The 57,671-nt window shown below is 35.7% G+C and carries 46 protein-coding genes, 1 pseudogene and 2 riboswitches (1 of these 49 running past the window's edge); of the genes and pseudogenes, 5 read left to right on the top strand and 42 right to left on the bottom strand.

Annotation, left to right across the window (positions count from 1 at the left end; translation table 11 throughout):
- The 6 genes from ACNQGH_RS17450 to ACNQGH_RS17425 form a co-directional block, all read right to left on the bottom strand.
- A protein-coding gene (locus ACNQGH_RS17450) for a tetratricopeptide repeat protein (protein ID WP_417957297.1) crosses the window boundary here: on the bottom strand, positions 1-191 show its beginning. The gene continues 1,480 nt to the left of window position 1, outside the view; the window shows 191 of its 1,671 coding nt (coding positions 1-191); the start codon lies at positions 189-191; its stop codon lies beyond the left edge, outside the window.
- A gap of 17 nt (positions 192-208) precedes the next feature.
- Positions 209-1,132 carry a PstS family phosphate ABC transporter substrate-binding protein gene (locus ACNQGH_RS17445; RefSeq protein ID WP_417957295.1) on the bottom strand — a complete coding sequence of 308 codons (924 nt, stop codon included), beginning with the start codon at positions 1,130-1,132 and terminating at the stop codon, positions 209-211.
- A 233-nt stretch (positions 1,133-1,365) separates the two neighbouring features.
- A complete protein-coding gene (locus ACNQGH_RS17440; protein ID WP_417957294.1) occupies positions 1,366-2,160 on the bottom strand; it encodes an energy transducer TonB in 795 nt (264 codons plus the stop codon).
- A gap of 39 nt (positions 2,161-2,199) precedes the next feature.
- Positions 2,200-2,751, bottom strand: coding sequence for an ExbD/TolR family protein (locus ACNQGH_RS17435; protein WP_417957293.1), 552 nt, complete (start codon positions 2,749-2,751; stop codon positions 2,200-2,202).
- Between the two features lie 20 nt (positions 2,752-2,771).
- On the bottom strand, positions 2,772-3,383 hold the full coding sequence (locus ACNQGH_RS17430) for an ExbD/TolR family protein (RefSeq protein WP_417957292.1): 612 nt from the start codon (positions 3,381-3,383) through the stop codon (positions 2,772-2,774).
- A 76-nt stretch (positions 3,384-3,459) separates the two neighbouring features.
- Positions 3,460-4,278, bottom strand: coding sequence for a MotA/TolQ/ExbB proton channel family protein (locus tag ACNQGH_RS17425; RefSeq protein WP_417957291.1), 819 nt, complete (start codon positions 4,276-4,278; stop codon positions 3,460-3,462).
- A gap of 374 nt (positions 4,279-4,652) precedes the next feature.
- On the opposite strand from ACNQGH_RS17425, the gene ACNQGH_RS17420 reads away from it, so the two are divergent.
- Together ACNQGH_RS17420 and ACNQGH_RS17415 are read left to right on the top strand one after the other, a co-directional pair.
- Positions 4,653-6,173 carry a helicase HerA-like domain-containing protein gene (locus ACNQGH_RS17420; RefSeq protein WP_417957290.1) on the top strand — a complete coding sequence of 507 codons (1,521 nt, stop codon included), beginning with the start codon at positions 4,653-4,655 and terminating at the stop codon, positions 6,171-6,173.
- 60 nt (positions 6,174-6,233) lie between these two features.
- The gene (locus ACNQGH_RS17415) at positions 6,234-6,596 is read left to right on the top strand and encodes a cupin domain-containing protein (protein WP_417957289.1); all 363 of its coding nucleotides are present in this window, start codon (positions 6,234-6,236) and stop codon (positions 6,594-6,596) included.
- A gap of 91 nt (positions 6,597-6,687) precedes the next feature.
- Here ACNQGH_RS17415 and ACNQGH_RS17410 read toward each other — a convergent pair whose 3' ends face one another.
- The 4 genes from ACNQGH_RS17410 to kynU all read right to left on the bottom strand — a co-directional run bounded on the left by ACNQGH_RS17410 (position 6,688) and on the right by kynU (position 12,868).
- Positions 6,688-8,025: an FAD-dependent oxidoreductase gene (locus ACNQGH_RS17410; RefSeq protein WP_417957288.1), complete on the bottom strand. Its 1,338-nt coding sequence runs from the start codon at positions 8,023-8,025 to the stop codon at positions 6,688-6,690.
- A 62-nt stretch (positions 8,026-8,087) separates the two neighbouring features.
- On the bottom strand, positions 8,088-10,478 hold the full coding sequence (locus ACNQGH_RS17405; RefSeq protein WP_417957287.1) for a penicillin acylase family protein: 2,391 nt from the start codon (positions 10,476-10,478) through the stop codon (positions 8,088-8,090).
- Between the two features lie 567 nt (positions 10,479-11,045).
- The gene (locus ACNQGH_RS17400; protein ID WP_417957286.1) at positions 11,046-11,492 is read right to left on the bottom strand and encodes a glycine zipper family protein; all 447 of its coding nucleotides are present in this window, start codon (positions 11,490-11,492) and stop codon (positions 11,046-11,048) included.
- 80 nt (positions 11,493-11,572) lie between these two features.
- Positions 11,573-12,868 (bottom strand): kynureninase, encoded by a 1,296-nt coding sequence (gene kynU, locus ACNQGH_RS17395; protein WP_417957285.1) that lies wholly within the window; start codon positions 12,866-12,868, stop codon positions 11,573-11,575.
- 181 nt (positions 12,869-13,049) lie between these two features.
- Here kynU and ACNQGH_RS17390 point away from each other — a divergent pair, with 181 nt between their 5' ends.
- Positions 13,050-13,784 carry an SIMPL domain-containing protein gene (locus ACNQGH_RS17390; protein ID WP_417957284.1) on the top strand — a complete coding sequence of 245 codons (735 nt, stop codon included), beginning with the start codon at positions 13,050-13,052 and terminating at the stop codon, positions 13,782-13,784.
- Positions 13,785-13,887: 103 nt separating this feature from the next.
- Here ACNQGH_RS17390 and queA read toward each other — a convergent pair whose 3' ends face one another.
- The 13 genes from queA to ACNQGH_RS17325 form a co-directional block, all read right to left on the bottom strand.
- Positions 13,888-14,937, bottom strand: a complete 1,050-nt coding sequence (queA, locus tag ACNQGH_RS17385; RefSeq protein ID WP_417957283.1) for a tRNA preQ1(34) S-adenosylmethionine ribosyltransferase-isomerase QueA — start codon at positions 14,935-14,937, stop codon at positions 13,888-13,890.
- A gap of 161 nt (positions 14,938-15,098) precedes the next feature.
- Positions 15,099-16,322, bottom strand: coding sequence for a 3-phosphoshikimate 1-carboxyvinyltransferase (locus ACNQGH_RS17380; protein WP_417957282.1), 1,224 nt, complete (start codon positions 16,320-16,322; stop codon positions 15,099-15,101).
- Between the two features lie 81 nt (positions 16,323-16,403).
- Complete coding sequence (locus tag ACNQGH_RS17375; protein WP_417957281.1) at positions 16,404-16,730, bottom strand: nucleotide pyrophosphohydrolase; 327 nt, start codon at positions 16,728-16,730, stop codon at positions 16,404-16,406.
- Between the two features lie 109 nt (positions 16,731-16,839).
- Positions 16,840-18,861 (bottom strand): transglutaminase family protein, encoded by a 2,022-nt coding sequence (locus tag ACNQGH_RS17370; RefSeq protein ID WP_417957280.1) that lies wholly within the window; start codon positions 18,859-18,861, stop codon positions 16,840-16,842.
- A gap of 6 nt (positions 18,862-18,867) precedes the next feature.
- Positions 18,868-20,871, bottom strand: coding sequence for a DUF3857 domain-containing protein (locus ACNQGH_RS17365; protein ID WP_417957279.1), 2,004 nt, complete (start codon positions 20,869-20,871; stop codon positions 18,868-18,870).
- Between the two features lie 4 nt (positions 20,872-20,875).
- Entirely contained in the window at positions 20,876-22,786 is a 1,911-nt protein-coding gene (locus ACNQGH_RS17360) for a DUF3857 domain-containing protein (RefSeq protein ID WP_417957278.1), read from the bottom strand.
- A 47-nt stretch (positions 22,787-22,833) separates the two neighbouring features.
- Positions 22,834-23,286 (bottom strand): D-aminoacyl-tRNA deacylase, encoded by a 453-nt coding sequence (dtd, locus tag ACNQGH_RS17355; RefSeq protein WP_417957277.1) that lies wholly within the window; start codon positions 23,284-23,286, stop codon positions 22,834-22,836.
- A gap of 41 nt (positions 23,287-23,327) precedes the next feature.
- Positions 23,328-24,305: a ribosome small subunit-dependent GTPase A gene (gene rsgA, locus ACNQGH_RS17350; protein WP_417957276.1), complete on the bottom strand. Its 978-nt coding sequence runs from the start codon at positions 24,303-24,305 to the stop codon at positions 23,328-23,330.
- 370 nt (positions 24,306-24,675) lie between these two features.
- A complete protein-coding gene (locus tag ACNQGH_RS17345) occupies positions 24,676-25,758 on the bottom strand; it encodes a chorismate mutase (RefSeq protein ID WP_417957275.1) in 1,083 nt (360 codons plus the stop codon).
- Between the two features lie 75 nt (positions 25,759-25,833).
- Positions 25,834-26,691 (bottom strand): prephenate dehydrogenase, encoded by an 858-nt coding sequence (locus ACNQGH_RS17340; RefSeq protein WP_417957274.1) that lies wholly within the window; start codon positions 26,689-26,691, stop codon positions 25,834-25,836.
- A gap of 134 nt (positions 26,692-26,825) precedes the next feature.
- Positions 26,826-27,974: a pyridoxal phosphate-dependent aminotransferase gene (locus ACNQGH_RS17335; RefSeq protein WP_417957273.1), complete on the bottom strand. Its 1,149-nt coding sequence runs from the start codon at positions 27,972-27,974 to the stop codon at positions 26,826-26,828.
- The gene (locus ACNQGH_RS17330; protein WP_417957271.1) at positions 27,971-28,798 is read right to left on the bottom strand and encodes a prephenate dehydratase; all 828 of its coding nucleotides are present in this window, start codon (positions 28,796-28,798) and stop codon (positions 27,971-27,973) included. The genes ACNQGH_RS17335 and ACNQGH_RS17330 overlap by 4 nt, the downstream gene beginning before the upstream one ends.
- 430 nt (positions 28,799-29,228) lie before the next feature.
- Positions 29,229-30,482, bottom strand: coding sequence for a dicarboxylate/amino acid:cation symporter (locus ACNQGH_RS17325; protein WP_417957270.1), 1,254 nt, complete (start codon positions 30,480-30,482; stop codon positions 29,229-29,231).
- Positions 30,483-30,631: 149 nt separating this feature from the next.
- Here ACNQGH_RS17325 and gldA point away from each other — a divergent pair, with 149 nt between their 5' ends.
- Positions 30,632-31,531: a gliding motility-associated ABC transporter ATP-binding subunit GldA gene (gene gldA / locus ACNQGH_RS17320; protein ID WP_417957269.1), complete on the top strand. Its 900-nt coding sequence runs from the start codon at positions 30,632-30,634 to the stop codon at positions 31,529-31,531.
- 160 nt (positions 31,532-31,691) lie between these two features.
- On the opposite strand, the gene ACNQGH_RS17315 is transcribed toward gldA, so the two are convergent.
- The 19 genes and pseudogenes from ACNQGH_RS17315 to ACNQGH_RS17225 all read right to left on the bottom strand — a co-directional run bounded on the left by ACNQGH_RS17315 (position 31,692) and on the right by ACNQGH_RS17225 (position 55,267).
- Positions 31,692-33,104 carry a pyridoxal phosphate-dependent decarboxylase family protein gene (locus ACNQGH_RS17315; protein WP_417957268.1) on the bottom strand — a complete coding sequence of 471 codons (1,413 nt, stop codon included), beginning with the start codon at positions 33,102-33,104 and terminating at the stop codon, positions 31,692-31,694.
- A 59-nt stretch (positions 33,105-33,163) separates the two neighbouring features.
- Complete coding sequence (metF, locus tag ACNQGH_RS17310; RefSeq protein ID WP_417957267.1) at positions 33,164-34,120, bottom strand: methylenetetrahydrofolate reductase [NAD(P)H]; 957 nt, start codon at positions 34,118-34,120, stop codon at positions 33,164-33,166.
- Positions 34,121-34,186: 66 nt separating this feature from the next.
- Complete coding sequence (gene metH, locus ACNQGH_RS17305) at positions 34,187-36,865, bottom strand: methionine synthase (protein ID WP_417957266.1); 2,679 nt, start codon at positions 36,863-36,865, stop codon at positions 34,187-34,189.
- Between the two features lie 81 nt (positions 36,866-36,946).
- Positions 36,947-37,948 (bottom strand): homocysteine S-methyltransferase family protein, encoded by a 1,002-nt coding sequence (locus ACNQGH_RS17300; protein ID WP_417957265.1) that lies wholly within the window; start codon positions 37,946-37,948, stop codon positions 36,947-36,949.
- A 229-nt stretch (positions 37,949-38,177) separates the two neighbouring features.
- A riboswitch (SAM riboswitch) is annotated at positions 38,178-38,295 on the bottom strand.
- An 80-nt stretch (positions 38,296-38,375) separates the two neighbouring features.
- Complete coding sequence (locus tag ACNQGH_RS17295; RefSeq protein ID WP_417957264.1) at positions 38,376-39,428, bottom strand: NAD(P)/FAD-dependent oxidoreductase; 1,053 nt, start codon at positions 39,426-39,428, stop codon at positions 38,376-38,378.
- A 108-nt stretch (positions 39,429-39,536) separates the two neighbouring features.
- Complete coding sequence (locus ACNQGH_RS17290) at positions 39,537-40,118, bottom strand: precorrin-2 dehydrogenase/sirohydrochlorin ferrochelatase family protein (protein WP_417957263.1); 582 nt, start codon at positions 40,116-40,118, stop codon at positions 39,537-39,539.
- 2 nt (positions 40,119-40,120) lie between these two features.
- Positions 40,121-40,894 carry a uroporphyrinogen-III C-methyltransferase gene (gene cobA, locus ACNQGH_RS17285; protein WP_417957262.1) on the bottom strand — a complete coding sequence of 258 codons (774 nt, stop codon included), beginning with the start codon at positions 40,892-40,894 and terminating at the stop codon, positions 40,121-40,123.
- Complete coding sequence (locus tag ACNQGH_RS17280; RefSeq protein WP_417957261.1) at positions 40,887-42,977, bottom strand: nitrite reductase; 2,091 nt, start codon at positions 42,975-42,977, stop codon at positions 40,887-40,889. The genes cobA and ACNQGH_RS17280 overlap by 8 nt, the downstream gene beginning before the upstream one ends.
- 30 nt (positions 42,978-43,007) lie before the next feature.
- Positions 43,008-44,252, bottom strand: a complete 1,245-nt coding sequence (locus tag ACNQGH_RS17275) for a sulfate adenylyltransferase subunit 1 (protein ID WP_417957259.1) — start codon at positions 44,250-44,252, stop codon at positions 43,008-43,010.
- 100 nt (positions 44,253-44,352) lie between these two features.
- On the bottom strand, positions 44,353-45,252 hold the full coding sequence (cysD, locus tag ACNQGH_RS17270; protein WP_417957258.1) for a sulfate adenylyltransferase subunit CysD: 900 nt from the start codon (positions 45,250-45,252) through the stop codon (positions 44,353-44,355).
- 73 nt (positions 45,253-45,325) lie between these two features.
- Entirely contained in the window at positions 45,326-46,027 is a 702-nt protein-coding gene (locus ACNQGH_RS17265) for a phosphoadenylyl-sulfate reductase (protein WP_417957257.1), read from the bottom strand.
- A 15-nt stretch (positions 46,028-46,042) separates the two neighbouring features.
- Positions 46,043-46,945, bottom strand: coding sequence for a sulfite exporter TauE/SafE family protein (locus ACNQGH_RS17260; protein WP_417957256.1), 903 nt, complete (start codon positions 46,943-46,945; stop codon positions 46,043-46,045).
- A gap of 118 nt (positions 46,946-47,063) precedes the next feature.
- Positions 47,064-47,474: an RrF2 family transcriptional regulator gene (locus tag ACNQGH_RS17255; RefSeq protein WP_417937729.1), complete on the bottom strand. Its 411-nt coding sequence runs from the start codon at positions 47,472-47,474 to the stop codon at positions 47,064-47,066.
- A 188-nt stretch (positions 47,475-47,662) separates the two neighbouring features.
- The gene (locus ACNQGH_RS17250) at positions 47,663-48,835 is read right to left on the bottom strand and encodes a trans-sulfuration enzyme family protein (RefSeq protein ID WP_417957255.1); all 1,173 of its coding nucleotides are present in this window, start codon (positions 48,833-48,835) and stop codon (positions 47,663-47,665) included.
- A 65-nt stretch (positions 48,836-48,900) separates the two neighbouring features.
- Positions 48,901-49,326 (bottom strand): OsmC family protein, encoded by a 426-nt coding sequence (locus tag ACNQGH_RS17245; protein WP_417957254.1) that lies wholly within the window; start codon positions 49,324-49,326, stop codon positions 48,901-48,903.
- 72 nt (positions 49,327-49,398) lie between these two features.
- Positions 49,399-51,813, bottom strand: coding sequence for a bifunctional aspartate kinase/homoserine dehydrogenase I (gene thrA, locus ACNQGH_RS17240; protein ID WP_417957253.1), 2,415 nt, complete (start codon positions 51,811-51,813; stop codon positions 49,399-49,401).
- A 27-nt stretch (positions 51,814-51,840) separates the two neighbouring features.
- Positions 51,841-52,803 (bottom strand): alpha/beta fold hydrolase, encoded by a 963-nt coding sequence (locus tag ACNQGH_RS17235; RefSeq protein ID WP_417957252.1) that lies wholly within the window; start codon positions 52,801-52,803, stop codon positions 51,841-51,843.
- 80 nt (positions 52,804-52,883) lie between these two features.
- Positions 52,884-52,992: riboswitch (SAM riboswitch) on the bottom strand.
- A gap of 232 nt (positions 52,993-53,224) precedes the next feature.
- Positions 53,225-53,434, bottom strand: a complete 210-nt coding sequence (locus ACNQGH_RS17230; RefSeq protein ID WP_417957251.1) for a hypothetical protein — start codon at positions 53,432-53,434, stop codon at positions 53,225-53,227.
- A gap of 539 nt (positions 53,435-53,973) precedes the next feature.
- Positions 53,974-55,267, bottom strand: a pseudogene (locus tag ACNQGH_RS17225) (O-acetylhomoserine aminocarboxypropyltransferase/cysteine synthase family protein).
- A gap of 827 nt (positions 55,268-56,094) precedes the next feature.
- On the opposite strand from ACNQGH_RS17225, the gene metK reads away from it, so the two are divergent.
- Entirely contained in the window at positions 56,095-57,345 is a 1,251-nt protein-coding gene (gene metK / locus ACNQGH_RS17220) for a methionine adenosyltransferase (RefSeq protein ID WP_417957250.1), read from the top strand.
- The last annotated feature ends 326 nt before the right edge of the window (positions 57,346-57,671 follow it).

Below are 57,671 nucleotides of genomic sequence, written 5' to 3'. Positions count from 1 at the left end.
AGATAGATGTTCCCCAAAAGAAAAGCCGCTTTCCCATTAGATGGTTTAGTCTTTATAATCGATTTTAAAATCGACTTTGCGCTATCGAATTGTTCTGCGTCAATTGCTTTTTTTGCCTGATTCAAATCTTGAGCTTGACTTACGGTTACCGAAGCCAATAAAGCAACACTAAAAATTTTAAATTTATTCATCTTTAATTGTAGTTAATTTATTTTTTATCGTTTTCAATTTGTTTTCTAATTTTAATATTCCTGCCAGGAATACGGACAGGAAGCAAACCAGATTTTAAAATTATTCTTTGTCCAACATCTCCGGCAACGAATGAAGCAAAGCCCATTCCTAAACCTGAATATCCTTGACAATTGATTATATACAAATCACGTGCCAAAGGATATTTTCGTTCCGCTATATTATTTTGGGAAGGAGTGTACGACTTGTCACTTTTATCGCCTCTTACACTTAAAGTATTTACATTATCAACATATTTCTGCATACCTGGCATCGGCTGAGAAAGCCAATTGACTCCTACCACCCCGATCATTCCATCATTTTCAGAAACATATTTAATAACTTCATCATTAGTTTTAAATGAAAAAACACCTTTTTCAGGTATTGCTTTTAAGCCCGCAAGAGCGTTCATATACCGAACTGTACTTGAATTCGGATTATCAAAAACCAATCCTTTAATGGAAGGAACTGGTTTCCCTTGCATAAAACCAATAACATCATTTAACGCTACAATAGTATCGTTACTGTTTTTATTAGAAATAAAAGCTACAGCATCTGTAGCAAAAACTGTGACTTTTGGAATAATTTTTCTCTGATCAAAAATTTTCAATTCCTGATTGGTTAAATTTCTTGACAAAATAGCAATTGCCGCTTTTTCATTAAACAAAGAATTAACCGTTTCAGCTTCTGATTTCGGGATAAGTTTTATTTTAGCTTCATATTTACTTTCAAATACAGCTACTTGATCTTCAACAATCGGAGTTAACGTTTCATCAACATAAATAGTTGTAGAACCTTTCAGTATAGTTTCTTTATTCTTTGAACTATTAGCCTGGTTACAAGCAAATACTAGTACAATTACGGAAAAAAAAATAAGATACGGAAGTTTAGCATAATTTTTCATAATCTAGTTTTTATTATCATTAATAATTCGAAAGAATCTAATAGAAGAGTATACGATAAGCAAAACCCCAAACGCAATTCTATAAGTAGGCTGGATTGCTAAAGGAAAATTCTTCATAAAGATAATAAATAAACCTAAAATAAGATAAACTAGAAAAAACAAAATTCCTAAAACAAGAAGAAATCGCTCTTTAAGCGATTTCTTCTTAATATTATTTACTATGTTATTTAACATTATTCTGCAGATTGAATAGTAATTGGAAGAGAATAAAGTACCCTTACTTTTTTACCATTTTGCTCTCCAGGATTCCATCTCGGACATTTGTTTAATACACGGATAGCTTCTTTTCCTGTACCGTAACCAATATCTCTGATTACTTTGATATCAGTTAATGAACCATCTTTTTCAACAACAAAAGTAACGTAAACTTTACCTTTTAAACCTTCTTCTTCCGGAGTTTGATAATTTTTACCAACATAAGAGTAAAACTTATCCATTCCTCCTGGAAAATCTGGTTTAACCTCGATACCTGCAGTATTATAAATTTGATTGTCTTCTTCTACCACAGCACTAGGTCCGTTACCAACTGGTTCAACAGTTAATTCAGCATCCGGATCTCCTTTAATAGTTTCAGCACCTAATTTTTTGTCTTTTATTTCAACAATTTTTGGTGGCTCTTCAGTAACCTCTTCTGCCTTAGCCACAACTGGCTTAACAAACTTCACCTGATCTACTTTCGGAGGAGGTGGTGGAGGCGGAGGAAGATCTTTTTTAACTTCTTCTTTCTTAGGTGGCAACTTTACCGTAGTAATTTTAGTATCTAACGTTTCAGAATCATCTGAACTATTAGGAATAAGACTCATGATAAGTGGCGCACTAACAGCAAGAGCGAAAACAATTGCACCAAGCACAAGAGCTTTAACCGTAGTCTTCGTATTTGTTTTTCTAAGCTCATAAGCGCCATAGGCCTTATTACGACCCTCGAATACAATTTCAAGCCATTGGTTTGTAAATATATCTAATTTCATTTTTCTTAGTTATTAGTTTATCAAGTAATAAGATAAATCTTATTTACCTTCTAACAATTTTTGTTCCTCAGGACTAAAATCATTTACAATTGCATAAGTTGGAACGTCAACAATCGCCATTTCATCTAGAATATCTACTAAATTACGGTAATTTGATTTTTTACTTGGTTTGATAATTACAATCATCCCTTTATCTTTTTTACCTGTATATTCTAAAACTGATTTTTTTCTCTTCAATAATTCTTTACGAATACCTTCTTTACCATAAGAAATCTCCTTAGGACCAGCAATTGGAGTTGCCAATAAACCCATATAATATGTCATTTTATTATTAGCACCTAATAATACAGTCATAGTTCGGTTTTCATCAACTTTAATTGGCTTATCCTTCGTTTTATCGTCTTCTTTATCTGGCAAACCCAAAGGCATCGATTGCGGTTTAGACAACGTAGTAGTAAGCATAAAGAAAGTAATCAATAAGAATGCCAAATCCACCATAGCAGTTAAATCTACTTTTGATCCGGATTTTTTACTTCTTACTTTTCCACTACCTTTTTTGCCTCCACCGTCGCCGGTATTTAATTCAGCCATTTTAGTGTATTTTTTTTTAGTTATTTATCTTTTGCTCTCAAACCAGTAACTAGATTGAAGCTATTGATTTTTTGCTCTTGTAAAATATCCATCACCTTTTTGATAGCTGGATATTCTTCCTTTGCATCCCCTTTTATAGCAAATTGCAATTCTTTGTCATCGACCTCAATATTAGCGATACGCGCATTGTAAATCCATTCTTTCAATTGGTTATCAAGTGAATCTTTAGGAACGCCAGGTTGTAAACCTTCTTTACTTCGCTCTGCAGTTTTCATCGCAATAAGTTGCTTTAAATTTGAAATTGGCACTCCAATCCCTTCCATTAAAGCAAATTTTGATGATTCATCCTCTGTAAATGCAACACCATATTTCTGACCCATCAATTCAAGGGTTCTTTTACGAACTTCTCTCCCTTTTAAGTCAAAAAATACCTTTCCTTTTCCAACAGTAATCGTTGCTAAATCCGTTTCCGGTAGCTTCGACTGAACTGTTGACGCAGGTGTATCTACTGGTAATGCTTCTGGAATCTTAGCTGTAGCGGTCAAAATAAAGAACGTAAGCAAAAGAAAAGCCACATCACACATAGCAGTCATATCAATAGACGCTGCTTTTTTGGACATTTTTATAGCCATTAATATATTTTTTTATATCTATAAGAAAATAGATTCTTTTGCAAGATTGCTATTTTCCTATAAACTAAATTATTAATTATTTTTGTGTACTTCTGTAGTGTCTGTAAGTATTTACAATTGTATTACCTGCCTCATCAATAGAATAAGTCAAAGTATCAATTTTAGAAGTAAAAAAGTTGTAAGCAACAATTGCTAATGCTGAAGTAGAGATACCTGTAGCAGTGTTGATCAATGCCTCAGAGATACCATTTGCAAGCGCAGCTTGATCCGGAGTACCAGCAGCAGCCAAAGCACCAAACGCTTTAATCATCCCTGTTACTGTCCCTAACAAACCTGCAAGAGTTCCTAATGATACTAATGTAGAAAGAATAGTCATATGTTTTTCTAACATTGGCATTTCTAATGAAGTAGCTTCTTCAATTTCTTTATGGATAGTTTCAGCAGCAGCTTCGCTATCTAAACCTTCCTTTTTAACATCTTGATATTTCAACAAAGCTGATTTTATTGCGTTTGCAACAGAACCTTTTTGTTTATCACATAAAGCGATAGCTCCGTCAATATCTCCTGTAGTAATATTCCCTTGAACGCTTTTCATAAACTGATCAAGATTTCCTTTACCAGCTGCTTTTGAAATTACTGCAAAACGCTCAAATGAAAATACAATAACCATTAATAAACATCCTAATAAAATAGGTACAATAGGACCTCCTTTATATACCATTGCTAAGTAATTCCCAGCTAATGGATGACCTGTGTTGACACCACCTTCGAAGTTAGCACCATTACCCATTATAAAATTCCATACTATCCATCCAACAAAAACACATGCTACAATAATGATTCCTGAAATCATTCCTCCACCTTTTGAACCGTTTTCTTTTTTAACGTTTGCCATTTTTTTTAATTTTAATAGTTTTAAATAATTTAATCTTTTAGTTATAATAAACTTGTAGTGGAGCAAATTTATATTTTTAGTTTAAATAAAAAAACTTTTTTTAATTTTATTATAATTAATTTTATTCGCAAAAAATATTCGCTAATTCAAAATTTACATTTATATCAGAATTAGTAGACTAATTGGCTGTTTTGTAGAAAAAAATATATGTTTTTATGATATATCAAGACAATATTTCAATATCTAGATTGAAACAGTTAAAAATATTTTTTTTTATTATTAACAATAAAAAAGCAGGAAAACTGCAGTTAACACTTTATTAATACGTATTATAAAAATTAATACCTTAAAAATGTTTTAAATTCAACCCTATTATGAGCAGAAAAGAAGATTTTATACGAGACATTACGAATGGCTATATTTCTAAAGGAGAAAGCATTATTTTGGGGGGAGCTATGCTTGATGGGGAAGCTTTGACTGATGCCCATGTAAAAATACCATTAAAAACCCTGAACCGCCATGGATTGATTGCCGGAGCAACTGGAACCGGAAAAACCAAAACGATTCAGGTGCTTTCCGAACAATTATCTTCCTTTGGGATTCCGGTATTGATGATGGATATAAAAGGTGATTTTAGCGGCATTGCAAAAGAAGGGGAAGAAAAACCCTTCATTACTGAACGACATGCAAAAATTAACATCCCCTACCATGTTTCAAGTTTTCCCGTAGAGCTATTGACCCTGTCTGAACAAAATGGAGTTCGCCTTCGCGCAACAATATCAGAGTTTGGACCCGTACTATTTTCCCGAATACTAGGATTGAATGACACACAAGCTGGCGTAGTCGCGGTGATTTTTAAATACTGTGATGACAACAAAATGCCTCTATTGGATCTTAAAGACATCAAAAAAGTAATCAATTATATTACTGAAGAAGGAAAAGAAGAGATTTCAGCTGATTATGGTAAAATTTCTACTTCAACAACCGGAATTATTCTTAGAAAAATAGTTGAATTGGAACAGCAGGGAGCCGACTTGTTTTTTGGAGAAATGTCTTTTGATATTAATGATTTAATGCGAATGGATGAAAATGGCAAAGGATATGTTAACATCCTTCGTTTGACTGATATTCAGGACAAGCCAAAATTGTTTTCAACATTTATGCTAAGTTTATTGGCCGAGATCTACCAACAAATGCCTGAAAAAGGTGATGTCGATCAACCTGAATTAGTGATTTTTATTGATGAAGCTCATTTAATTTTTAATGAAGCCAGTAAAACATTATTAGAACAGATAGAAACAATCATAAAACTAATTCGTTCTAAAGGAATTGGAATTTATTTTATTACCCAAAACCCTATGGACATTCCAAGTGGTGTTCTGGCACAATTAGGTTTAAAAATACAACATGCCTTAAGAGCTTTTACTGCAAATGACAGACAGGCAATAAAACAAACGGCCGACAATTATCCTACCTCTGACTATTATAAAACCGATGAAGTCCTTACCAGTCTTGGAATTGGCGAAGCCTTAGTTACCGCACTGAACGAAAAAGGAATTCCAACACCTCTTGCAGCTACCATGATGCGTGCTCCTACGAGCAGAATGGACATTTTGACCGAAAGCGAAATTCAGGAGATTAATTCTAAATCAAAACTGGTAAAAAAATACAGCGAACTCATCGATCGTGAAAGTGCATATGAAATGCTTAATAAAAAAATTGCCGTTGTCGAACAGGAAGTTGCGGCGCAACAACAAGAAAAAGCAACTGAAAAAGAAGAAAACAGCGGGCCAAGTACCGCAAGCGTTGTAGGGAAATCGGTTTTAAAAGTATTGACCAGTGCCACTTTTATAAGAGGTGCTTTTGGCATCTTAACAAAAATGTTCAAAAAATAAATACTACTTACCCTTTTAGAATTAAATTTCTTTAAGGGTATTTCAAAAATTAGTTCGAAAATGAAAAAATATTTTATTCAAAAAACACCATTTGTAGTTCCAACAACCGATGGCAAAGTAATTGAAGAGCATCACGGAATTGCAGCCACAAACAATCCTGAAATATCAATCGCACACATGATTGCACCGCCGCAGTGGAGTGAACCCTTTCAAACACCCGAATTTGAAGAATACACCTATATTATAAAAGGGAAAAAGCAATTTATCATTGAAGATGAAATTGTAATCCTTGAAGCCGGTCAATCGATAAAAATCGAGAAAAATACTCGGGTACAATATGCTAATCCCTTTGATGAACCTTGCGAATATATTGCCATTTGCAAACCTGCTTTCGATTTTACAAAAGTGCACCGTGAGGAATAAACAGTCCAGATAACGGCAAAAATCCCAGCTTATTTTTTATGGATGGAAGCGAATACCTGAAGAGTGAAATAACGAAGTAAATACCCGAAAACTATTGCAGCAATTCCAATATTTTATTCTCTACCGCTTCGCTATTCCAAATGTTTTCAATATCATCCATTTTCAGGACTTCCTCCATAATGGCATTTTGGTAATCCCCGATAGCCAAAGCTTCGGCATAAGGGCGATCACTAAATGTAACACGACTATAAAGAGGAATCCATTTATCAGGATGCTTGTCCGAAAATGATTTTTCAATTTTCTTTTGCAACAGGAATTTTTCATCAGCTGTTTTGGAACTCATTTCCATAAAATTACGGTAGGAAAGTTCCGCAATTGCATCCGCATTTGGTTTACGCGATTTTTGATACTCAGAAAAAATGGTTTTCCAGTCGTCACCATACTTTTCAATCATTTCATAAAGTATAGAAATATCTTCAAAGCCTGCATTCATTCCTTGTCCATAAAAAGGCACAATTGCATGACAGGCATCGCCAATCAAGGCAATTTTATCTTCATAAGTCCAAGGATAACATTTCATGGTCACCAGCGTACTGGTTGGATTCTTGAAGAAATCTTCGGTCAATTTAGGAATTACATCGATAGTATCCGGTAAATTTTTTTCAAAAAAAGCTTCCACGTCTTTTTGATTTTTCAAGGCTGCAAAAGAATTCTCGCCTTCAAACGGCATGAACAAAGTACACGTAAAACTTCCATCTAAATTAGGCAACGCAATCAACATATATTCTCCCCTGGGCCATATATGAAAAGAATTCTTGTCTAATTTATGCGTCGCATTAAGGTTTGCAGGAATATTTAATTCCTTATATCCAATGGGTAAAAATTCCTGGGAATAATCAAACATGCTTTGGCGTTGCATGCGGTGGCGAATTCGGGAAAAAGCTCCGTCAGCACCAAAAACCATGTCGTATTTTTTGTCTTGCCAAGCACCTCTTTCGGTCTCACCAATATGTAGCGTCGCATCATCTAAGGTTACATCCCAAATTTTATGCTCAAAAAAGAATTCTGCTCCTGCGGCTTCCGCCAAATCAATCATCTTTCTATTTAAAGTTCCTCTCGAAATCGAATAAATAGACTCCCCTTCCTGTCCGTAATTTTGAAAATTAAGTCTGTCCACAAGATGAATGGCACGTTTATCCATAGGAATTGCGATCTCGCGTACCGCATCTCCCACCCCAACTCCGTCCAGCGCTTTCCAACCCCGATTAGACATGGCTAAATTGATAGAACGGCCTGAAAACTGAATTTGTCTAATATCCGGACTTCTATCATAAACGTGAACCGTATGACCTGCTTTTCGAAGGTAAATAGCTAATAAAGACCCTACTAATCCGGAACCTACAACCGCTATTTTTTTAGGAGTTTGCATTAATTTTTTATAAAAAGTTAGGCAAAATTACTGATTTATTATTTTAAGGACTTTAAAAACCATTACTTTTTATACGGAATAAAGACCAATTTTGTTGAAGTTCTAACAATCTCCTCTTTGTTCAGTTTCATCCTTCTGTACTTCCCCGCGTTGTATAGCTCCGCCTGATCTCGATAATGTGCACTTAATGGATTTCCTGATTGTCCCGTTGGAAGGATACTCCAGCAATTTTCTATATCTGAAAAATCAATGATTCTTCTTGTTGATGGGCCAGCAGAAACTTTATAATTACCATCTTCTGAAAATTCAAACATTTGATTATTGATTACCTCATTTGATCCTGAAACTTCAAAAGGCCCCACATTGAAAATCTTTCTTAGCGCTGCCACTTTCCCCAATGGATGTTGATGTTCTAAAGTATGTACTTTATTCCAGGTCCATGCCTGAACCGAATTCCCTAATTGTTTATCTAAAGCCACAATAGCCTCTTTAAAAGATTGTGATAGAATTTGATCTCTTGTTTCTTTTATATTTTTGCTGACAATATTGTCCCACCAAAGCGAAGTTGTATTTACCATTTGTTTTGCAATTATTTGCTTCATAATATGCGTCCCCAAAAAATGCTTAAAACCAACTTCTCCGAGTTCGTCTTCAAAAGTATTTTTCAAATACAAATAAACCCACTTGTTATAAATCGTTGGTGCTACATCCCCAAGATTATTGGATCCGCTCCAAATTTTCAGAATATCAATAGCTTCTTTTTCATTTTTAGAAAGCGTATTATAATTGACACTTGAAAGTAAAGTCGCAACCACTTCTGGCGCAACAGATGACGTATTATCGAAAATCATTTTACTTACTGCTTCTTTGTCCCAATTGGATTTTGGATTTAACAATTGCGTGATTCTTTTGGCTCTGTCTTCAGGAAGGTAATATCCAGGATACAAAAACCCGTCTACTGGTTCTGGCTGATTATTGGCAGAATAAACGTAATTCCAATTTGGATTCTCCGCCGAAGGGTTTTTGGAGAAGTCCAAATATTCAGTAATATCGTCTTTACCGCTGGCCCCATCCAGAATAAAATTAGTATTCACGCCCTTGTTGTGTCTGTATAATTTTCCTGTTGCCCACCAACCCACATTTCCTTTGGCGTCACCATACATCACATTCAATCCCGGGGCAGCAATTAAAGCGACTCCTTTATGAAAATCCGCTTTACTTTTAGCGTGTGAAAGCAGGTAAACGGCTTCGAGAATCTGAATCGGTTGTTGGGTGTAAGTCCATGACATAGCAACGGGCTTGGATTTATTCAAACCATCGATCAAGTCATTCATAACTGGACCGTGACGAGTCACTTTTAAATTCAAAATCACAGCAGCACTGTCTTTTACTTTTATGATTTTTTTACGCATTTCATACGCACTGAAGCCGTTTGGTGTTTTGTATGCAGTAACATCGTTTGGATTATTCTCTTCTTGGTACAAATCAATATCATCGTTTTCAAACATTGTCAAACCATACGCATAGTCACGATTGTGACCCAATAAAGGATAAGGGGTTCCCGCCAAATAACAGCCATACAATTCGAAATCTGGTGTTACCAAATGGGCTTCGTACCAAGTTCCGGGTTCTGAAAAACCAATATGCGGATCATTCGCAAAAATCACTTTCCCGTTTTTGGTTTTCTTTGGGGCAATAACCCAACTGTTGCTTCCGACAAATGGAGGAATTGGCGATTGATCTAAAAGTGACGCGATAGACTTCGCGATAGCGCTATATTCCTGCGGAGATGCTTTGGCATTTTTAATTCGGGTAGTATTGAAAGACCCATCAATTCCAAAATCTTTTAAATATGCCATTCCGTATTTATTTCTAATATCGGTCAATAGCGGATCCGATTTTTGAGCCATTGCAAAACTAAAAGACATGTATCCAAAAATATTATAAACATCTTTTATTGTGAATTTCTCTTTCTTAACCCCAACCAGAGTGAATTCTATTGGAGTTTTTCCTTCGTCTATATATTGATTAATTCCATCCAGATAAGACATCGTCAATTGATAACTTGCACCATTTTTATCCAATGCGGCAATCGCTTTGGCAGAAGCTTCTTCGATTCCGAGTCCTGCAAAAAATTTATCGTTTTTCAATGCAACTGAACCAAAAATCTCCGACAATCGTCCCGGAGCAATGCGCCGCATCAATTCCATTTGCCACAATCTGTCTTGTGCATGTACATAACCCAAGGCTTCCATAGCATCTTTTGAACTGTTGGCATAAATATGAGGAACTCCAAATTCATCAAAATAAACCGTAGTCTCTTTCTGGATGTTATTCAGTTTTACTTTACCTTCATATTTAGGTCTTAAATAAAACCCATAAACAATTAAAGCTATTGCTATCAGCACTACAAGCGAAAATAAAACGAGAAGGACTTTTTTAAGTTTTTTCATCTTTGCATCAATTTATAAACAAATATATATGATTTGAAAGTTATTTTAAACTATTTATTTTTCATTGATTTACACCCTAAAATTTGTTTTCGGGGAAGAGCGTAAGAATTGAAACATAAGAATGACCGTCAAATCGACAAAGGAAATATTGTGACACCAAATGGAATCGACAGGTATTGCATACCCACATTAGCAGATCGTTTTTAATCGGCCCCTAAAGAAAGTCCATGACTCCTCATTTTATAAAAATAAAAATGAGATACCTTCGGTTAAGACTCGCGAACTACTGAATTTATTACCCATATGACTTAAGGGCAATGCTAAAGTATTTAATATAGAATGGCCGAAATGCATTAGGAGATTGATCATGAAAAACTCCTATTTCAGAAATTGGCAGCTTTTTATCCCAACATGAGCAATTTTTACCCAACTGTAAAATCAAAAGTCAAAACCGATGCCAGTATTGGAACAGTGGATTTGATAACTGCAATAGCCCTAAATTAAAAAGAGTGTCTAAATTCGATTCGAACTTAAACACTCTTCTTATATTAAGAAAAAAAATTTTTTTTACTCCTTTTTGCTTCCGTCAATAATAGCTCCGGTTCCGGCACCTACTCCTGCTCCTGCCAAACCTCCAATTATAGCGCCCTGACCTTTTTTCTTACTGATAATCGCTCCGGTAACGGCTCCTACTCCAGCACCAATAACGGCTCCTTTTGCGGCTCCGCTCCAACCTTTCTTTTTTGTGGCTGTTGTCGTTGTGGTAGCAGCTGCCTGATGATTGACAACAACAACTTCTTTTCTCGTTTCTATGTTGGCTTCTTCAACTTTAGCCATTTCAATTTGCATTGAATCAACAACCTTTTGTTTTTCAAATTCAACATTCATGGAATCTACATTAGCTTGTTTCATGGAATCCACGGTAGCCTGCTTGGCTTTTTGAATTTCCATCTTTCCCTGATTTTGGCAAGAAACAACAACTAAGGATAATAGGATAAAATATAGTGCCTTCATAATTTTAAATTTTATAATTTGTAATACTACAAAGAAACAGTCAAACCTGTCAATTAAGGTTATAGAATTAAAACTATTTCTTATATAATTTCATTCGAAGCATCCCCCAGAATCCCCTTTTTTAGTATTTGTCCAAAGTGATACATATCCTCAAACGAAGTATATAATGGAACTGGAGCCAAACGAATAACATTTGGTTCACGCCAATCCGTTATCACGCCGTTTTGCATAAGATAGTCAAACAAACTACGCCCTTCTCCATGAAGCAGTACTGATAATTGTGAAGCTCTTTCGGATGGATTTGACGGTGTAATTATTTCAAAGCTACTATCGACTTCTTTATCTATTGCGTGAAGAACAAACTCTAGATAGGAAGTAATTCTATCTCTTTTTTGAATCAGCGCCTCCATTCCTATTTCATCAAACATTTCTACTGAAGCCAGATAAGGAGCCAAAGAAAGTACCGGTAAATTGCTTATTTGCCAGCCATCGGCACTATGAATGGGATCGAAAGTTTGCTCCATCTTGAAACGACGTTCTTTATTGTGTCCCCACCAACCGGCAAATCTTGGCAAGTCCGGATTGTTGTGGTGCTTTTCATGAATAAAACAGCCTGAAGCATTTCCAGGTCCCGAATTCATATATTTATAACTGCACCAGGCAGCAAAATCTACATTCCAGTCGTGCAATTCTAATTTTACATTTCCTGCAGCGTGGGCCAAATCCCAACCCACAGCAGCACCCGTTTTATGACCAGCGGCAGTTATGGTTTTCATATCAAAAACCTGCCCCGTATAGTAATTCACACCGCCTAATAAAACCAAAGCCAACTCCTCGCCTACTTCGTCAATTTTGGCCAAAACGTCTTCCAGACGTATGTTATGTTCTCCCTCACGACGCTTGATCTCAACAATAGCGTCTTCGGGCCTGTTCCCGTGAAAATGCACTTGACTTTGAAACATATATTGATCCGACGGAAATGCTTTTTCCTCACAAATGATTTTATATCTGATTTTTGTAGGTCGGTAAAAGGAAACCATCAGCAAATGAAGATTGACTGTTAGCGTGTTCATGACAGTTACTTCACTTGGCAAGGCCCCAACAATTTTACTCAAAGGATTTGCAAATCGTTCTTGATAATCCCACCACGGTTTTTCGGCATAGAAATGCCCCTCTACACCAAGGTTTGCCCAGTCATCCATAACCTCATCTACATAAGCTTTAGTACGTTTAGGCTGCAATCCCAATGAATTCCCTGTAAAATAAATTACCTTTTCCCCATTTACCTGAGGAAATATAAATTCATTTTGATATTTATATAATTGATCTTGCGAATCGAGTTCTTTTGCAAATTCAAGGGTGTTTTCGAAAGTCATCGTTTGTATTTTGTTTGGTAAAAGTAGTAAAAAAAGAAAGATAGATAAAAGACTTTAGCCGATTGACAACGGATAAAATAGTTAAAATTAGGGATCGAAAAAAATACTTCATGAATACTATACCGAATCAAAAATCAATTCGATATTTAGTTATATTTGATTGAATTTAAAACCATTAGAAATGCTTAAAAACAATTTAAATGTTATTATTATTTCGCTGGCAGTCGTGATTTCAGCTTATTTATTTTCGAATGCTTTTCAAAATCGAAATAAGGGCAACGATACTATAAGTGTGACCGGTTTGGGGAAGAAAGATTTTGTTTCGGATTTAATAGTTTGGAGCGGCTCCTTCTCAAAAAAAAGCACCACTTTGAAAGAAGCTTATGCTTCACTGGATACCGACAGAGAAAAAATAAAAAGCTATTTGTCAAGCAAAGGAATTGCTCCGACTGAAATGGTGTTTTCGGCAGTGAATTTTAACAAAGATTTTCAAACTGTTTTTAATGAAAACGGAACTACAAAACAACAAATTTTTACAGGATTCACTTTAACCCAAAGTGTGAGCATTCAAGCTAAAGAAGTGAATAAAATAGAAGAACTATCAAGACAATCCAGTGAATTAATTAATTCAGGTGTCGAATTTTATTCAAATCCTCCTGAATATTATTACACCAAATTAGCAGAGTTGAAAATAAAAATGATTGCCGAAGCCACAAAAGACGCGAGCATTAGAGCTAAAAGTATAGCCGAAAATGCGGACGCAACTCTTGGAACTTTAAAAAAAGCGGACATGGGTGTTTTCCAAATAACAGGTCAAAATTCATCGGAAGACTTTTCTTATGGCGGATCTTTTAATACGCAGTCCAAAAACAAAACGGCTAATATCACTGTGAAATTAGTTTACCAGGTGAAGTAGAATTTTAAGCAGGTGCGTCCCTAAAGTAGGTTCTCGCGTTAGTCATAAAACAAAAAAATCTCGCCGATAGTGACGAGATTTTTTTTATAAAATTGAAATCCAATTAGAGGATCAACATGGCATCACCATAAGAATAGAATTTGTATCCCTCTTTGATTGCTTCCGCATAGGCTCTTTTCATTAAATCATGTCCGCAAAATGCTGATACCATCATTAATAAAGTAGATTTTGGTGTGTGAAAATTAGTAATCATGCAGGTCGCGATACTGAAATCGTGAGGAGGAAAAACAAATTTATTTGTCCAACCATCAAAAGGATTCAGGGTACTTTGTGAAGAAACTGAACTTTCTACGGCACGCATAGAAGTGGTTCCTACTGCACAAATACGTTTCTTTTTCACTTTAGCATCATTCACGATATCACAGGCTTCCTGAGTAATTTTTAATTCCTCAGAATCCATCTTATGTTTTGATAAATCTTCAACCTCAACCGGATTAAAAGTCCCCAAACCAACGTGAAGCGTTACTTCCGCAAATTTTATTCCTTTAATTTCCAATTTTTTTAATAAATGTTTCGAGAAGTGCAATCCTGCAGTCGGCGCTGCAACAGCTCCTTCTTCTTTAGCATAAATAGTCTGGTAACGTTCCGCATCTTCCGGAGTTACGTCTCTTGAAATGTACTTTGGTATTGGAGTTTCTCCAAGTTCCGTTAATTTATTTCTGAATTCTTCATAAGAACCGTCGTAAAGAAAACGCAATGTTCTACCACGAGAAGTGGTATTGTCGATCACCTCAGCAACTAAGGAATCGTCATCTCCAAAATATAATTTGTTTCCAATTCTGATTTTACGGGCCGGATCAACCAAAACATCCCAAAGTCTTTGCTCAGAGTTTAATTCTCTAAGTAAAAAAACTTCGATTCTTGCTCCTGTTTTTTCCTTGTTTCCATACAAACGCGCTGGAAAAACCTTTGTGTTATTCAGAATTAAAACATCTCCGTCATCAAAGTAATCGATAACATCTTTGAACATTTTGTGTTCTATGGTTTGCTTCTTACGATCAATAACCATAAGACGTGCTTCGTCTCTGTTTTCAGCTGGATACTCTGCAAGAAGCTCTTTTGGCAAATCGAATTGAAAATGTGATAATTTCATTTAAAAAATTTATGAGTTATGACTTATAAATTAGGTCCATCAACATCGCTCAGGACAGCAAAATTCTAAATCGTGTGCAAATATACGATTGTGAGATAGGCGTTGTCAAGTGTTTTGCTGTTTATTTTCAAAAGCCGCTGATTCACTACTCTTTACAACTCTTATTTTTCTGAAATTTCGAAGCCTAAACTTTTCAAATCATTCCAAAAATCAGGATAAGATTTTGAAACTACCTCCCCATTTTCGATGATTATTGGCACTTTTAAAGCTAATGGCGCAAAGGCCATTGCCATTCTGTGATCGTTATACGTAGCGATTGGTATATTATGATTGATATCGGTTGAAGCCACAAGCGTCAAACTATCATTGGTAACTGAGATATTCGCTCCTAGTTTTGTCATCTCAATACGCAGCGCTTCCAGTCTGTCCGTTTCTTTAATTTTTAAGGTATGAAGACCGGTAAGATGACAGCCGATTCCTAATCCAAGACAGGTAACTACTATCGTTTGTGCAATATCGGGAGTATTGTTAAGTTCAAAATTTACAGTTTTTGGAACAAAGCCAGGTTGTTTTGTAAGCGTCATTTTGTTTCCTTCAAAATGCGTCTCCACCCCCATTTGCTTATAAATCCCAACTAAAGCAGAATCCCCCTGCAAACTGGTCTCTTTATAACTGGTCAGTGAAATAGTGGCTTTTTCAGCTAAAGCGGCCAAACTGAAAAAGTAAGATGCAGAACTCCAATCGGATTCTACTGTCATTACTTTAGATGCAACTGCTTGTTTTGGATACACAGTAATCACATTTCCCTCAAAACTGTTTTTGATGTCTAAATCATTCAACAAAGCCAATGTCATTTTAATGTAAGGAACCGAAGTAATTTCTCCTACCAGGGTGATTTCGATACCATTTTCTAGTTTTGGCGCCACTAAAGACAATGCTGATATGTATTGACTGCTCACATTGGCCGGAATGTTTACCTTAGAAGCAATGATTTTTTGTCCTTTGATTCGAATAGGCGGATAACCCACTTCTTTCTCGTATGAAATTTTCGCACCGAGTTGTTCTAGCGCTTCCACCAAAACTTTGATTGGACGCTCCTGCATTCTTGGCGATCCCGTCAACACCACTTCACGACCTTCGTTAACAGCAAAATAAGCTGTTAGAAATCGCATCGCTGTTCCTGCATGATGAATATCAACTATTTCATCGTTTCCTTTCAATGCTTTTTGCATTACTTCACTGTCATCTGAGTTTGAGGTATTGGCCAAAGTAATATTGGGAAACAACGCCTGCAACAACAATAGTCGGTTGGTTTCACTTTTTGAGCCGGTAACTGCAATTTGAGCTTGTAAATTAGAATGGGAAGTTTGTAACAGTAAATTCATTTTTGGATTGATTGTTTGGTACGTTTTGGCAAATTTATTTTAAAAAAAGCATACACCAAAGCTTTACCTGGACTTATAACATTATTTTAGTTTATCGTTGTTTTTGTGACGGTCTTTGTCGCGGATGGATTTCAAATCCATTTTCTTATCGAAAGCAGCTTGTAAATCGATCCCTGTCTGGTTTGCCAAACATAAAACCACGAAAACCACATCGGCCAATTCCTCACCCAGATCTTTGTTTTTATCGCTTTCTTTCTCGGATTGTTCACCGTAACGACGGGCAATGATTCGGGCTACTTCCCCCACTTCTTCAGTAAGTTGTGCCATATTTGTAAGTTCATTGAAGTAGCGAACGCCATGTTCTTTTATCCAAGTATCTACGTCTAGTTGTGCGTTTTTTAAGTTCATGTTTTTCGTATTATTCCCTAGTTACTCGCAAAGATAACACAAAGATTTAAAAGGATTTTTGTACTATGAAATATTAATTCTTTTAAATTAAAATACAATAATTAAGACTCTATTTCTTAACTAAAACTATTTTTTCATTTTGTTTATCTACCATTTTCTGGAAGAACTCTTTTAAATCAGGATAATAATCCGCTGAAACAATTGCTGAATTTATAGCTGAAGTAATTCCAATTTGAATTTTATTTCCTACAGCACCTATAACATATTTAAACGTCGCAATAGTATCTCCTGTTGCTATATTCATTGAAACAGGCAGTGTCTCTATAACATACCCCTCTGGTATCTCTATCATTATATTATATTTGTTTTCGATAGGATAACCAAAATCAATCGGATAGGCCCTTACTTCCTGTTGAAAAGGATTTACTTTGGGTGACAAAAACAACAAGGGCGATATATAGATTTTCCCGTTTATACTTTCGAAATCTTTCGAGTCTTTAAAAGTATATGTTTCAAGAATTGGCTTTGCAAAGTCCAAATCATTTTCTCTAACATAATCTGTTATTTCAATAGCATTATTTTTATTTTCTAATTCTTCCAGGTAATTGTCTTTACTTTTTATTGTGTTTTTTTGCCTGAAATAAAGCGCTTCATGATCAGTAACTTGTTTTCTTATTTTTCCTGTTATCATACCATTACTATTGATAGCAAAACCTGCAATTATAATTTCTTTCGAAAGTGTCTTTGGCGTTAAGTCCACTTCTATTGATGTTCCGTCTTTTCTAATTAGCCTTCCAAACCAATTCAAGTCTCTTAATGGCAATACATTGGGCAAAGAATACTTTTCGGTTGCATCCAATAAAACCAAGCCATTTTGAACCTCTATTGCCGCTATCACATAATCAAAAGCAGTTCTATTGGGGAATAATGCCACTCCGTTAGCGCGCGTACTCAACAATACGGGATTAGCATTGATTCCGGCATAACGCAACATAGCGGTCAGCATTAAGTTAATTTCTGCCACATTTCCTGTCTTTGATTTATACGCTTTCTTCACACCGTCGTTACAAGAATAACCATAGTAATCATTCCATTTCACACTGGATTTGACATAATTAAAAATAGCAGCTATTTTTTCTTCTTGAGTGGTCAAACTTTTAATTAAAGCATCTATATCCTCTTCAAAATAGCCTGTTTTATCCAATTCAGGACCAAAATCATCATATTTATAAATCGTTTCTACGACTGATTTCCAATCAGTCGAATACGGCTTCAAAGATTGATTAGGATACTGTGTCATCGATAACTCCTGTACCAAACTTGATGTGTAATTCTCTATATTATTAACAAAAGCCTCTTCGTTCATACCCGGTAAATTCTCCGCCAAATAAGTAGTTCTGGTTTCCTGATAGTCAAGGGTACTTTCCGAAAATGTTGTATTTACATTGCCGGTGTTTGTACCGGCTCGTTTACTTTCCATATCCAAAAACTTAATTGTTCTTGGTTTTTTCTCTACCGTTATTTTTGGAAAAATGAATCCCTTTTGATTGGCATTATAAATAAAATATTGCGGAATAAACGTTTTATATTCTGAATAATTCACTGGAATAGTAGTCTGAAAAGCATATTCTCTCGGCATTCCAATGCTTAGCGACCGTATGGTGTATTGGAATTCTATTACAGATCCTTCTTTTACATTTGGCATTGTTATCTTTTTTTGCCCCCAAAACCTATTGATTATCTCGTCAAATGCCCCGTCATTTTTAAGTTTCGTTTTCTCAATTTTTCCATCCAGTAAATTATAGGTTACAGCATCAGTAAAAGAAACATTTTCTCTAGAATTTCCTAAATAATAACGCACTTTTTGATTAGCCCAGTCATACCCTTCTTTTTTATAAATCTTAATTCGGGCTTTTACTTCAGTTATCATGACAAAACCTTCGCTTTTGCTATACTCAAGACTCATCTTTCCTTTTTTGAATAATATGGCAGCCACAGCCGCCGGGTCTTTAGGATGTTCTTTTTCTTCCAATTCTGCAATTGAGACTTTTCCCAATTCAAAATTTTGCGCATTCGCAGTTGAAAAAGAAATTAGAAATAATAAAACCAACAAGGATTTTTTAAATAACATAAGATCTTATATTTTAGTCAAAATAATTTTTTCGTTTTCTTTTGCAACCATTCCTTGATAATATTCTTTCAACATTGAATAATTTTCAGACGAAATAATGGGTGTGTTTATCTGATGCGTGATTACTAACTGAACCCTATTCTCTAACAAATTTGTCACGAATTTAAAACTCCCCAAATTGTTTTCCATGTTAAGAACAGTAGAAGCCGGGAGCGTTTCTACTTTATATCCGTCCGGGATTTCAATATTTATACTGTATTTATCCAAAAATGGAAATCCATAATCTACAGGATATTCCCTTTTTTCTTGTTTGAAGGGATTTTGTTCTTCGGTAAAAAACAACATTGGATTGACATAAATTTTACCCCCGATACGCTCACAAAGATTGGAACCGGAAAAAGAAAAGGTTTCCATTACAGGCAATAAAAGATCCATTTCATTGGTTCTGGAATATTCTTTTATTTCTATTTTTTCATATTCATTTTCCAGTTTTTCAAGATAGGCGTCCTCTTTTATGTTGCCTACATTTTCCCTAAAAACCATGGCATTGTGATCCGTACTTTGCCGTCTTAATTTTCCCAAAACTTGTCCATTTGCATCAACCGAGTAATTCATTATTACCGTATTATTTGATGCGGTTTTTGGCATTAAATCAACCTCTTCTGAAGTTCCGTCTTTTCGGATTAATCTTCCCTCCCAGTTTAACGCTCTGAAAGGCAATACATTTGGCGTCGAAAACTTATCGGACGCATCCAATAATACGAGCCCTTTTGGAGTTTCTACAGCCGCAATCACATAATTAAACGCTGTTCTATTGGGGAAAATCGCAATTCCATTAGATCGTGTACTCACTAAAACCGGATTTGCAGTCAATCCTGCATAACGCAACATAGCCGTTAACATCAAATTAATTTCTGCAATATTTCCAGTTTTGTCTTTATATGCTTTTTTCACTCCATCATTACAAGAATAACCGTAATATTCATTCCATTTCACGTTCATTTTCACATAATTTAACAACGCTATTATTTTTTCTTCAGGCGTGTTTAATCCGGCAAGTATCGCTTTTAAATCCTCTTCAAAATAGCCTGTTTTATTTAATTCCGGTCCAAAATCCTCATACTCATAAATAGTCTTCACAACGGCATTCCAATCTGACGAAAAAGGCTTCAAGGGCTCGTTTGGATAATGAGTCATCGATAATTCCTGTTCTAGACTTGACGTATAATTACTTATGTTATTGACATGAGCTTCTTCTTTCATTGCCGGTAAATTCTCTGCTATATAAGTAGTTTTTGTTTCTAAATAATCGAACTTAGTATTCGTATTTAACGAAGGACATGTATTGCATTCCTTTTCTTTTTTATTTAAAAAAATTTGCTTGCCATTCCTTTCAACGGTTATTTTTGGAGTAATAAATCCTTTGAGCTGGCTCTTGTAAATAAAATATTCAGGCACAAAAGTTCGATATTCTGAATAATTCACAGGTATACCCGCTTGAAAATTCCAATCTCTTAGAAAGCCCACATTTGGCGATTTCACAGTATATCTGTATTCTATCACAGAACCCGCTTTTACATTGGGCATTGTTATTTTCTTTTTATTCCAATATTTATTTATATTCTCTACAAACTCTCCTTCACTTTTCAATTTTGTTTTTTCAATTTTTCCATCAACCAAATTATAAGTATTGGCTTCCGAAAAATCAACTGTCTCTTTTAAAAAAGTCCCTATTCTGAAATTCACTTCCTGATTGGCCCAGTCATATCCTTCTTTCTTATATATTTTTATGCGTACAGCTACTTTGGTAACTACGGTAAAACCATCTTCATTTGAATATTCAAAACTAGTATCTCCTTTTTTGAACAATATTGCTGCAATTGCTGCCGTATCTTTGCGATGCGCTTTTTCCTGGAGCTCTTCTATTGAAACTTTTCCTAGTTTAAATTCTTGCGCGCGCGCATTAAAAAAGCATACAGTAAAAAACAAAATAATGGTTAGTTGCTTCATGGTCTTACAAATTTTTGGTTAAAATGGTTTTGGCATTATCGTTTCTGGAAATCTGTTCTATAAAAAGGCGGTATTCATCGTACTCTTTGTTAGAATAGGATCCTTTTTTCAAGAACATTGTGCGTTTGTAAATCAGATTATTGGCGTCTTTTTTTATAATTTCCGTCTTGTATTCTCCGAATTTACTTTTCAATTCAAAATTATCAGGCAAGAATTCAATTGAAAAACCTGGTGGCAAAGTAATTGCTATCTCATCCGAATCAGCATAGCCTCTTTGAATTTCAAACGGATTTTTACGATTTCTGATTCGCTTTATATTTCCTGCAATTTGGTTATATCCATTGACCACAAACATCATTTTATTTCCAGAAATATTTCCGTAATTAACAGCATTAATTTCAGCATTTTCAGTAAACCGAATATACTCTTTGTCGTTTGAGAAGGATATTTTATTAATTTTCAAATTATTGATATTATCCCAATATGCTTTATAATACGCTTCTTTGTCGGTCGGTTGAAAATTTTCAATTGGAGCTTTTTGATTGTACTGTGAGCCTTGCGAAACAATAGTTACTTTTCCAGAAAAAAAGCCCGTTTCTGATAGGGAGTAGGTTCCTTGACTAATTTGGGTATTGTCTTTATCCTGATACATTTTCGTTCGTACAATTTCTCCACCATCGGGCTTCATAATTAAAACATCTCTATCATCCGTAAAAGTCCCTTGGTAGCCAAAAGGAGTATCCTGACTCGTACATTCAAGCCAGACATAATTGGATCCGTCAGGAATTGATAAAATCATGTGATTGCCTTGCATGGATACAAAATCAGACTCAATGTTTCGTTTACGTGAACTTCCGTATAGAATAGTATTGTATGAAGGAACATCAACTGCATTAAGAAGTGCTTTTGTATAATTAGTTAATGCCTTGCAATCCCCATATCCCAATCGATCCACATCAGCAGCTGACATCGGTTTCCAACCTCCAATCCCAACACTAATGTTTACATATCGCGATTTTTGTTGCACATAGTTATAAATCAGCTTTGCTTTTTTTATCGGGTCTTTAACGTCACCAACAAGCGTTTTCATTTTTAATTTAGTTTCCTCGGGAAGTTCTGTCGTTCCTGACAAAATTTTATCGGAATACCATTGTCCGAACGTTGCCCAAGTTTTCGCATTCCCATCTACATTTTCCAGATGAAAATTTTCTAAACCCATCATTACTTTTGGAAAAATACTATTAAAACCAGGACTGTAATCTTCTTCTTTTTGAGCGGTGATCGCAGTAGCGGTATACGAAAGTTGCGTGGCTGTATCTACTGTTTTATTGATTTTAAAATTAGAAAAATTAGATTCCATCTTTTTAAAACCGAGATTCTCGGGATAATTTACATTCAAAACACTTTTTTCAACACTTACAAAGTAATCACTTAGCGGATACCATTGCGGAATGAAAGCAGTATTTGAACTTTCTACTTCGCTTTCATAAATGATGGTAAAGGGATATTGAGTGGGTGTATAATCCAAATAAATAATACGGTCGTCCGAGAAAATTGTACTTCCGCTTACGGCACTTTGATCTTTGAAATCTTTCCTTTTTATTTTCTTTATTTCCAGACCTAAGCCATCGAAAACGGATGCTTCAATATTTTTTACGGAGGAAGTTTTGCTGTAATATTCTTTTGCTTCAGCTGCGCCAAGTCCCTTTTCATTCAGAATAGTAACTACTCTTTTATTCTTGATAGTCATGTTCCTTTGAGACGAAATAGTGATATCAATTTGATTCAAACGAACTACGGCATTCGCATTTTCTTTGAGACTATCGGCAATAGATAGCGTATTATATTCGCTTTTTTGGGCAAGAAGAAATGTAGAGGAAAATAACAATAGAAAACAAGTAAATTTGAATTGCATAGTTTACATTTTTCTCAAATTTATAAGAAAAATTCGGCAAAAAAAATTTATTCTCTGTTTTTACTATCTATTTGTATGGTTACAGGGCCATCATTTAACAAAAGCACCTTCATATCCGCACCAAAAATACCTGTTTGAACTTTCTTATCCAACTCTATTTCTAGACGTCTTACAAAATTTTCATACAATGGAATGGCAACTTCTGGTTTTGAGGCTTTGATATAGGAAGGACGATTGCCTTTTTTAGTGGAAGCATGAAGTGTAAATTGACTTACCACAATGACATCGCCGTCAATGTCTTTAACACATCTATTCATGACCTGATTTTCATCACCAAAAATGCGAAGGTTTGCAATTTTATTAACCAACCAGTTGCTGTCTTCTTGTGTATCGGCATCTTCAATTCCAACGAAGACCAACAATCCTTTTTTGATATCCGCTACAATTTTTTCAGCAATGGTTACAGAGGCTGAGGAAACTCTTTGAATTACGACTTTCATTCTTATTTATGCTACAGTAGACGCGCTACATCACGTCTTTATTATTCCCTGGTTTTATCACTAATTATTCGGTCTTCATTATGAATATCCGTACGATAATGTTCATCGTCACCTTCGAGAATTTTAAGATAACTTCTATAACGGGACCATGCAATTTCATCTCTTTCCAAAGCCGCTTTAATGGCGCAATTCGGTTCCTCTTTGTGCAGGCAATTATTAAATTTACACTGGTCTTTTAATTTGAAAAACTCAGGAAAATAACCACTCACTTCTTCTTTTTCCATATCCACGATTCCAAACCCTTTGATTCCAGGTGTATCAATGATTCTGGCATCAAATGACAAATCATACATCTCTGCAAAAGTTGTTGTATGCTGTCCTTGCTTACTTGCTTCAGAAATCGTTTTTGTCTTCAACTGCAGGGAGGGTTCCATGGCATTGACCAAAGTTGATTTTCCAACACCTGAATGTCCTGAAAACATACTCACTTTACCAATCATCATTTCTTTCAATTCTTCGATTCCTTTCATTTCAGTTGAAGAAACGCGTAAGCATTTGTATCCAATTTCCTGATACACGTGCTGCATGTACAATTGCTCGTCAAGCGTGGCTTCGTCAAAAGTATCAATTTTATTAAAAACCAATATCGTTTCAATTCCATACGCTTCTGCAGTAACCAGAAAACGGTCAATAAAATTAAAGGTCGTTGGTGGATTATTTATGGTAACTAACAGGAAAACCCTATCGATGTTCGAAGCAATAATATGCATCTGATGCGATAAATTCACTGATTTTCGAACGATATAATTCTTTCTGTCGTGAATTTTATGAATAGTTCCGGTCACAGTGTCCGATGTTTCTTCGAGTTCATAATCCACAACATCGCCTACAGCAATGGGATTGGTACTTTTGATTCCTTTAATCCGGAATTTCCCTTTCATACGGCATTCAATAAAATCCCCTTGTTCGGATTTTACCGTGTACCAACTTCCTGTAGATTTGTATACTAGTCCTGTCATTTTTTAATTTACAATTTACGAATTCGGTTTTTTGATTTAAAACCTTAGACTTTGCAAAGGTAATTCTTTGTTTCAGGTTTAAAGTTTAAAGTTTAAAGTTTTTCACTTTGAATAGTCATTACTGTTAATTAGAAATAGAAAACCCCTACAGCTTTTGACAAAAAAGTTGTAGGGGTTAATTTAGAAAAACCATGGAAAAATAAATTTCCTGTTTTTAAATTGCATATGAAAAACTTCCGGACAATACTTTCAACCAAATCATCAGTTGATGACATTAGTTCTCAAATTTAAAGGTTAAATTGACTACCAAAAAAAAACCTACAAAATGCAGGTTTTTTAATAACTAAAATAATTATCGTATTCGGTCCCTTTAAGAGTTTAATATTTTCTCCTGGTGACCAATACTTTCCTGGTGAATATTTTTGAATAATTTAATTATAAATTCTTCTGTCAATCCTTTTTTTCCACCTTCCAAAATCATTTTCTCCTGGATTTCATTCCAACGATTGTTTTGCAATACCGCAACGTTAGCGTCTTTTTTCACTTGACCAATTTCGTCAGCTACTTTCATACGTTTTCCTAACAATTCCAATAAATTAGCATCCAAAACATCGATATTCGCTCTCAGTTTTGTCATTTTATTTGTAAATTCGTCCGTGTCACCACTTACTTTTCTCACTTTCAAATCTTTGAAAATTTGTTTCAATGCATCTGGTGTAACTTGTTGCGCTGCATCACTCCAAGCATTGTCAGGATCATTATGCGTTTCGATAATCATACCGTCATAATTCAAGTCCAATGCTTCCTGAGTCACTTCAAGAATCATATCACGGTTTCCTGTAATATGTGACGGATCAATGATTAATGGCAAATCAGGAAATTTGTTTTGCAATTCAATAGCAATCTGCCATTCTGGAATGTTTCTGTATTTTGTTTTTTCGTATGTAGAAAACCCTCTGTGAATCACTCCTAAATTCTTGATTCCGGCAGCATATAAACGCTCTACTCCACCCAACCATAAAGCCATATCTGGATTTACAGGGTTTTTAATCAATACAATTTTATCAGTACCTTTTAATGTATCAGCAATCTCTTGAACCGCAAATGGATTTGCAGTGGTACGAGCACCTACCCATAGTACATCAATATCATGCTCCAAAGCTAATTTACAGTGCGCTGCAGTTGCTACTTCAGTTCCCATTAATAAACCTGTTTCAGCTTTTGCTTTTTGCAACCATTTCAATCCTATTTCTCCAACACCTTCAAATCCTCCCGGACGTGTTCTTGGTTTCCAAATTCCTGCTCTAAAAACACTCACATCTGAATCTTTCAATTCATGTGCAATTTTCAATACTTGTTCTTCTGTTTCAGCACTACAAGGTCCTGCGATCACAAATGGATGAGTCAAATTGAATGCATTCAACCAATTTCTCATTTCTTTCTTGTTTTCCATCTTTTTTAATTTTTACTTTTTTTTATTTTATTCTGTGTTGTTCTTTTTAATGGTAACCTGCCCTCTGATTGCTGATTACTTTTTTACATGTATTCCGTTTAATATTTCCTTTATTTTATTCACACTTTGCATTTCATTGTAAATCGCATCATAATCTTCCTTTTCTAATAATTCCTTAAACTTTGATAAATTAGAAATGTATTCCTCCAATGTTTTTACTACCTGCTTCCTGTTTTGTTTAAAAATAGGCGTCCACATTGCCGGAGAACTTTTCGCCAAACGAACCGTGCTTTCAAAACCGGAACCCGCCATATCAAAAATATCCTGTTCGTCTTTCTCTTTATTAATTACCGTTTTCCCAAGCATAAATGCACTGATATGCGATAAATGCGATACATAAGCAATGTGTTTATCATGTGATTTCGGATCCATGTAACGAATTCTCATTCCCATAGCGGCAAAAAGCTGCAACGCTTTTTCCTGTAATTTGAAAGTCGTTTTCTCCACCTCACAAATAATATTCGTCTTCCCTTGAAACAATCCTTTTATCGCTGCCGAAGGTCCTGAAAACTCTGTTCCTGCAATAGGATGTGTCGCTATAAAATTCCTTCTCTTAGGATGATTGGCAACCGCTTCACAAATTGGTGTTTTTGTAGAACCCACTTCAAAAACAATCGTCTGATCACCAATAACATCCAACACTTTTGGCAAAACAATCAACGCAACATCAACCGGAACAGAAACAATTACAAAATCTGCGTGTTTTAAATCCTCAAAAGTCGCACCAGACTCAACAACTCCTAAAGCAATTGCTTCCTGCAAATGATTTTCGTTAGTGTCAATTCCATAAATTTTGGCTTCCGGATGCAGTGCTTTAATGTCCAATACCATCGAACCACCTATCAATCCTATTCCTATTACGTGTATATTCATTTCTTATTTTTTTGTAGCTATCCCGGATTCCCATTGCTATAAGGGCTAAGGCCTCTCTTTTTTTTAGAACTTTTCAGCTTTATTCAAAACTTTATTCTTCTTTTAACCTTAATTAGACGCGATAAATACCGCCTCTACTCAAATCTGTCTATTGCTTCTTGTACTTTTTCCTCTTTTACACAAAGTGCAAACCGAATATACCCTTCACCATTACTGCCAAAAATTGTTCCTGGCGTAATGAAAATAGATTTATCATATAAAATTTCATCTATAAATTTTTCCGCCGATGCAATTCCGTCAGGCAATTTTGCCCAAACAAATAATCCAACACCTTCTTTATATACTTTACATCCTAATTTCTCAGCCAGTTGTTCGGTAAGAATTCTGCGCTTTCTATAAATCGCATTCATCGATTCAAACCAGCTCTTGTCACTTTTCAAAGCTTCAATCGCCCCTTTTTGAATTCCGTAAAACATACCGCTGTCCATGTTGCTTTTTACTTTTAGTACGGCATCAATACAAGCTGCATTTCCTAAAACCATTCCAACTCTCCAGCCCGCCATATTAAACGTCTTACTCAAAGAATTCAATTCTAAAGCCACCTCTTTTGCACCTTCTACCTGCAACAAACTCATCGGATTGTCATTCAAAACAAAACTATACGGATTGTCATTGACTAACAATAGCTGGTGTTTTTTGGCGAAAGCCACCAATTTTTCAAACAACTGTAAACTTCCTCTTGCCCCTGTTGGCATGTGCGGATAGCCAATCCACATGATTTTCACTTTCGATAAATCCAGTTTTTCCAAAGCTTCAAAATCCGGCTCCCAATTATTCGCTTCTTTTAAGTCATAATAAACAGGAACTGCCCCTACTAAATTCGTCACCGAAGTATACGTCGGATATCCTGGATTTGGAACCAAAACATGATCACCTTCATTCAGGAAAGCCAGAGAAATATGCATAATCCCTTCTTTCGAACCCATCAAAGGCAAAATCTCCGTATTTGGATCCAACGCCACCTGAAAGTTGTTCTGATAAAAATCAGCCATTCCCTTTCTCAATTCTGGTAACCCCTGATAACTTTGGTACTGATGTGCATTTTCTTCTCGCATCGCTACAGCCACTGCTTCAATAACCGCCTGTGAAGGTTGCAAATCCGGACTTCCAATTCCCATATTGATAATCGGTTTTCCTTCAGAAGCCAATTGTCTCACTTCTCTCAATTTTGAGGAAAAATAGTATTCTTCAATTATATCCAGACGTTTCGCTGTAGTAATCATGGTTTTGTATTTTTATATTCGCCTAAAACTTTAAAGTATTCTGCCATAATGGTCAATAATGCTTTTGCCTTAGCATAATCTTCGTATTTTTCGAAAGTAACATCGACAAAAAAAGAATATTTCCAGGGAGTTTCTATTTTTGGTAACGATTGTATTTTGGTTAAATTCAATTTACAATCACTCATTACATTCAGCACCGCTGCCAAACTTCCGCGTTTGTGATCCAATTCAAATTTGATAGAAGCTCTGTTTATTTCGGTTTCTTCAACAAATGAATTCTCCTTTTTAATAATAACAAATCGTGTCATGTTATTATTTATCGTTTGGATTTCCGGAGCTAAAATTTCTAATTCATACATTTCAGAAGCCGTCTTACTCGCAATCGCTGCAATCCCTTTCAACTGATTTTGATGTATTCTTCTTGCCGTTTCAGCGGTATCTTTATCTTCAACTAATTTTATGTTTGGATATTTTTTTAAAAACTCCATACATTGCAGCAAGGCCATTGGATGAGAATGCACTTCCTGAATATCTTCAATTTTTTGACCCCTCAGCGCCATTAAATTTTGATGAATATCCAAATAATGTTCTCCGATGATGTGCAAATTATTTTTGTCAATCAAGGCGTAATTCGGAATGATCGGTCCCGCAATCGAATTTTCTATAGCCATAACCGCTTGATCCGATTTCCCGGACAATAAACTGTCCACCAACTCTTCAAAAGACAAGCATTCATCTACCTCAACATTCTGATAGTAATATTCTTGTGCAACCTGATGATGGAAACAGCCTTTTATACCTTGTATTGCAATCTTTGTTCTCATTCGAAGCTACTATTTGTTTTAATTTGAAAATGAAATTTACATCAATCCTGATTCGTATTCTACCAATTTTTGTTGTGCTTATTTCATATATACTCAAAAAAAAATCCTGATTTTCATCAGGATTGTATATTAGTTTTATTTGTTTTTTGTTTTTCAAATAACCATAGCACAATCCCTTACTTCCTAAAGAAGAAATAATAAGTATTGCTAAAGTAAAAACGGTTATTAGACATTATATTCTCTGTTTTTTAATAATTTCTATGCAAATGTATAACTTATTTCAAGCCAACCAAAAAAAATATTTAATTTTATATAACAAAAAAAGAATTCTTTGTTAAAACTACTTTATATTGCAAAATACACAAAAAAACAGCCGCTTTTTACCGATTCCAAAACGTCTTTCTGCCCCATTCCGATTCGAAAAACAAATTTAACCAGCTAAATTCACCAAAAGCCATCTTTTTCCTTCTGCAATCCGCGTTACCAGCATCGACGCAACTAAGTCACCGTTAGCATTCAACAAGGTCGCCATTGGATCTACCAATGTTCCTACAATCATCGCCGCCGGCAGAGCCTGTTCCATCGGAAATCCATAAACGGTTATAGCTAAAATTTCCCCTATATAGCCACCATTTGGAATTCCGCCTTCGACTACTGAAACGATGATCGTGATTCCGATAGCCGTAAGCAATGTAAAAGGATCGGTGAAATCTTTACCAAACATCGCAAAAACAACCGCGATTTTTATAATGGATGACATACTGGAACCATCTTTATGCAAAGGGGCACCTAAAGGAATAACGATATTCCTTATGTGACTTGGAATATTCATGCGTTCTGCTCCTTCCAGATTAGCAGGAATCGTGGCAATACTGCTGCAGGTTCCTAATGCGGTCAAAGACGGAGTAATATTATTTTTCCAAAACACATTCAATCCTCTTCTTCCACCAGCCATAAAAGCATACAAACTGAAAAACACGACGAAGTAAAAAGCACAAACCGCATAATAAAGCGCCAGCGGTTTTGCATAAGCCCCAAATAATTGTGGTCCAAAAATTCCAACCTGATAAGCAAAATAGGCCCCCAAACCGATTGGAGCCGTTTTCATTATCAGGTGCAGCAATTGTTTCATCACTTCGTTCCCGGAATTTAGAAACCGACTAAAATCCTTCCCTTTATCACCCGAATGCAAACTGGCAAATCCAATTAGAAAAGAGAATATAATAAGCGCCAACATATTTTTTCGCGACAATAATTCAAAAAAATCATTAGCGGTAAGCAATTGTGTAATTTGAGAACCCGCTGAACTTGATTGAATAGATTCCAATGGAATTTTTGAAATGATAATGTCTTGCTGAATTGGAAACAGCAGTACACCAATAACCATCAAAATAGCCGAGATCAATACGGTACTTAGAAACACACCGATTACAATTACAAATAATTTTCCCAGTTTCTCTGATTTTTCTAAATTGGCAATCGAGGATGAAATGGTAAAAAACACCAACGGGATAATTGCTGTAAACAATAAATTCAAAAATATATCCCCCAAAGGTTTAATCACTTCTACTCCTTTTCCAAAAACCAAACCTAATATACTTCCTGCCAGAATTCCTCCCAACAGCAATAAAATACTTTTGTAGTTTTTTAAGAAACTGCCTGTTTGTGTGTTTTTTAAATTCATACTGCTACCTTGTTTACGGTAAATATATAAATCTAAAAATGAATAGCAACCCACTTTGCAAACTTTGACGAACGTCTTTTTACCTATTCCGCCACAAAAAACAATAAATCAATGATTATTCTGTTTACTTTTGCAACAAATAAAATTCCATGTCAATAGAAGTAACTAATATATCCAAAAGTTATGGTGCCCAAAAAGCACTGGATAACATTTCATTTTCTGTAAATAGGGGAGAAATCGTTGGTTTTTTAGGCCCAAATGGTGCCGGAAAATCGACTTTAATGAAAATATTGACAACTTATATCAATGCCGATCAAGGGACAGCCCTGGTAAATGGACACGATGTAAACACCCAGCAAAAAGCGGTGCAACTTTCTATTGGCTATTTACCGGAACACAATCCGTTGTATTTGGATTTGTATGTGAGAGAATATTTAGCTTTTAATGCCGAGGTCTATAAAGTAGCTAAATCCAGAATCGAAGATGTAATCCAACTGACCGGTTTAAGTACCGAAAGTCATAAAAAAATAGGTCAATTATCCAAAGGATACCGCCAGCGTGTAGGATTGGCTAATGCTTTGTTACATAATCCCGATGTTTTGATTCTTGATGAACCAACAACAGGTTTAGACCCAAATCAATTAACCGAAATACGTAACGTAATTAAAAACGTGGGAAAAGATAAAACGGTTTTTCTATCTACACACATTATGCAGGAAGTAGAAGCGATTTGCGACCGTGTGATCATCATCAATAACGGTAAAATTGTCGTCGACAAAAAACTGGATCACTTAATTTCCGAAGACAAGGAACAAGTTATCGAAGTGGAATTCGATTATAAAATCGAAGAACAGGTAATTGCCAAAATAGAAAATCTTGTTTCTTATAAAAATACACACGGTATGATTTGGGAGTTAACTTTCAAAGCCGACAAAGACATGCGACCAGCGGTTTTTGATTTTGCGAATGCAAATGGCTTGAAAACCTTACAACTCAACCAGAAGAACAAAAATCTGGAAGCCGTTTTCAGAGAGATTACGAAGGAGTAGTATTCAAGTTGCAGATTTTAAATAAATTGGAGAAGTATTTCAAATACAAAATTCTTAACTTTTCCAAACGACTTTTGCCGTTTCCGAGGGAATCTCACTTTATGAAATTCTTCCTTCTCCAGATGAGATAGTAGCTAAACTTGACACCGAAATTCAAAATCTACTCTATCCCCAACTCTAAAACACTTGCTTTTATTTCCTCAATAGCAATCTGAATATCATTTTCATTGGTTCTCCAATTAACAAATGAAGCCCTAATTCCTTTACGACTTTGATAAACCGTTGGCGTTAGAAATACTTTTCCCTTATCATTCAAATGCGTCAAAAACAAATTTACTTTATCCTGATTGTGGTCTCCCACCAAAGTAAAACAAACATTGTTCAAACGAGTTGGAGCAAGTAATTCGAAATTTTTATTTTGGGTAATGAAATCATTAAATTGCAAGGCCATTTCAACACTATTTTCTATTATATCCTGAAAACCTTGTTTACCATACGCCATTAATGAAAACCAAACTGGCAAAGCTTTTAATCTTCTTGAGTTTTCAGGCAAAAAATTAAGGTAACTAAAATTCTCCAATGGATTTCCTAAATACGGTGCATTTGAGTTTTGAAAGGTTTCTGTTTGCAAGTTTTTATGTTCCTGTTTTACCATATAAAAAGCACTTTCATAAGGCACATTTAGCCATTTATGACAATCGATGGTAATGCTATCAGCATTTTCCCAGCCGCTTACCAAATGTTGATATTTCGGCGAACAAGCAGTAAAACCACCAAAAGCAGCGTCAATATGCCACCAGAAATTATAATTCTCCTTCAGTTTAGTTATTGCATTGAAATCATCAAAGTCAGCAGTATTTACAGTTCCCGCGCTTGTGATTAGGATAAAAGGTTTTCCGTTCAGGCTTTCAATATTTTTCTCTAAATCGGTAATATCGATCGCTTCCCTGTTTCCTTCGATTGTTTTTATTTTCGCAAATTTCTGGCTTCCAATTCCTAACATCGCCAAACATTTTACCGAAGAAGAATGTGGTGTGGCAGTTAGAATGTCTATTGGTTCTGAAATCCCGTTTTTTGCAAAATCTTTTCCTAATTGGCTACCATACCATTGTCGAGCAACTGCCAAACACGTAAAATTAGACATCGTAGCCCCAGTCACAAATCCTCCTAAAAATGATTTTGGCAAACTCAACAATTGCAACAATAAATTAATCGTTTCAATTTCTATTAAAGCAGAAACACCACCTTGTGCGTTTGTGGATTGAGGATTTGGATCGTAAATGGTAGTCAACCAATCACCAACAATCGATGCCGGAGTTGTTCCACCAGTTACAAAGCCCCAATATCTGGGTCCTGCCTGCGAAACCATTAAAGGCACTAAACGTTCGTTAAATTCTTCCAAAGCAGACAACACTCCCATACCAGAATCACAAAGTTTTCTGTGGGTAGTTATAGAATTTTTAGTAGAAGTAGGAACGTTATCAATTGAATTTAGGAAATCAATTCCTTGCTGTTTTACTATTTCAAGGATATTTTCGATGTCGTTTAAATCTTGCTGGAGGATTGAACTCATTTGGTTTAATTTACACATTAAAAATTCAATGAAGAATCAGCCTTTTTAAATTGTTTCAATTAAAAAACATGACTCGCTATTTGTCTAATATTTTCTGATTTTCCCATCGAATAATAGTGCAACACAGGAACGCCCGCAGCTTTCAATTCCAACGATTGTTGAATGGCCCATTCGATTCCTACTTGTCTGATGTCAGCTTTGTTTTTACACTGATCAACAGCATGAATCAAATCTTCAGGCAAATCGATTCTGAAAATTTGCGGCAATACTTGTAGATGTCTTTGCACTGCAATAGGTTTGATACCCGGAATAATAGGAACGGTAATTCCCATCTCTCTGGCTTTGGCAACAAACTCGAAATATTTTGCATTATCAAAAAACATTTGCGTTACCACATAGTCTGCACCTGCTTCTACCTTTTCTTTCAGTCTTTTTAAATCTGAAATTAATGAGGGAGATTCCAAATGTTTTTCAGGATAACCTGCAACTCCAATACAAAAATTGGCTTTGTTGTCAATATCCATCACATCATGCAAGTACTTTCCACAATTCAATTGGTTAATTTGCTTCACCAGATCTACGGCAAAATCATTCCCTCCTTCTTTTGGAACAAAAGACTGTTCGTCTTTCATCGCATCACCACGCAACGCCATCACATTATCAATCCCCAGATAGTGACAATCGACCAACAAATACTCAGTTTCCTCTTTGGTAAAACCACCGCAAAGCACGTGAGGAACTGTATCTACAGTATACTTATGTTTTATGGAAGCACAAATCCCCAAAGTTCCAGGACGCATTCTGGTTAGTTTTTTTTCTAATAAACCATTGCCTTTATCAACGTAAATATATTCTTCACGAGAAGTGGTTACGTCTATAAAAGGCGGTTTGAACTCCATCAGCGGATCAATATTATCGTATAATTCCTGAATACTTTTACCTTTTTGAGGCGGAATAATTTCAAATGAGAATAGTGTTTCTCCTTTTGCGCCTTCTATATGTTGTGTTACTTTCATTTTTATATCTTAACTTTTGAAAGTCGAATGTTAAGTACTTGACTGACTTTTGACTTTCTGACTAATTTAATCTGCTATATTTGGATTCAACCATTTCATGGCCACTTCGGTCGAAACACTTCTTCGTTTGGCATAATCAATAACCTGGTCTTCTTTTATTTTCCCAAGTCCAAAATACTTACTTTCCGGATTTCCAAAATAATAGCCAGAAACAGATGAAGCCGGCCACATCGCCATACTTTCGGTTAAAGTCACTCCAATTTCTTCTGCTACATTTAGCAATTTCCAAATGGTTGGTTTTTCTAAATGATCAGGGCAAGCCGGATAACCTGGCGCTGGACGAATCCCTTTGTAATCTTCGGCAATCATTGCTTCGGTACTTAACGCTTCATCTGATGCGTACCCCCAAATCTCTTTACGGATTTTTTCGTGTAAATATTCAGCGAAAGCTTCCGCAAAACGATCCGCCAATGCTTTGACCATAATCGAATTGTAATCGTCTAAATCCCTTTCGAATTCTGCTGCCCATTCATCGACACCAAAACCGGTAGTGACGCAAAATGCTCCCATATAATCGGTTTTACCACTATCTTTCGGAGCAATAAAATCTGACAAAGCAATATTTGGAGCGCCTTTTGTTTTTTGTGATTGCTGACGTAAAGTCAAAAATTTATCCAACACCTTTCCACTTTCGTCACGCAATTCAATGTCATCATCGTTCACTTGATTCGCTGGAAAAATTCCGTAAATTCCTTTAGCTGTCAGTTTCTTTTCTTTCAAAATAACGTCCAACATTTCTTTGGCATCCGCAAAAACAGAAGTAGCTTGTTCACCAACAACATTATCCGTTAAAATCGCAGGATATTTTCCGAACAATTCCCATGTTCTAAAAAACGGTGTCCAGTCGATATACGGAACCAAAACATCCAAATCGACTTCGATTGTTTTTACTCCAATAAAATTGGGTTTAACCGGATTGTAATTTTCCCAATCTAATTTCAGCTTATTGACACGAGCTTGCTCAATAGTTAAGAAATTTTTGTCTCGCGAACGGTTCAAAAATGTCTCTCTAAAAGCATCATATTCCGCTCTAATATCACTTGCATATATTTTTTTATCACTATTCAATAAATTTCCGGCAACCGTTACGGCTCTCGAAGCATCATTTACGTGAATAACCGTTTCTCTATATTGCGGTGCAATTTTCACGGCAGTATGCGCTCGTGAAGTGGTTGCCCCACCAATCATCACTGGAATTTTTATGTTTCTTTTGTCTAATTCCTTAGCCAAATAAACCATTTCATCAAGTGACGGTGTTATTAATCCGCTTAATCCAATAATATCAACGTTGTGTTCTATAGCCGCAGCGATAATTTTCTCCGGAGCGACCATCACACCTAAATCTATGATTTCGTAATTGTTACAAGCCAAAACAACTGAAACAATATTTTTTCCGATATCGTGTACATCCCCTTTTACGGTTGCCATTAAGATACGACCTGCAAAACTCGAAACACCATCTTTTTCAGCTTCGATAAATGGCAACAAATACGCTACTGCTTTCTTCATGACACGGGCTGATTTCACCACTTGCGGTAAAAACATTTTACCCGAACCAAATAAATCACCAACAACATTCATTCCTGCCATCAAGTTGATTTCGATCACTTCGATCGGTTTTGCTGCTGCCTGTCGGGCTTCTTCTACATCAATTTCTATAAATTCATCAACTCCTTTTACCAGCGAATGTGTTAATCGTTCCTGAATGGTTCCCGAACGCCATTCCTGCACTGCTTTTTCATTACTCTTGGTATCTCCTTTTACATTTTCGGCAAAGTCTAAAAGTCTTTCGGTCGCATCATCTCGTCTGTTAAGAATTACATCTTCAACATGTTCTAAAAGATCCTTTGGAATTTCATCGTAAATAGAAAGCATTTCCGGATTCACAATCCCCATAGTCATACCATGCTGAATCGCATGGTATAAAAACACGGAGTGCATCGCTTCACGAACGGTGTCATTCCCTCTAAATGAGAAGGAAACATTACTTACCCCACCACTGATGTGGGCATGCGGAAGATTTTCCCTAACCCATTTGGTCCCTCTAAAGAAATCCAATGCGTTCAGGCGGTGTTCTTCCATTCCTGTCGCTACCGGAAATATATTAAGATCAAAAATGATATCTTGAGCAGGAAAGTTTACTTTGTTTACCAAAATATCATACGAACGTTGGCAAATTTCTACTCGACGCTCGTAATTATCAGCTTGTCCTGTTTCATCAAAAGCCATAATAATTGCAGCAGCTCCATACCGCTTAATCAGTTTGGCATGATGGATAAATTGTTCTTCGCCTTCCTTTAAAGAAATCGAATTCACAACACTCTTTCCTTGCACTACTTTTAGACCCGCTTCGATAATATCCCATTTTGAGCTGTCAATCATGATTGGAACTCTTGAAATATCAGGTTCGGCAGCGATTAAATTCAGGAATTTGGTCATGGCATATTCGCCATCCAGCATTCCTTCATCCATATTAATATCGATGATTTGCGCGCCTCCTTCTACTTGTTCTTTAGCAATACTGAGTGCTTCTTCGTATTTTTCTTCCTTAATTAACCTAAGGAATTTTCTAGAACCTGTAACATTGGTTCGTTCACCAATATTCACAAAAACGCTGTCTGGCGTAATGATCAAAGGCTCTAATCCCGATAATACAAGGTTTTTTCTAGTTTCTGCTTGTGCCATTTTTTATTTTTTTTTGCCTCAAATTCATTAATTCAAATACACTGAGGCTATAATTCAGACGCAATACTTTGCGTCTCTTCGTTACATCGTTGCTGTTGATACTCTGGGTTTATACTCCTTTGCAATATCAGCAATCAACTTAATGTGTTCCGGCGTTGTTCCGCAACAGCCGCCTATAATATTCACTAAATTATCGTCTAAATATTCTTTGATGAATGCTTGCATCTGTTCGGGCGTTTCATCGTACTCCCCAAATGCGTTTGGCAGTCCTGCATTAGGATGCGCCGACACATTGAAAGAGGTATTATGTGCTAACGTTTGTAGATAGGGTTTAAGCAAATCAGCTCCCAAAGCACAATTGAAACCAACGCTCAACAATGGAATATGAGAAACCGAAACCAAAAAGGCCTCAACGGTTTGACCCGAAAGTGTTCTTCCTGATGCATCCGTAATTGTTCCGGAAACCATAATTGGAATATCGATATTGCGCTCGTCTTTGACTTCTTCTATAGCGAAAAGTGCCGCTTTTGCATTTAAAGTATCGAAAATAGTTTCTACTAAAAGCAAATCACTTCCTCCGTCAATTAAGGCTTCGACCTGTTGTTTGTAAGCAATACGCAAATCATCAAAAGTTACGGCTCTGTATCCTGGATCGTTTACATCCGGCGACATGCTCGCTGTTCTGTTTGTTGGCCCTATTGATCCGGCTACAAAACGAGGTTTATCTGGATTTTTTGCTGTAAATTCATCAGCTACTTCACGGGCGATTCTTGCCGATTCATAGTTGAGTTCGTAAACCAAATCTTCGAGATGGTAATCTGCCATTCCGATGGTGGTCCCAGAAAAAGTATTCGTTTCAACGATATCAGCACCTGCTTCAAAATAGGCTGCGTGAACCGCACGAATAGCTTGCGGCTGCGTAAGTGATAATAAATCGTTGTTCCCTTTTAAGGAGTGCGGAAAATCTTTGAAACGTTCCCCGCGAAAATCTTCTTCCGAAAAATTATAGCGTTGTAACATCGTTCCCATAGCTCCATCGAGTATGAGTATGTTTTTTTTAATGGCTTCTTGAATACTTGACATTTTATTTTTTTATTGTTGTGTTTTGATGATCTGAATAAAACCAAAAAAACAAATTTTTACTCCTTAGCCCCAAATTATAGTGAAAATCCTTTTCTTTGCTATCAAAAAAAGTAAAAGATTCTAACAGAAAGCCGTAACAATGACGCAAAAATTACGCCAATCATCCGCTCTAAAAAAATATCGATATGTTGTCAAGAAAAGGTTTGAGAAATACTATGGAAGTATTCTTGTGTTATCTATCTTAAATACTCAAAAAGCAAGTATAAAGTAGAATGTAGCACCTTCTTTAAAGATAAAGGGTTGCTAAGGTTTCATCGGGTCTTTCCCTCCGCCTTTCGTGATAACTTTCAATAAATATAGGAACACTGCAAAGTAAAGACATAGCGTTAATAATTGCAAGTATTAACGCTATATTTTTTTATTAGTTTTATACTATGGCTTTTACCACGGCTTTTGGAGCCTCTTTACGGGTTCCGTCAAATCCGTCAACACCAGAAACTGTAGTATATTTCAATACATATTTCTTGCCTGGATTGATAATTTGGTACGCTGCCTGACACATTAAAGTCGCCTCGTGGAATCCACAAAGAATCAGCTTTAATTTTCCAGGGTATGTATTTACGTCTCCAATGGCAAAAATTCCCGGAATGTTCGTTTGGTAATCCAATGCATTATTTACTTTAATTGCATTTTTTTCAATATCTAATCCCCAGTCTCCAATTGGACCTAATTTTGGAGTTAATCCAAAAAGAGGAATAAAATAGTCCGTCGCAATGGTTCTGTGCGCTCCATTTTCTTCAATATCAATTGATTCTAAATGTTCGGCACCATTCAAACCAATTACCTCAGCAGGGGTAATCATTCGTATTTTCCCTAAATCTTTCAACTCTTGTACTTTTTCAACAGAATCTAATGCCCCTCTAAATTCATTTCTTCTGTGAATCAAAGTCACCTCAGAAGCGACATTGGACAAGAAAATACTCCAGTCCAAAGCAGAATCACCACCTCCGGCAATTACAACTCTTTTGTCTCTGAATTTCTCTGGATTTTTGATGAAATATTTTATCCCTTTATCCTCGTAAAATTCAATATCTTCGATAAGTGGTTTTCTTGGCTCAAAACTTCCTAATCCACCAGCAATCGCAACAACCGAAGCATGAAATTTCTTTCCTTTATTTGAGGTTACAATAAAACTTCCATCTTCTTGTTTTGCTATAGTTTCTGCACGTTCGCCAAGAGTAAAACCAGGTTCGAATTGTTTGATTTGTTCCATCAAATTATCAACTAGATCACCCGCTAATACTTCAGGAAATCCTGGAATATCATAAATAGGTTTTTTGGGATACAATTCTGAAAGTTGTCCGCCCGCTTGTGGCAGTGCGTCTAAAATATGACATTTTAGCTTTAACAATCCCGCTTCAAAAACTGCAAATAAACCTGTTGGCCCGGCCCCTATAATTAATATGTCTGTTTTAACCATTTTTTTATTCTTTATATGTGTAATTATGCTAAACTATTTTACTGCAAATTAACGATTGATTTTTACTAATTAAAATGATAAATATCAGTCGTTACTTAGTGGCTCTTTTTATTCTTTATTTTTTAACGATTCGGTGATTTCATTCATTTTTTGAACTTTTTCTTCGAAATTCCCTTTCAGCGTTTTGCGATATTCATTTAGGTTTTCGACCATTTTATTGATATCGTCCGGTATTATTTCTTCGAAAAATTCACGTAATCTTTTGGCGGTTGTCGGTGATTTACCGTTTGTTGAAATAGCTATTTTGACATTTCCTTTGGTTACAATTCCTCCCAAATAATAATCGCATAATGGGGGTGTGTCGGCAATATTGCAAATCAGATATCTTTTTCGTGACAATTCAAACACACGTTTATTGATTTTTAAATCATCGGTACAGGCAATAACCATGTGCCGCTTCTTCAACATTTTTTTCTTGAACTTGGCCTTAGTCAATTTCACGGAAGGATGCCTTTCAACCAACGCTTCCAGTTCAGGCAAAAACTTCGGTGCAACCACCTCAACATTTGCATTGGGACTGGATTTTAGCATAAACGATAACTTTTCTAAACCCACATTTCCTCCGCCTACAATAAGCACATTGAGGTTGTGTAATTTTAAAAATATTGGATATAATTCGTTTGTTTCCATTACTACCTTATTTCAGATGCTATAAATTCCTTGTAAAACCCTTTGAGCCTGATGCTTTCTTCTACCACTTCTCCGATAACAATTATCGCTGGCGAACTTAATTTGTTCTCCTTCACAACTTGTTGGATCGTGTTAATTGTTCCAACACTCATTTTTTCTTGCGGAGTAGTTCCGTTTTGAATTACCGCAACCGGAGTTTTTCCTTTAGACTCTTTTTGAAACAGTGATACAATTTGCGATAATTTACTCATTCCCATCAAAATCACAATTGTTGCCGAGGATTGTGCTGCAAGCGCCACATCATGTGACAAATTCCTGTCTGATGTTGTACCTGTTATGACCCAAAAGCTTTCGGAAATACCTCTCTTTGTCAAAGAAATTCCTTGGTAAGCAGGAACTGCAATTGCCGATGAAATTCCGGGCACTACAAATGTAGGGATTCCAAAACTCTCTGCGTATTCTATTTCTTCGCTTCCACGACCAAAAATAAAGGGATCTCCCCCTTTTAACCGAACCACATTTCCATAAGTAAGTGCATTATCTACAATCAACTGATTGATCTGGTCTTGCGAATATTCATGTGCTCCAATTCTTTTACCCACAAATATTTTTATGGCATTTTTTGGAGCATGATTCATTATTTCTTCATTGGCCAGCGCATCGTACAAAACCACTTTCGCCTCAGCAAGTGCTTTTACTCCTTTGAGAGTAAGCAAATCCGGGTCGCCGGGACCCGCACCTACTAAAGTTACTTTTGGTTGTATCGCATTAGGCATCCGCTAAATCTTTTGCTCTATAGTTTTCAATATTTTCAAAAAACGAAACTGCTTCCTGAATGTATTTTTGTGCAAATGCTGCAGAAGGATCATTCGCTTTTATTTGGTATACTAAATCTTTGAAAGAGGTACTCAAATTAATTTTATTACTTTCAACAAAAACAGTATCAAACAAATCGATAATTCCAGCGTGGTGATTCGTTTTTTGATTCTCGGCAAGCAATAACGCTTTAGCACCGTTAACAAAACCAGCATAGGCTAAATAAATGGCATCTGCCCATTTTTTATCTTCAAAAGCTTCCTGTGCGAAAGTTAATTTGTCTTTGGCTTCCAATAGTAAAGTAGCCACTAAATCAATAACTACACCTGCACATTCACCTACCCCAACTGCTTTCACATAGTTGTCGGCATTTCCCCAATCTACGAAATCAGCTTCGGTAAGGTTAGTCAAATCAGCTAATGGCTTCAAGAACTCATAGAAATATTTCTCTCCTTTTGCATCGTAATAATCCAAGAATGATTGTCCGTTGGCATTCGCATCAAAATCATTTAAGATAAAACGCAACGCATCTGGTCCTCTTCTACTTGGAATTTTGATCACTTTGTCAGAAAATCTTCCTGCTCCGTTTCCTAAATTTCCTCCACCCAATAAAACTTGAAGTGCCGGCGCGACTAATTTCCCAGAATTAATGGACATTCCCTGAAAACCAATTTGCGCCATATTGTGTTGTCCACAAGCATTCATACAACCACTAATTTTAATTGTGATTTCCTGATTGTTGCTGTATTGTGGATATTCTGTTTCTAAAACTCTTTCTAATTCTACTGCAATTCCAGTACTGCTCGCAATTCCTAAATTACAAGTATCTGTCCCTGGACAAGCGGTAATATCTGCAGTACCATCGTACCCTAAGGCCACGAAATCAAGCTTCGCTAATTCTTGGTAGAAAAAAGCTAAATCATCTTCCTTTACGTGACGGATAACAATGTTTTGTCTTAAAGAAAAACGCAATTCATTGGCTGCATAATTTCTAATCAAATCCGCCAATAATCTTGCTTTATCAGTATAAAAATCGCCTAAAAGGACTTTGATACCAATGGCTACATACCCTGCTTGTTTTTGAGGAATTACATTCGATTTTTTCCAGGCTTCGAAAGCAGCTGTGTCTTCGATAACCACTTTTGGCGCGACTAATAACGGAGCTGGAATTCCACCGTCAAAAGCGGCAGTGTCAATTTCAACCGTATGGCATGATAATGCTTTTTTCTCTTCGTCAACCAATCGTAAAAATTCGTCTCTTCCTAAATCTTTAATTAAGAATTTCATACGTGCTTTCAATCGTTTGGCTCTTTCCCCGTAACGGTCAAATATTCTCAAAACCCCTTCGGTTGTCGGGATAATTTGGTTTACCGGAATAAATTCAGACAATAATTCAGCATGACTTGGCTGAGAACCTAATCCACCGCCGAGCATTACTTTAAATCCTCTTTCGCCATTTACAATTTTTGGAATAAAACCTAAATCATGCATATAGCTCAAAGCGGTATCTTTATCCGAAGATGAAAATGAAATTTTGAATTTACGTCCCATTTCCTGACAAACCGGGTTTCTCAAGAAAAATTGAAACAACGCGTGTGCATAAGGCGATACGTCAAAAGGTTCATCCACATCGATTCCTGCTGTTTCACTAGCCGTAATATTTCTCACGGTATTACCGCAAGCCTCTCTCAAAGTAACATCATCTTTCTCCAATTCTGCCCAAAGCTGCGGTGTTCTGTCCAAACTCACATAGTGAATTTGAATATCCTGACGGGTTGTGATGTGTAAACGTCCTGTTGAATATTCATCCGAAACTTTAGTAATACGCAACAATTGTTCGCTGGTCACCTTACCGAAAGGCAATTTGATTCGGATCATTTGAACGCCTTCCTGACGTTGACCGTAAACTCCTCTAGCCAAACGGAGGCTACGGAAACGCTCATCATCAATTTTTCCATCACGGAATAAAGCAATTTTTCTTTCTAAATCGATAATGTCTTTTTGGACAATCGGATCTTCTATTTCGTTTCTAAAACTTTGCATCTGTAGTTATGTTTTTAGCAAAAGCTAGGTTTAGTTTATAAAACCAACTCCTGCAGTTGTATTGGTTGCGGCATCAATTAAAATAAAAGCTCCGTTTGATTTGTTGTCATTGTAGGCATCAAAATACAAAGCTTTACTCAACTTAATATTCACTTCACCTATTTCATTAATTGCCAATTGAGTTGCCGGAGTTGAACCCGAATAATCCGTTGCAATTACATTTTTCACACTTTCGATTTTCGCCAAAACTCTATTCGTATTGTGCTGTATAAAATATTTTGTTCCTGGAACTAACTTTTTGCTGTCCATCCAACAAATTGTAGTATTGATCTCTTTTTCGATTTTAGGAAGCTCATTCGATTTCACAATCATATCGCCTCTGGTCACATTAATATCATTTTCCAATTCTATTGTAATAGACGAACCTGCAGTAGCCTCATCATATTGCTTGTCGAAAAAATGAATATTCGTCACTTTAGATTCTGTCAAAGAAGGAAGAACCGTTACTGCATCTCCAACTTTTATATTGTCTCCGTACAACTTTCCAGCATATCCTCTAAAGTCATGGTATTCCTCCGTTTTTGGTCTGATAACTGTCTGAACCGGGAAACGCGCCTGTCCTTTTTCGTAAACATCTTTTGGCTCTAAAGCCTCTAAATGTTCCAATACTGTTTGCCCGGTATACCAAGGCATATTTTCTGATTTATCAACCACATTTCCACCGTTGATAGCACTTAACGGAATGTAACTAACGGTTTGCTCTTTGAACGTGCTTTTAGCATTTAAAGCTTGAAAATCAGCTTTGATCTTATTGTACACTTCTTCAGAATAATCAACCAAATCCATTTTGTTTACCGCAACAATCACTTCTTTCACTCTCAATAAATTATTGATAAAAAAGTGTCTGTAGGTTTGCTCAATAACCCCTTTACGAGCGTCAATCAAAATAATTGAAACTTGTGAAGTTGAAGCTCCGGTAACCATGTTTCTCGTATATTCGACATGACCTGGAGTATCGGCAATGATGTAACTTTTCTTTGCAGTCGAAAAATAAATATGAGCTACATCAATCGTGATTCCCTGTTCTCTTTCGGCAACCAAACCATCAGTAGCCAATGAAAAATCCAGGTAATCGTATCCTTTTTGTTTGCTGCTTTTTTCTATTGCTTCAATCTTATCTGTAGTCAACGATTTTGTATCGTATAATAATCTTCCGATTAAGGTACTTTTTCCGTCATCTACACTTCCTGCTGTTGCTATTTTTAAAACTTCCATTTTTATTTTGAGTTTAAAGTTTACAGCGTAAAGTTTTAAAAACTTCACTAATAAACTTCTTGTTTTTTATACTTGTTTGCTAATTTTTAAAAATAGAATTCTAAAAATAACCTTGTTGTTTTCTTTTTTCCATCGCAGCTTCAGAACGTTTGTCATCAATTCTGGCTCCTCTTTCAGAAATAGTTGAAGATCTGATTTCACCAACCACTTCTTGAATAGTTGCTGCATAAGAATCAACGGCAGCAGTACAACTCATATCTCCAACAGTTCTAAAACGAACAATTCTTTCTTCGATTTCTTCATCTTCTTCCTGAAACACAAAAGGAGAATGGGACCAAATCATACCATCTCTCAAGAATACTTTACGTTTGTGTGAAAAGTAAATAGATGGAATTTCGATTTGCTCTTCTTCAATGTAACTCCAGACATCTAATTCTGTCCAGTTTGAAATTGGGAACACACGAACATTTTGTCCATTTTCAATTTTTCCATTCAAAATATCAAACAATTCCGGACGTTGGTTTTTCTCGTCCCATTGACCAAAATCATCACGAACAGAGAAAATACGCTCTTTAGCTCTTGCTTTTTCTTCATCTCTACGTGCACCACCAATACAAGCATCAAATTTAAATTCTTCAATAGCATCCAAAAGTGTTATCGTTTGCAAACTGTTTCTGCTTGAATATTTACCGGTTTCTTCGACTACTTTCCCTTGGTCAATAGCATCCTGAACATTACGAACGATTAATTCCAATCCTAATTCAGCCACCAATCTATCTCTAAACTCAATCGTTTCAGGAAAATTATGTCCTGTATCTACGTGTAACAATGGAAAAGGAATTTTTGCAGGAAAGAATGCTTTCTGTGCCAAACGTACCAATGTAATGGAATCTTTTCCACCAGAGAAAAGCAAAACTGGCTTGTCGAATTGAGAAATCACTTCTCTAAAAATGTATATCGCTTCGCTTTCTAAAGCGTTTGTTTTTAATATTGAACTCATTATTCTTTGTTTATTTGATTATTGCTTATTTGCTTATTCGTCAAGACGATTAAACAAACGAACAGTTAAACTGTTATTTTTGGTGTAACCCACATTCTTTATGACTCGATTCCCATGACCATCTTCCCGCTCTTATGTCTTCACCAGGAGCAATTGCTCTGGTACATGGCGCACAACCTATACTTACAAATCCTTTTTTGTGCAGTGCATTTTGTGGCACATTATTATCATCAATGTATTTTTGGACTTCGGCTAAAGTCCATTTTAATAATGGGTTGAATTTTATAAGTTTAAAATTGGCATCGTATTCAAAGGCTGCCAAATCATTTCTATTTTCTGATTGTTCGGCACGTAACCCGGTAATCCAGATTTCATTCCCTTTTAATGCTTTAGTCAACGGCGCTACTTTTCGAATAAAACAACATTCTTTTCTATTCTCCACTGATTCGTAGAAACTGTTTGGCCCCTTTTTATTTAATAATTCCTCCACTGCGGTTGCTTCCGGAAAATAGGTTTTAATGTCTATTTTATACTTTTTCAATGTCTTGTGAAAAACATCATAGGTTTCCTGAAACAATCTTCCTGTATCCAGAGTAAAAATCGTAATCGGCAAATCATTTTTTGCAATCAAAGCGGTTATTACCTGATCTTCCTGGCCGAAAGAAGTAGAAAAAACAACTTTATCCTTGTATTCATTAGCTAAAAAAGCAAGCGTTTCCTCAATGGAAAAATCTTTTGTTTTATCTAATAAAGCGTGTACTATTTCTGTATTCATAATTCCTTTTATCTTTTATAATAATTTCGACAAGGTTCTTAAACTCAAAATGATAATTAACACACCTACCAAAATCATCATCGGTTTTCTTTTGATTTTATTGACTAATAAAGCAGCAATTGGCGCAGCAATAACACCACCTAAAATCAGACCTATAATCACCTGCCATCCTTGTATTCCTCCAAAAATCATAAATGTTATTCCACTTGCAAAAGAAACCGCAAACTCGGCAGCATTTACGGAACCGATCGTATATCTGGGATTTCGACCACGTCCCAATAATGTAGAAGTGACAATTGGCCCCCAGCCACCACCTCCAACAGCATCCATAAAACCTCCAAAAGAAGCCAAAATATCGAGGCGTTTCGTTTTCTTTTTAATAATGTTTTTTTGCATTGCTTTTCTGATAATTATAACAGCCAAAGCGATCATATAAACTGCAATAAAAGGTTTTATCGCATCCCCATCAATTACGTCAGACAATAAATAAGCTCCGGCTATAGAACCCAAAACACCTGGAATCAATAAATGTTTCACTAATTTTTTATTAATATTTCCAAATCTATGGTGAGAAATCGCAGAGGCTCCTGTAGTAAACATTTCAGCAACGTGAACTCCTGTACTACTGATTGCAGGAGGAATTCCATAAGCCAATAAGAAAGAAGTTGATGTCGCTCCGTACCCCATTCCTAAAGTTCCATCCACTAATTGAGCAAAGATCCCAATACAGAAAAAGATTAAAAACTCCTGATTAAACCCACCTATAAAGCCATTCCATGAAAATTCAGCATGGTGATTATACACCAAGGTAGATATCAATCCTATTAACAAAGTAACTGGAATAACTACCCACAGACGCTCTTTGAATGTCACTTCGGTTTTTACAACCACACTATTTTCTTTCAATTCTTTATTCATGTTACGAGGTGAAATTAATTTAATTCAACATTATCCATTACCCTATCGGAATACTAGATTAAGATGCAAAAATAACACATTTTACTTAACTACAAAACTTATTTTAAAAAAATGTTTGTTAAAATGTAATATCCGCTAATGAATTGTTTTCCAATATCATGAGTGTATTGTCCCGTACCTCAGTCATTAGCTTATGGACCGAGCAATTTGCCTCATCAATACAGTCATCACATTTTTCATAAAAGTTATGACTCACACAAGGCAATAGCGCTATAGGTCCTTCAAGAATGCGATATACATGAGCCATATTAATATCTTTTGGCTCTTTGATCAGGTAATACCCTCCGCCTTTTCCTTTTTTGGCTCCCAAAAAACCAGAATACCGTAAGAGTAGTAAAATACTTTCCAAAAACTTAATAGAAATATTTTCACTTTTTGCAATATCCGCAATAGGAACCGGGGTTTGGTTCTCCTGTCGAGCCAAAAATGACAACGCTTTTATTCCGTATTTAGTCTTTTTCGAAAGCATTTTAAAAGATATAAGATTGAAGATTAACGATTTTTGATTTCAAATTTTAAAGTAATTCTGAAACCTGCCTGTTTTTATATTGTAACAACAAAAATATACTTTTTGATTTAAGAACAGCCAACGGAGAGTAACGATTTTTGATGTGGATTACATCCGCATTCAAAAATCGTCATTCTTCCTCAGCACGCTTACAAAAGTGCCTGGTCTAAATCAGCAATTACGTCCGCCACGGTTTCTAAACCAACAGAAACGCGCACCAATCCATCAGTAATGCTTACTGCCAATCTTTCTTCAACGGATAACTTACTGTGTGTTGTCGAGGCTGGATGGGTTACAATTGTTCTGGTATCACCTAAATTTGCTGAAAGCGAGCACAATTGAATTTTATCCAAAAATGCTCTTCCCGCTTCGATCCCACCCTTTATTTCGAAAGCAACGATATTTCCACCTAATTTCATTTGTTTTTTTGCAATTTCATATTGTGGATGCGATTTTAGGAAAGGATATTTCACACTTTTCACATTCGGATGACTTTCCAAAAACGCAGCAACTTTCAAAGCATTTTCGCAATGTTTTTCTACGCGAACAGCTAATGTTTCTAAACTTTTAGATAAAATCCAAGCATTAAATGGAGATAACGCAGGTCCTGTATTTCTTGAAAACAAATAAATTTGTCTGATCAAATCTTCGCTTCCTACAGCAACACCGCCTAAAACACGTCCTTGTCCGTCAATTAATTTTGTGGCAGAATGAACCACTATATGTGCTCCAAACTTTATAGGCTGTTGAATATATGGCGTTGCAAAACAGTTGTCGATAATCAATATTAGGTTGTGTTTTTTGGCAATATCCCCTAATAATTGCAAATCAATAATGTCTACTGCAGGATTTGTAGGTGATTCTGCGTAAAGTATTTTAGTATTTGGTTTAATAAAATCCTCAATTGTTTCTGGTTTATTAATATCGAAATACGAAGTTTCAATATTCCATTTTGGAAAATAAGTGGTAAACAAAGCGTGTGTAGAACCAAAAACACTACCTGCCGAAACAATATGATCCCCTGAATTCAACAACGCTGCAAAAGCAGAATATACAGCGGCCATTCCTGTAGCAAAAGCATACCCGGCTTCAGCCCCTTCCATTTTGCAGATTTTTTCGACAAACTCAGTTGTGTTTGGATTGCTGAAACGGCTGTAAATATTTCTGTCTTTTTCTTCCGTGAAAGAAGCACGCATATCTTCGGCATCTTCAAATACAAAACTGGATGATAGATATAAAGGCACAGAATGCTCTAAATATTGTGATCTTCCTATTTGTGTACGTATCGCTTGGGTTTCAAAACCAAATTCTTGTTCGTTCATTTTCGATTTTTTGTTTAAAGTTTAAAGTTGTTGGTTATCGTAGGACAACCATCACTTTATACAAACTATAATGATTTATTATTTAAAACTACTTTATATTTTATTGTGGCAGTTGGCTCTACCGTTTTAGCAACTGAACAATATTTTTCAAAAGAAAGTTGCGCTGCTCTTGCTGCTTTTTCTTCATTAATAGGTCCTTCCAAAAAGAAAATAACACCAATTTCTTTAAATGGTTTTGCTTCTCCTATTGACACACGAAGTCCTTCCACCTCCGCTTTGAACGAAGTAATTTCTTGTCTTTGTTTTTTAAGGATCGAAATCATATCAATCGCACTGCAACCAGCAACACCCATCAATACCAATTCCATTGGGCTAGCCCCCATATTATCGCCTCCAAACTCAGGTCGACTATCTACATTGACAACATGTCCTCGTTCGTTTTTTAATTCAAAATGGTAATTATCGTTTACTCTTTCTAACTGTATTTTCATCTTAATTTCTTTTTATTTTCAATCTTATGTCTAATTCCAAAGTTTTGAGTCAAGTTCTGCAATCTTATAGCACTATCCTTTATCCGACAATCTCAATATATCTCCAAAAACGCCTCTTGCAGTAACGGCTGAACCTGCGCCTGCACCTTGAATTACAATTGGTCTGTCGCCGTACGATTCAGTGTAAATTTCGAAGAAAGAGTCAGAACCTTTCAATCCGCCCAAAGCGGTATCTGAAGGTACAGAAACTAATTTTACTTCCAGGTTTCCTTTATCATTTTGCAAATCTCCTGACAATTCCCCTATGTATCGTAACACGTGATTTGGTTTTTGTTCGCTTTTAATTTTATCATAAATAGCATCAAATTCCTTCAATTTATTTAGAAAATCAGAAACGTCACCTTCCCGTAAATGCTCCGGAATTAAATTCTGAATACTAATTTCTTCAAATTCATTTTGCAAATCCAATTCTCTTGCCAAAATTAGTAATTTTCTACCAACATCATTCCCACACAAATCTTCTCTTGGGTCTGGTTCGGTATAACCATTATCAATTGCTTCTTTCAATATCTCACTAAACGGAGCGTCTTTTGCAGAAAAATTATTAAATAAATAACTCAGTGTTCCCGAAAAAACGCCTTTGATCTTCGTGATATTCTCTCCTGAAAGATGCAATAGTTTTATCGTATCAATCAGTGGCAATCCCGCTCCAACATTGGTTTCATATAAATAACTCTTTTGATTATCAGCTAATATTTTTCGCAATTTTTTATAAAAGCTATAGCTTAAGGTATTCGCCACTTTATTTGAAGAAATCAAATCGAAACCATTCTCTATCAAAGGAATATAATTTTCTACAAATGCAGCACTTGCTGTATTATCAATTGCAATTAAGTTCTCTAAGTGATGCTCATTTGCATAAGCGATAACATCATCAATTGTGTACGAAAACCCATTATTCTGGATTTCATTTTTCCAATTTGGAGTGACGCTGTTTTTATTTAAAAGCACATTTTTAGAATTTGCAATTGCAAAAACATTCAGTTTTATATCTTTTCTTTTCTCAATGGCTGTAGCCGATTCCAGTATTTGGTTAATCAAAGTTCCACCTACTAATCCATGTCCGAAAATCGCAATATTAATTTTTTTAGAAACTCCAAAAATCTCTCCGTGAATCACATTTAACGCTTTGTGAAGTTCCGATTTTTTCACCACCAAACTCACGTTTTTACCCGTAACGGTATTATTGAAAAGGATGGGAACAATTTTATTTTTTATCAATGCCGTATACGGCTTATGGAACGTACTCAAATCCTGACCAATGATAGAAATCACCGAAACATTATCGGTTACCGTTATTTTATTCACATCTTTCGAATAGAAATCATTTTCGAATTCTTTCTCTAATTCAATCATTGCTTTTGTCGCCTTATCGGCATCAACTACCAAACCGATTCCTCTTTCTGAAGAACCCTGAGAAATGATGCTTACACTAATATCATTATCACCCATTACTCTAAAAATACGAGCATCAACTCCGGTTTTTCCAAGCAATCCTCTGCCTTCCAGATTTACCAGCGATACATTTTCAAGAACTGAAAGTGTTTTAATTCCCGCAGCATTCGAATTAGAAGTGATTAATGTTCCTTTATTTTCATGGTTGAATGTATTTAAAATACGAAGTGGAATGTTTTTTTCCAATAAAGGAATAATTGTTTTGGCATGAAGAATCGTTGCTCCAAAATTAGCCAATTCATTCGCCTCATTAAAAGTCAAATGGTCTATTTTTTTAGCGTCGTGAACTAAATCAGGATTAGCAGTGTAAATTCCGTCAACATGCGTATAATTCTGAAGCTCATCCGCATCAATATAATTAGCAATCAGTGAAGCGGTGTAATTGCTACCGTTTCTTCCCAAAGTTGTGGTATCGTTCTTACTATTGGAACCTATAAAACCGGTAACAACATTGACGGTTGTCCCATTATTTTGTTTGAAATAATTGATTACATTTTTTTTCGAAATTTGCTCCAAAGGCTGTGCATCACCAAATTTAGAGTCCGTTTTGATTAATTCCCTTGTATCTGCGAAACGCGCATTTACTCCATTTTTGATTAAAATAGCCGTTAGCAATTTTGCAGAAAGCAACTCTCCCTTTGAAAGCACCTGATCTTTGATTTTATTACTGTAATCACCAATTAAACTTACCCCTTCAAAAAGTTTTTCCAGAACGTTAAATTCTTCTGACAGATCTACGTCCTGATAATCGTCCTGCTGGTATTTTTTGAAGTCTTCAAATAACGGCTTATAATTTCCGTTTTTAGAAGCAACTCCTAAAATTTCTTCCAGCTCATCCGTAGCATTTCCTCTTGCCGATACTACTATGGCAATTTTTTCTCCTTGATTTACTTTATCCGTAATAATAGCGACTACTTTGTTTATTCCCTCGCCATTCGATAACGATTTACCTCCAAATTTTAATATTTTCATTGTGTATGTTTTTATAGTGTGTTGCCCCTAAAAAATAGACGCAAGCAAATTGTCTAATTGTTTGTATTCTATCAGAAAAGCATCGTGTCCGTGAATGGAAACAATTTCCTGATAGGTGATGTTATTTTTATATTTTTTTAATTCCTCATACGTCGCCCTATTTTCACTTACCGTAAAAAACAGGTCCGAATTAATTCCGATGATGTGAATATCGGCTTCAATTTTAGATGCAATTGCTTCAAATGAACCGCTATTCCGGGTAATATCTATTGTTTTGAGCAATTGATTCATCATTTTATAAGATGAAAGTTGGAATCGTTTTTGAAGTTTTTCACCGTGATGACACAACCAGCTTTCTATATTAAAAATGGCCAGCTCCTCATTGGTGGTTCTCTGAAATTTTGCAGCAAAAGATTCAGGGGTTCTATAACAAAGCATGGCATGAATGCGGGCATCTTCAATTGGCTTTGAAGAATTATTCAAAATTTGTTCCTGCAAAAAGCAATTGGCGATCAACCAGTCGGTCGATTTCCAATCGGTCGCTATAGGAATTAAATGTTGCGTGATTTTTGGTTCCAAAGCCGCTATTTCCCAGGCAATTCCGCCGCCAACTGATCCGCCAATAATAGCGTACAGTATTTCAATTTTCAAAAAACGAAGGCCTTCAATAAAAATTCTGGCAATATCTCTGGCGTTAAAATCCAAATAGTTTTCAATGATGGTATCGTCAAAACCGTTTCCAGGAACATTAAAAGCCAGTATGGTATATTTAGCGGTATCTATGGTTTTGTTTTCACCAATTAAATCATTCCACCAGCCAGTCACTCCCACAACCTGGGAATTGCCGGTCAATGCATGATTTACCAAAACTATTGGAGCGGAATGTAAAGCTGGTCCAAAAACCTGAAAACTTAAGTTTAAGGCAGCATAAAAAGCCCCGCTTTCCGTGGTGAAATTTTGTAATGTAATAGGTGTTGGTTTATTTTCCAATTTTCAAATCTTTTATGATTTTTTGATTTGTGTCTGGAAATATTAGAAAGAAAGCTAGAAGTAAACTAGGAGAATTCTTAGTGTTATCTTTCCACATCAGGATGTGGTAGAATGCAGCACCTTCTTCGATAAATCGAAGGGTTGCTAAGGCTTCACCGGGTCTAATCCCTCTGCCTTTCTTTATAACATTTCAATACAGTTCTGAACTTAAAGGCACAAATTAACTACTATTTTTTTTAAGAAACAAATTTTTATAAAAATTGATTCTAATTGTTTCATTGAAAAACAATCTCGAAAAACAACTCACAATTATTTTTACGACGAAGGAATGACCCCTTTAAGTGGATTTTATCCTTCGCCGAAAGAACAACTTGGAGTAACAGTCTCAAGTAAATCAAAACTGCTATTGGAATTTGATTCTTTAAATAAAAAGTTCTTCATTTTCTTTTGAATACATTAGAAAAAGCAAAGAATTTGGCACCATTTTTTGCGCTGAAGGATCATTTTTTGATATTTCGAATCTTGGATGAATCAATTCATTTTTTGAATCGTTACCGTTTTCTGTTTTGTTCCTGAAACTAAAGTTTTTTAGCAACCGAAAGGTCCTTGGGAAATATTTTGATGCTCTCATAATTTTAAGATATTAGGTATTATTATTTTTTTGATTAATTGGATTCTGAAACAAATTCAGCATAAATAAAAAACCCTTTTAGATACGTATCCAAAAGGGTTTTAAGTTGTGTTATAAACTTATACTTTTGGGATCAACAGACATTAATACACATAATGGCATTGGCACAAAATCTGTTTTTGACCTTAGAATTATTTATTTTCTGTTGCTTTAGCGTATTCATTTTATTCCTGTTTTTATTATTGTTTAAAAAATTACGTTCGATGTATTTCAAAAAAAAAACCTCCCGTTATCCGGGAGGCTTTTTGCTATATAAATTTTTAATTTAAATTTAAGCAATAAACGACCCGCAGGATTCTTCCTGAATGGCTTTTGACATATTGCACACATTAAATTTCATCTTTGTTTTTTTTTCTTATTGCAAATATGCTAATTGTTTTTGAATTTTCCAAATAAAAATCATAAAATTTAATTACAATTATTCTTGCCTCATTATCAAACCGTTTCGATTCGTTTTAAAGGACCAGAGAGCAAAAAAATTATACCAATTGCGCTTTTCTTATGCCTTCGAAAACTGCTTTCAGGTCTTCTTTCAAATCCTCAATATCTTCCAAACCGACCGAAAGTCGGATTAAATCTTTAGAAACTCCGGTTGCAATTTGTTCCTCGTCGGACAATTGCTGGTGCGTGGTGCTTGCAGGATGAATAATTAGTGATTTTGTGTCGCCAATATTCGCCAGCAGAGCGAATATTTTAGTTCCGTCGGCTACTTTTTTAGCCGCTTCAAACCCTCCTTTTAATCCAAAAGTAACTACTCCGCTTTGTCCTTTTGGCAAATATTGCTGCCCTAAAGAATAGTATTTACTCGATTTCAATCCCGGATAATTCACCCACGCCACGTCTTCCTGACTTTCTAACCACTGAGCCAAAGCCAAAGCATTATCACTGTGTCTCTGAATACGGATAGCAAGCGTTTCTAATCCCTGAATAATCTGGAACGCATTGAATGGACTCAAAGCAGCACCATAATCCCGCAAACCTTCTATACGAGCTTTAGCAATAAAAGCAGCATTTCCAAGGGCCTCGTGATACACCAATCCATGATAACCCGCAGAAGGCTCTGTAAATTCCGGAAATTTTCCATTGGTCCAATCAAAATTTCCTGCATCAATAATAACACCTCCAAGTGAAGTTCCGTTACCTGTTATGTATTTAGTCAATGAATGGATGACGATGTCCGCTCCATATTGAATCGGGTTCAGTAAATAGGGAGACGCAACCGTATTATCAACAATAAAAGGTACTTTGAATGCTTTGGCTTCAGCAGAAATAGCCTTCAAATCCAACACATCTAATTTTGGATTCCCTAAAGATTCCACAAAAAATGCTCTGGTATTCTCTTTGACTGCATTTTTAAAATTAGCCGGATCGGACGGATCTACAAATGTGGTGGTGATTCCTAATCTGGGTAACGTCACTTTTAACAAATTATAAGTCCCGCCATACAAACTGTTGGAAGCCACAATTATGGTCCCCGGCTTTTAGCAATACCAATAACGTTGTGGCAATTGCAGCAGTTCCTGAAGCAGTAACTACTGCCCCGATTCCCCCCTCTAAAGTGGCTAACCGTTGTTCCAGAATGTCATTTGTGGGATTGTTTAATCTTGTATAGATAAATCCGGCTTCCGCAAGACCGAAAAGGTTGGCGGCATGTTCAGAGTTATTGAAAACATAAGAACTGGTTTGATAAATAGGAACGGCTCTGGTTCCTGCGTTTTTTGTTACGTCGTGTCCTGCGTGCAATGCGTTTGTTGCAAATTTTTGTGTGCTCATGATGTTTAGGTTTTACTATTAGTATTATTTATTTTGTTATTAATTTTAGATTGTGATACGTGTTGTTTTTTTTAATTTATTCCCTGTTTTTCGCAGCATTGGGTCAAAAAAAAAGTCCTTTTGGATGGCTTACCAAAAGGACTTATAGTTGGAACTATAACAAAGATTATATCTTTCACTTTTGGCAATAGCAGATCGGGATGCACTTACGCATCATACAACATATCATCATTTTATTTGCTACTGTTTTTTTCATTGTATTTATACCGATTGTGTTTCAGCTTCTTTTTTTAGTTTGACAAAATGGAATTCCTTTTTCTTTTTTCTTTCTTTCTTTTTTTCTTTCTATTTCTTCCCTAAAACAAAAAAAACCGCTGCGGTTAGCAGCGGTCTTAATTGTATATTTTTAAATTATAAAGCTATACAATAGTGAATGCTGCGGAAGATTCTGGCATCATGCAACACATATTGATAGTAACTAATTTCATTTTTTTCTTATTTGATACAGCAAAATTGCAACTAATTTTTGAATTCACCAAATAAAAATTAATTTATTTTATAAACCCTATAGAAATAGTAGAATATGTTAAATTACTTCATTTAAATTAAAAAAAACAAAAGATTAATTTGCAATTCAAAATGGTTTCATACATTTGCACCCGAATACAAGAGGAAAAATTTGAACTGATTGCAACCTCTTCATAATGAAACGAATTCATTATGGATGCTGAAAATTTTTCAGTAGAAAAAATGCTAAAGCAGAAACTCTTCTTTAGTCCTTTTCAGCAATTATTTTTTTCTCGCTTAATTTTAAACTAATAATTATTATGGCCTATTTATTTACGTCAGAATCTGTAAGCGAAGGACATCCAGACAAAATTGCAGATCAAATTTCGGATGCATTAATTGATAATTTTTTGGCATTTGATGCTGACTCAAAAGTAGCTTGCGAAACTTTAGTAACTACTGGTCAGGTAATTTTGGCTGGTGAAGTAAAATCAAACACCTATTTAGATGTACAACAAATCGCTCGTGACGTAATCAAGAAAATTGGTTACACTAAAAGCGAATATATGTTTGAAGCCAATTCTTGCGGGATTCTTTCTGCTATTCACGAACAATCAGCTGACATCAACCAAGGTGTTGACAGAGCAAATCCTGAAGAACAAGGAGCTGGAGATCAAGGAATGATGTTTGGTTATGCTACTAATGAAACGGATAATTACATGCCATTGGCTCTTGATTTATCACATAAATTATTACAGGAATTAGCCATTTTAAGACGTGAAAATAACGAAATTACTTATTTGCGTCCAGATGCAAAATCACAAGTAACTTTAGAATATAGCGATGACAACAAGCCTATCCGTATTGAAGCTATTGTAATCTCAACACAACACGATGATTTTGATGAAGAAGCAACAATGCTTGCCAAAATCAAAAAAGACATCATTGAAATATTGATTCCAAGGATTATTGCAAAAAATCCTGCGCATGCTCATTTATTCAACGACACAATCCAATACCATATTAACCCAACCGGAAAATTCGTAATTGGAGGACCACACGGAGATACCGGACTTACGGGAAGAAAAATTATCGTAGATACTTACGGTGGAAAAGGGGCTCACGGTGGTGGTGCATTCTCTGGAAAAGATCCAAGTAAAGTGGACAGAAGTGCAGCTTATGCTACGCGTCATATCGCTAAAAACTTAGTTGCAGCTGGTGTTGCAGATGAAATTTTAGTACAGGTTTCTTATGCCATTGGCGTGGCAAAACCGATGGGTATTTTTATCGATACGTACGGAACCTCAAAAGTGAATTTAACCAATGGTGAAATTGCTAAAAAAGTAGAAGCTATTTTTGATATGCGTCCTTACTTTATTGAGCAACGTTTAAAGTTAAGAAATCCTATTTATAGTGAAACTGCTGCTTACGGACATATGGGTCGCACGCCAGAAACAGTAACTAAAACTTTTTCTGCTCCGGGCGGTAATGAAAAAACAGTTACGGTAGAATTGTTTACTTGGGAAAAATTAGATTTTGTTGCACAGGTTAAAACAGCCTTCGGATTGTAATTGTCTGAAATTATTCATACAGAAAACCCGCAATTCATACCGATTGCGGGTTTTTTTAGCGCAGACGCAAATTCAAAATCCTTGCCTGAAAAAGATGGAATATATTCTTGGATTGCCGTTACAAATTATACTTCAAAGAAAATATTAAATACCTCGGCTGCACCGTATATTGTGAAGTTCTTGTCGAAAATTGAGAGAAACTGTCGTCGTTTAACCCAAGTTGCAGGTCTTTAGCCCGAACTGCCACTGTCTATAAGTGATTCACTTTTTTTTATTTCCAGTTTGTGTACTACAGACTTTTTAGTAAACGGATAATATTTCAATTT

The organism is Flavobacterium kochi (assembly GCF_048286715.1).
In the GTDB taxonomy this organism is placed as follows: domain Bacteria; phylum Bacteroidota; class Bacteroidia; order Flavobacteriales; family Flavobacteriaceae; genus Flavobacterium.
This window is presented reverse-complemented; position numbering and strand designations above follow the sequence as displayed.

What these genes read in the sequence shown, in the direction of transcription:
- ACNQGH_RS17445 (WP_417957295.1), bottom strand. Translation starts at nt 1,132, where the DNA reads ATGAAAAATTATGCTAAACTTCCGTATCTTATTTTTTTTTCCGTAATT.
- ACNQGH_RS17440 (WP_417957294.1), bottom strand. Translation starts at nt 2,160, where the DNA reads ATGAAATTAGATATATTTACAAACCAATGGCTTGAAATTGTATTCGAG.
- ACNQGH_RS17435 (WP_417957293.1), bottom strand. Translation starts at nt 2,751, where the DNA reads ATGGCTGAATTAAATACCGGCGACGGTGGAGGCAAAAAAGGTAGTGGA.
- ACNQGH_RS17430 (WP_417957292.1), bottom strand. Translation starts at nt 3,383, where the DNA reads ATGGCTATAAAAATGTCCAAAAAAGCAGCGTCTATTGATATGACTGCT.
- ACNQGH_RS17425 (WP_417957291.1), bottom strand. Translation starts at nt 4,278, where the DNA reads ATGGCAAACGTTAAAAAAGAAAACGGTTCAAAAGGTGGAGGAATGATT.
- ACNQGH_RS17420 (WP_417957290.1), top strand. Translation starts at nt 4,653, where the DNA reads ATGAGCAGAAAAGAAGATTTTATACGAGACATTACGAATGGCTATATT.
- ACNQGH_RS17415 (WP_417957289.1), top strand. Translation starts at nt 6,234, where the DNA reads ATGAAAAAATATTTTATTCAAAAAACACCATTTGTAGTTCCAACAACC.
- ACNQGH_RS17410 (WP_417957288.1), bottom strand. Translation starts at nt 8,025, where the DNA reads ATGCAAACTCCTAAAAAAATAGCGGTTGTAGGTTCCGGATTAGTAGGG.
- ACNQGH_RS17405 (WP_417957287.1), bottom strand. Translation starts at nt 10,478, where the DNA reads ATGAAAAAACTTAAAAAAGTCCTTCTCGTTTTATTTTCGCTTGTAGTG.
- ACNQGH_RS17400 (WP_417957286.1), bottom strand. Translation starts at nt 11,492, where the DNA reads ATGAAGGCACTATATTTTATCCTATTATCCTTAGTTGTTGTTTCTTGC.
- kynU (WP_417957285.1), bottom strand. Translation starts at nt 12,868, where the DNA reads ATGACTTTCGAAAACACCCTTGAATTTGCAAAAGAACTCGATTCGCAA.
- ACNQGH_RS17390 (WP_417957284.1), top strand. Translation starts at nt 13,050, where the DNA reads ATGCTTAAAAACAATTTAAATGTTATTATTATTTCGCTGGCAGTCGTG.
- queA (WP_417957283.1), bottom strand. Translation starts at nt 14,937, where the DNA reads ATGAAATTATCACATTTTCAATTCGATTTGCCAAAAGAGCTTCTTGCA.
- ACNQGH_RS17380 (WP_417957282.1), bottom strand. Translation starts at nt 16,322, where the DNA reads ATGAATTTACTGTTACAAACTTCCCATTCTAATTTACAAGCTCAAATT.
- ACNQGH_RS17375 (WP_417957281.1), bottom strand. Translation starts at nt 16,730, where the DNA reads ATGAACTTAAAAAACGCACAACTAGACGTAGATACTTGGATAAAAGAA.
- ACNQGH_RS17370 (WP_417957280.1), bottom strand. Translation starts at nt 18,861, where the DNA reads ATGTTATTTAAAAAATCCTTGTTGGTTTTATTATTTCTAATTTCTTTT.
- ACNQGH_RS17365 (WP_417957279.1), bottom strand. Translation starts at nt 20,871, where the DNA reads ATGAAGCAACTAACCATTATTTTGTTTTTTACTGTATGCTTTTTTAAT.
- ACNQGH_RS17360 (WP_417957278.1), bottom strand. Translation starts at nt 22,786, where the DNA reads ATGCAATTCAAATTTACTTGTTTTCTATTGTTATTTTCCTCTACATTT.
- dtd (WP_417957277.1), bottom strand. Translation starts at nt 23,286, where the DNA reads ATGAAAGTCGTAATTCAAAGAGTTTCCTCAGCCTCTGTAACCATTGCT.
- rsgA (WP_417957276.1), bottom strand. Translation starts at nt 24,305, where the DNA reads ATGACAGGACTAGTATACAAATCTACAGGAAGTTGGTACACGGTAAAA.
- ACNQGH_RS17345 (WP_417957275.1), bottom strand. Translation starts at nt 25,758, where the DNA reads ATGGAAAACAAGAAAGAAATGAGAAATTGGTTGAATGCATTCAATTTG.
- ACNQGH_RS17340 (WP_417957274.1), bottom strand. Translation starts at nt 26,691, where the DNA reads ATGAATATACACGTAATAGGAATAGGATTGATAGGTGGTTCGATGGTA.
- ACNQGH_RS17335 (WP_417957273.1), bottom strand. Translation starts at nt 27,974, where the DNA reads ATGATTACTACAGCGAAACGTCTGGATATAATTGAAGAATACTATTTT.
- ACNQGH_RS17330 (WP_417957271.1), bottom strand. Translation starts at nt 28,798, where the DNA reads ATGAGAACAAAGATTGCAATACAAGGTATAAAAGGCTGTTTCCATCAT.
- ACNQGH_RS17325 (WP_417957270.1), bottom strand. Translation starts at nt 30,482, where the DNA reads ATGAATTTAAAAAACACACAAACAGGCAGTTTCTTAAAAAACTACAAA.
- gldA (WP_417957269.1), top strand. Translation starts at nt 30,632, where the DNA reads ATGTCAATAGAAGTAACTAATATATCCAAAAGTTATGGTGCCCAAAAA.
- ACNQGH_RS17315 (WP_417957268.1), bottom strand. Translation starts at nt 33,104, where the DNA reads ATGAGTTCAATCCTCCAGCAAGATTTAAACGACATCGAAAATATCCTT.
- metF (WP_417957267.1), bottom strand. Translation starts at nt 34,120, where the DNA reads ATGAAAGTAACACAACATATAGAAGGCGCAAAAGGAGAAACACTATTC.
- metH (WP_417957266.1), bottom strand. Translation starts at nt 36,865, where the DNA reads ATGGCACAAGCAGAAACTAGAAAAAACCTTGTATTATCGGGATTAGAG.
- ACNQGH_RS17300 (WP_417957265.1), bottom strand. Translation starts at nt 37,948, where the DNA reads ATGTCAAGTATTCAAGAAGCCATTAAAAAAAACATACTCATACTCGAT.
- ACNQGH_RS17295 (WP_417957264.1), bottom strand. Translation starts at nt 39,428, where the DNA reads ATGGTTAAAACAGACATATTAATTATAGGGGCCGGGCCAACAGGTTTA.
- ACNQGH_RS17290 (WP_417957263.1), bottom strand. Translation starts at nt 40,118, where the DNA reads ATGGAAACAAACGAATTATATCCAATATTTTTAAAATTACACAACCTC.
- cobA (WP_417957262.1), bottom strand. Translation starts at nt 40,894, where the DNA reads ATGCCTAATGCGATACAACCAAAAGTAACTTTAGTAGGTGCGGGTCCC.
- ACNQGH_RS17280 (WP_417957261.1), bottom strand. Translation starts at nt 42,977, where the DNA reads ATGCAAAGTTTTAGAAACGAAATAGAAGATCCGATTGTCCAAAAAGAC.
- ACNQGH_RS17275 (WP_417957259.1), bottom strand. Translation starts at nt 44,252, where the DNA reads ATGGAAGTTTTAAAAATAGCAACAGCAGGAAGTGTAGATGACGGAAAA.
- cysD (WP_417957258.1), bottom strand. Translation starts at nt 45,252, where the DNA reads ATGAGTTCAATATTAAAAACAAACGCTTTAGAAAGCGAAGCGATATAC.
- ACNQGH_RS17265 (WP_417957257.1), bottom strand. Translation starts at nt 46,027, where the DNA reads ATGAATACAGAAATAGTACACGCTTTATTAGATAAAACAAAAGATTTT.
- ACNQGH_RS17260 (WP_417957256.1), bottom strand. Translation starts at nt 46,945, where the DNA reads ATGAATAAAGAATTGAAAGAAAATAGTGTGGTTGTAAAAACCGAAGTG.
- ACNQGH_RS17255 (WP_417937729.1), bottom strand. Translation starts at nt 47,474, where the DNA reads ATGCTTTCGAAAAAGACTAAATACGGAATAAAAGCGTTGTCATTTTTG.
- ACNQGH_RS17250 (WP_417957255.1), bottom strand. Translation starts at nt 48,835, where the DNA reads ATGAACGAACAAGAATTTGGTTTTGAAACCCAAGCGATACGTACACAA.
- ACNQGH_RS17245 (WP_417957254.1), bottom strand. Translation starts at nt 49,326, where the DNA reads ATGAAAATACAGTTAGAAAGAGTAAACGATAATTACCATTTTGAATTA.
- thrA (WP_417957253.1), bottom strand. Translation starts at nt 51,813, where the DNA reads ATGAAAATATTAAAATTTGGAGGTAAATCGTTATCGAATGGCGAGGGA.
- ACNQGH_RS17230 (WP_417957251.1), bottom strand. Translation starts at nt 53,434, where the DNA reads ATGAGAGCATCAAAATATTTCCCAAGGACCTTTCGGTTGCTAAAAAAC.
- metK (WP_417957250.1), top strand. Translation starts at nt 56,095, where the DNA reads ATGGCCTATTTATTTACGTCAGAATCTGTAAGCGAAGGACATCCAGAC.